This window comes from Lihuaxuella thermophila (assembly GCF_900110165.1).
GTDB classification, from domain to species: Bacteria; Bacillota; Bacilli; order Thermoactinomycetales; family Thermoactinomycetaceae; genus Lihuaxuella; species Lihuaxuella thermophila.
This window is the reverse complement of the sequence record NZ_FOCQ01000002.1, coordinates 173,015-230,685: the sequence shown is the minus strand read 5'-3', so window position 1 is coordinate 230,685 and position 57,671 is coordinate 173,015. Positions and strand designations below refer to the sequence as shown.

Here is a 57,671-nt window from a genome sequence, read left to right as displayed (position 1 = left end):
ACAGCGCGTGCGGTAGCCAGACTTAATATTCTCGCGGAGTATTGCCTGCCTTTTGTCAAAGTGGGCGGCCATTTTGTCGCGATGAAAGGTGCTGCGGTTCAGGAAGAAGTGCAAGAAGCCAAACAGGCGTTACACATCCTGGGTAAAGCGTCTCTCTCCACGGTCTCATTGGAGCTGCCGGAGGGGATGGGAACCCGCCACCTGTTGATCCTAAAAAAACGGGACAACAGTCCCAAAGCATATCCCCGCCGCGCCGGGATTCCCGCCAAACAACCGATCGTGTGAGATTAAAGCGAAAGGAACAGGTTCTTTCAGGGATTGAGTCGAAATATTTGATTGGTTGATAGAAAAACACGAAAAGTTAGGGGAAGGCTTATGATCTCTTTTCGTTCTTTAAGCGAATGCACCTGGAGAGAAGCTGTTGAGACATTCAATCGGGGATTTGAAGGATATGTGGCCGACCTCCGCTTTGATGAGCAAAAGTTGATCCAGCATATGGCGAGAGGAGATCTATCCCCCGGACTTTCGCTGATCGCCTGTTACGCAGGAAAGCCTGCAGGAATCGTGTTGAACGGCATCCGCCGGATTGGGGGCAAACTGGCGGCCTGGAATGGCGGGACCGGTGTCGCCAAAGAATTCCGTGGTCTGGGAATCGGCAAAGCGTTGATCGAAAAAAGCCTGGAGATCTATCGCCAGCATCAGGTGGAGATCGCTTCCCTGGAGGCTATGGAAGTGAATCAACCGGCAATTACGCTTTACGGGAAAATGGGTTATGTCATTACGGACAGGCTCCATTTTTATTCGCTTTCCCAAACCGTCCCTGACGGCTATGTGGCAGAGAAATTTGCTTACCCCGTACAAAGGGAAAGCGGCCGTGAAATCATCCGGTTGCCCTTCCGGAGGGAATGGACCCCCTGGCAGACGCAATTGGCCAGCTTGCCCGAAGCCGAATCCGTCATCATCCGGAATGAACAGTTGGAACCCGTGGGATATGCATTGTTTCAAGAGAAGATGGATCAGAGCGGACAGAGGACGGAAACGATTCTCTACCAATGCGAAACCGTACGGGGCGTCCCGGAGAGAAAGCGAATCATTCAGTGCTTGTTGTCCCATGTTTTCCGTTTTCCCGAATCTGTCCATCGCCAACCGGAACCCTACGCCTGTTCCACGTTCAATCTTTTGACTGACCCGGATGTTCTGGAGGTTCTTCAGGATTGGGGATTTGAAAAGAAAACAGGACAGGTGTGGATGGAACGGACTCTATAAGGCAGATAAAGGCCGGATTTGGTTTTCCCCGTCCGGCCTTTGAAATATTCAAGAAGTTGGAGCAAGGAGTGGATTCCGATCCCGTTGGAATCATTTCTGCAGTTCAGTTTCTGTCTGTTTGTCCGTACTATGGTCAGATCCCTCTCGGTTGAATGGACCAGAGTCCTGACCAGAATCTGCTTTTTCCCCTGCATTCCCATCTCCGGATGACCATAGTACAGACTATTGTCACCTGCGAAAAGCGAGCCTTCCATTTCCGTTTGTGTTTCGCGTACAAAAAAGCCGAGATTCCAGACGGAATCCCGGATCTTCATACTCTATCCCAAATTGTTGATCAAATTGTGCAGGCCCCGGAGCGCAATTTTCCTTTTTTCGATTTTATCCATTTCCTGACGCTTGCGGTTGTTTTCGGAGAAGGGAATCATAAATTCTTCCCACGAGTTGTAGCCGCCGTAAGCATCTTCAAATTCGATGTTATCCCTCTTCAGGGCATCGTTGGAGGGATGTTCGGGCTCAGGTTCCGGTTCTTTTTGAAAAGGTTCCTTCTGAAACGGCTGTATTTTAGGTGTGCCATTGACAAACGGGAGTCCGTTGAAGTTGGACTCTTCATAAGGTTCAGCGGCTTCCGCGTTGTCCTGCGCCGCGGATGGCGGTTGTTCCCACTCGAGAAACGGAGGTTTTTGCATGGCATGCTTCGTTTTTTTGTTGATATACGCATCTGCCTTGTGGGTAAAACGGCCTTTTTTGTGCGAACGGACTCGTCTCCGGGAGGAGAAGGGTTCGAAAGAATATACTTCTGTCTGTTTTCTCGATATTTGCTGCTTCTCTTCGTGAAGGGATGGCGGTGTCTCCGCAGGAATCGTCTGCTTATGGTTATTTTCATCCGTCGCGCCGGAAGGTTTTGCAGGTGTGTATGAGGGTTCCGGTGCAGAGAAGCGGTATTTGCCAAGGAGCCGTTTTCGCAATTTCATCTCCCGCTCGCGGTAAACAGGTTGTTCCATGGAAGCGGGAGAGGCGGGCGCTTCCTCATCCGGGGAACGCTCTTCGGCGTGAATGAGATAGGTTGCCTGGGGTTGGTTTTCGTTTTCTTCTTCGCCCGGATCATCGTCAATCTTGATGCTTTCCAAAAGATAAACGGACTCCTCAAACTCTGACTCAGATGGATGCCTGTGCAATGCAAATGCTGATTTCCGGCGGATCAATTTTTCTCTTAAGGAATTTTCACGCTCACGCAAGAGGGTGAAAGAGTCCGTCTCCCGATCCGTTTGTTTGATTTCAATGACTTCCGGTTCAATGGTGACTTCATCATTCGAAGTGTCTTCAATGACTCTCAGTTCGGAGGGGTCGTCTACCGTATGCACCTCTGGGAGCTCTTGAACTTGAAGGGTGTAGGTGGTGGTTTGACTGGTAGCAGTATGTAACGTGTGCCTGTGCAGCCAGATTTGCATCTGCTCATCCCCGATGAGCGTAGGTTCCGCCACCTGTGAGGAGGGATGACCGATGGACGATGGCTCACAGGGGGATTGACATACCATCGTGGTCATCATCTCAGGTTTAAGGTCGATGAGCAATGCGGTTTTTCCTTGTTCTTTTAAAGCCGCCACAGCTTCTTGGGCCGTTTCACCCGCGCCGATTATGATCACATCATACTGGGATTCCGTCTGTGACATGAGCGTTCCCTCCTTTTTTACCCTAAGTTTCATGTCATCCTTCATTCCGATCTTCTTCTAATCTATTATCCCTCTTTTTGGTTGTAATTTCTAGCTAATTTTTCATAAATCAACAATGTTCGACAGAACGATTCGACTTATTTTCCCAAATCGGGAAAAGTACCCCGTTCAAAAAAATTCCCCAAGGATTTCCCCTGGGGTTGTTTTTTTACTTTTTCGTTGTTTTCATTTCTTTTTTTGCAACAATCGGTTCATTGGCCGTTTCAGGCACCGTAAACTCCTGTTGGATTGTTGCTGCGGCTTCCAGGAAATCTTTCGAGGGAAGGACTTTGGATTTGGATTGTGCGAATTTGCAGAGGCCAAATCCATTTGCGAACTGAGCTTCAATTCCGTAATCTTCGGCGAAGATCAATTTATCTCCAAAGCGCTCTCTATAAAACGGTTTAAACGGAATGGAAGCACCACCGGTCAGGATAATATAGGTGATGTCATCCCCGTATTCCAGGCGGTTCCACACTTCGTTTACCAAGGCTTCGCCTACTTCCTTGATGCACTCCTGCACAATATTGCTGACATCGTGAACTTTTCCTTTGAAACTGATTTCTCCGGAAGCAACAATCCGCGGCAAACTCCAAATGGGGTATTCTTTGCCGTTTTGGTCCGGATCGACACTGGCTGTGAACTCCAGCAGGCGTTTGGACAGTCGCTGGTAAACATTCAGCATGGCATGGCGGGAAGTGAAGCTTTGCCGTTTGATGATCGTCTCCCCGTGCAGGGTTTCGATGTCGGAAGTACCGAAGCCAAGATCGTTAATACTTACTTTTTGGATAAATAAATCCTCATTCAGCAGATTTCCGTCCCGGTCCAGGGCGATATGGAACAGAGTCGCCATCGGCTGGCTGATCACATATAAGTTATCCTTTTTGATTTCAAATTCGATCCGGCGCCAGGGAAGATTTCCTTGTTTGACTTCAAAGCTGTGTTTGCCGATCAAGCGGCGTTTCAACTCATCTTTGTAGTCGATGTAGCTGTCCGTCGGCAATGCCACTGCCACGATCGGTTCATTGGTTCCGTGGAGCATAAGCCCGGTGCTGACGCGGAACATGATGAGATATTCCTGTTCACGGAACCAGGTGGGGCTGAACAGGCGGCGTTTGTGGGAGTCAAAGAGCTCGTCATCCCCCGATTGTTCGATTGCCAATTTGCCGCAAAACCATTCCCGATCCCCTTCATGTTCCCGGTACATGATGTTGTGAGGGTCATTGTTGTAAGTAATTTCACCTACACGGTTGGGAACAACCATGTTACGGATAAACATTTTGTAAAATTTTCCGTTGGCACGACTGACAACTTTGGTACCGTAATAACCTTGGTCGTTGCCTATGTAAACAGGTGCGCTCATAGATTTTCCTCCTAGCCGATGATAGGATTTTCCTCCCTCATTAAACGATTCTATCAACAGGTAAGGACAAGGGTCAACCGGTGTTTGTGACTTGAGAGAGAGGAATGGTCCTGTTTTTTAACAATGAAAAAATTCCATCATCGGATGGGAGAAGGGATGTACATCCCGGAAGGATCGTTTATGGAAAGGTTGAAGCCGCAGATGATGAATGGTTTTAAAGATCGGCGCTGCAGGCAAAAACGTGGATGCTCGTCTTATCAAGGGTTTAGATGTCTCGGAATGCTAGAAAGCCGGAACCCGAACCATCCATGTTTCAATTTGATGTTTGGATATTTTTGTTAGTTGATGGGCTTAAAGTCGGGACAACTCTGAAGGAATATTTGAGCGTTAGCGGCCTCCATCAGCAGAACGAGCGGAGAAATCTTTTTTGCTGACGGGTAAGTCTGCCACGTGTGGGAACGGAGTTGTAAAAAGGGTGTTGGAGCGGGGTCAACAGAGTGCGGCAGTCATTTTGAATTTTGTTCAGTAGTCATTGATCGTTTTTTTTGTGAAAATGTGGGTCTAAGAGTGTTTCTGTGATTGTGCTTCCGGGGCGGTCGGCCGTGTGGGTCTCCGTGCTCTTTAGGCCGGCGAAGATGCAAAAACAGGCCGCTCCGGCCCCACTCACTACGGGCGCGGATCAAACTCGCTGCCGCTCAACCAGGTGATCCGCTTCCTCCCTTCGCTCAGGGCCTTCGCTGGGTACGGCTCCAAAGGCCCTTCGTCCAATCACGGCCTCCTTGCACGATTTTGCCTTTCATCTCAGGGTTGTCCAGGCAGGACACGAGAGTTTTTCTGTGAAAGATCGACACGAATGAGCGGAGGAATTTGGTTTCCGGAGGGAGCGACTCTGCCACTGCATTGGAGCGAAGACGGAAATCAATTTCCGAAGCGGGCTTTCATCACGGGGGTTGCGTCAAGCTGCCATGGACTGTATTCTTTGCATACTCCATAAGCCGAGCCAGCGAAGAAATCTTTTTGGCGGCGAGTGACTCTGCCACTGCATCGGAACGGAGTCGCCAAAAAGATTTCGGAGCGGAGTCCAAACCCATCTACTATTCATTCCCTGGGTTTCACACCCCCACCATATTCATTTCAAGTGATGATCACGAACAGGGCTAAACCAAGAGATTCTGTTTTCCGGGTGGAGCACCCACCCACTGCATCGGAGCTCGCCTTCGTTTGTTGCCCCTGTCTGCTCCGCTGTCCGGTGTAGATCAAAGTGACTCCACCGCAATCACCATCGTCTCGACCCTGGCCGCGAGAAAAGGGCGTTTCCCGAAGATGGATGGCGATGTTTCACGTGGAACGTTTTCTCGATCCATTTGTCTATACATCAATCTCTTCCCCTGAACTCTTTTTGAAAAGAAGTTCGTGTTGTTGATCGAAAAAAGGCGATCCCCTCCATCGGAAATAACGATTCCCCGAGAAGGTGCTGGAAGTCAGACAGCGAAATGTAATATTATGAGAGTTCGTGACCCCGAGTTGATAGCAAGGTGGTGTCTGCAGATGAAAGAACCGTTCACCAGATTGTTTGGTCTGGCTGAAAAGGAACATGAACAAGTCAGGCAAATTCCTGTCGAAGAGATTGTGCCCAGCCCCTATCAACCACGCACGATTTTTAATGAAGACCGGATCGATGAGTTGTGCCAAACCATCCGTTTACACGGTGTCATACAACCGATCGTGGTCAGACGCAAAGACCGCGGATATGAGCTGATTGCCGGAGAGCGCCGATTACGGGCGGTCAAAAAACTGCACATGACCACCATCCCGGCAGTTGTTCGCGAAATGACGGACAGCCAGGCCGCCTCAGCAGCTCTGATCGAAAACTTGCAACGGGAAGGCCTGACGGCGATCGAAGAAGCACACGCGTATCAAAAATTGATCGAACTGCACGATTTAACACAGGAGAGTTTAGCGCAAAGACTAGGCAAAGGGCAATCGACGGTGGCTAATAAATTGCGCCTTCTGCAATTACCCCAGGCTGTTCAAGACGAACTGCTCAAGCGGACGGTCACGGAAAGACATGCCCGCGCTTTGTTGGCACTCAAAGACGAAGAGTTACAACTTCAGGTTCTGCACGAGATTTTGCATAAAGATTTAAACGTAAAACAAACAGAAGAGCGGATTCGCAAATTGCTGGAGAAGCAAGAGCCGAAAAAGAAGGCCAAACGGAAATCGTATTCACGTGACTTGCGGATCGCCGTCAACACCATCCGCCAATCGATCGATATGGTGAAGCAAACGGGAATGGCTGTGGAGACGGATGAGCAGGAACATGAAGACTACTATGAGTTGGTGATCCGAATCCCGAAATAATCAAAAAGGGCTCTAATTAAATTTTTCTTTCGTTCTCCCTTTTCTATCATTTAAAATAAAAATTAGACATGCGGAAGAGAGGCGAACGCCTCCTTTCTTTATTGCTACATAGCCGTTCGACCGACTTGTCAATTCGATCTCATTCTCATGGAAGATGATAGAGAAGGATGGACATTCTGTCGCAGAATGAAAGAGATATGGGTGAAGAGAGGTGAAACCATGGGCAAAATTGTGGCCATTGCCAATCAAAAAGGTGGAGTCGGAAAAACGACCACATCGATTAATTTAGCAGCCAGTATTGCCACGATGGGGAAAAAAGTTCTGCTGATCGATATTGATCCCCAAGGGAACAGCACCAGCGGATTAGGGATCAACAAAGCGGATGTCAAACATTGTATTTATGATGTGCTGATGAATGATATAGCTGCAGAAGAAGTGATCCTGCCCACTTCTGTGGAAAACTTGTGCTTACTTCCCGCGACAATTGAATTGGCAGGGGCAGAAATTGAATTGTCCCAGGCCATTTCCAGGGAACGACGGCTGAAAAAAGCATTGCAGCTGATTAAAAATGAATTTGACTATATTTTCATCGATTGCCCACCGTCACTGGGGATCATTACCCTCAATGCGTTGACGGCGGCTGAATCTGTCTTAATCCCCATTCAATGTGAATTTTATGCCCTGGAGGGATTGGGGCAGCTCCTCAATACGATTCGAATCGTGCAAAAACACCTCAATAAAGGTTTGGAAATTGAAGGCGTTTTACTAACCATGTTTGACGGGCGGACCAATTTGTCCGTTCAAGTGATGGAAGAAGTCAAAAAATACTTCCAGAAAAAAGTGTATCAAACGGTGATTCCTCGCAATGTCCGCCTCAGTGAAGCGCCCAGCCACGGACAGCCGATTTTGGTATATGACGCGCGTTCCCGCGGCGCCGAATGTTATAACGAACTGGCCAGAGAAGTGGTGATGCAAAATGAGTAGCAAACGATTGGGAAGGGGATTAGATGCTCTCTTTACTCCGGTGGATGTGACCGAAGAGGATCCCGTCAACGAGGTGAATATAAGCGAGCTGCGTCCCAACCCCTATCAACCGCGCAAGCAGTTTGATGATGAGTCGCTGGCGGAGCTGACAGAGTCGATTCGTCAACACGGGGTCGTCCAGCCGCTGGTGGTAAGAAAAAGCATTCGCGGTTTTGAAATCGTTGCTGGTGAACGCCGTTTTCGCGCGGCAAAACTGGCGGGGCTAACCACCGTGCCTGTTGTGGTGCGGGAATTAGACGATGATCAGATGATGGAGATTGCCCTCATCGAAAACTTGCAGAGGGAAGATCTGAACCCGATGGAAATTGCGCATGCGTATCAAAAATTGATGAATCATCTGTCCATCACTCAAGAAGCCCTTGCGGAACGCGTAGGGAAAAGCCGGCCTCATGTGACCAACTTCCTCCGGTTGTTGCAGCTCCCGGGGGAGATCCAGGAAGATGTTTCACGTGGAACATTGTCGATGGGTCATGCCCGTGCCTTATTAGGAGTTAAAGATTTGGAACTGCAAAAGAGATTGGCAGCCAAAGTAAAAAAAGAAAAAGCCAGCGTTCGTCAACTGGAAGAATGGATTCAAAAAATCAACCAGGCCGGCCAGAAAAAAGAGAAGCCAGCTTCGAAATCGTCGGTCGACCCCACGATCAAACGGTATGAAGATTTATTACAGCAGGTATTTAGTACACCGGTCAAAATCAAGCATGGCCGTAAAAAAGGGAAAATCGAAATCGAATATTACTCGGAACGTGAACTGGAACGTCTTGTGGAATTAATCAATCAGGAACGCGTCATCGAGTGAGCATCGGTTCTTCAAGCAGGCTGTTCCCAGAAGTGGATCTGAATACCCTTTTCATCCGATTTGGATCGGCCGCTTTTACAGAAAACCGGCTGGGCAGATCGCACACTATTGAATGAAAATCTGCTTCGATGCAGTTGGCTGATTTGGTCAACCGGAGAAGCTGAATCTCCTTCAATCGTTGTTTGTCACCATCACTGAAATGGGCATGGTGGATCGTAAAAGCCGGTAAAAAATGAGGAGCAGGGACATATGACCCCCGCTCCGAAATCATTTTTGCGACTCCTTTCGGATGCTTGGCAGAGTACATTCGACACAAGGATGAATTCTCCGACGCTGGTTTTGCTTATGAAGAATAAAGAATGCAGTTCATGACGGCTTGATCGACTCCCAAAGAATGCCCGCTCCGGGAATTGTTTTCCGCCTCCGTTCCGATATGTTGCAGAGTCGCTCCATCGGAAAACAAATTCCTCTGCTCGATCGTGTCTATTTTGCAAAGAACACAATCTGACTAGTTGATGCATCCTAAAGATCAAACGCAAAAACGTGCAGGGAGGCCGTGATTGGACGAAGTGTCTTTGAGGCCGTCCTCAGCGGAGGCCGTGAACGGAGGGAGGAAGCGGATCACCTGTTTGAGCGGCAGCGAGTTTGATCCGCGCCCGGAGTGAGGGGCCGGAGCGACCAGTTTTTGCTTCCTCGCCGTCCTCAAGAGCACGGAGACCTACACGGCCGACCGACCCGGAAGCATCATCACAGAAACACGCTTACAACACAGCAAACTTTCAAAGAAAACATGCATGTCTTGTTCGACACAACCCAGGGATGAAACTGGGCCCGTTTTGACATTGCTCCGAAATCATTTTTGCGACTCCTTTCGAATGCTTGGCAGAGTACATTCGACACAAGGATGAATTCTCCGACGCTGGTTTTGCTTATGAAGAATAGAATGCCCGCTCCGAGAATTTGTTTTCCGCCTCCGTTCCGATATGTGGCAGAGTCACTCCATCAAAAACAAATTCCTCTGCTCGATCGTATCTATCACAGAAGCACGATTACAGGACACATTAAATGGCGGTCGGTAAGGGGGGATAACCATTGATCTATTTGGATAACGCAGCATCCACATGGCCAAAACCCGAAGGTGTGGCAGACGCGGTCAAAAAAGCGATTGTAGAATATGGAGCCAACCCCGGACGGGGCGGACACCGCCTTGCCGTTCAGGCAGAGCAAGCCATCTCCGGCACAAGGCATAAACTGGCTCAATTGCTAGGAGTTCGGGATCCTGGCAATCTTTTATTTTGTCTCAACACCACTCATGCGCTGAATCTGGCGTTAAAAGGATTACTCCGTGAAGGAGATCATCTCATCCTGACAGGCTGGGAGCATAACGCCGTGGCCAGACCGGTGGAATGGCTGAAGCGACACCGATCGGTTCAGGTAACCATCATTTGCCCTGACGAACAAGCCGGATGGGCGAAACAAGTGGAAGAGCAAATCCGGGCGAACACCCGGTTGATTGTCACCATCCATGGTTCAAATGTCATCGGTGAAATTCTGCCGATTGCTGACATTGGTGAAGTGGCGAGAAAACATGGAATCTTTTATTTGGTTGATGCGGCGCAAACAGCGGGCTTGCTTCCGATCCGCCTCGACGATCTGCCGGTCGATCTGCTCGCTTTTCCCGGACATAAAGGCCTCTACGGGCCGCAGGGAACCGGAGGGTTATACGCATCCCCCGATGTGCCGCTCGTTCCGATCATACAGGGCGGAACCGGAAACCGTTCTGAAGAGTTGGAGCATCCCGGGGAGCGGCCGGTCGGGTTTGAAAGCGGAACTCCAAACACGCCGGGAATTGCCGGGTTGGGAGCCGGTGTGGAATTTGTCTTGCAAACGGGAATCGAAAAGATTTACCATCATGAGATGGAACTGATTCGGCAACTGTGGGAGGGCTTGACCCGCATTGAAGGTGTCCGTCTCGTTCATCCCAAACCTCCGGTACTGCCCATTCTCTCATTCAATATCGACGGAGTGGACGGGAATGAAGCGGCCACCATCCTGGACCAGCACTATCATATAGCTGTGAGAGCCGGTTTTCATTGTGCCGCACTTGCTCACCGCAGCCTGAAAACGGCTGATCGGGGAGCCGTACGGGTCAGTCCGGGATATTTCAATACATCGGAAGAAATCGATCAATTCATTCAAGCGGTCCGTGAAATTGCTGAGGCATTTCGGGGCTTTTCTCATGCATGGTAAAAAGCGAAAAACCGGTTTGACGACCATCGTCAGACCGGTTTTTCATTCGGATTCCGGCAGCATCTACCTGCTTCCGGCGTGAAAAGCCGCAGAAGAAGCGATGTTTAAGCAAGCAGACAAAATGGAAGAGGAAATCACTTTTGCCATTTTCATTACGATGCCTAATCTTGTATTTTGTAAAACGAAGTATTCCATAAAGCCGGCTACATTCACGATCCCGGTGATATGGATATCGCCGATGGCCGGAAGTGTTTTATTCACCCCGGCTCCGGGGCGGATCGGACCCAGCCCCACTTGAATCCAGCCGACGCTTTTTAACTGTCCCAAACAGGCATCAACAGCGACGATTACCGCTCCGGGATGCTCTTTTTGTATGTGTGCAATCGTGGAGGATAAGTTGATGGCATGTACAGGCTCGTCCAATGTTCCGTATACCTTGACAAACGGAGGAGCCTCTCCGGATAAAAGCGACCCGACCAACGGTCCGAGAGAGTCACCGGTGGAACGGTCCGTCCCGATACAGACGCAGATAATTTCAGGACATGGCATCAGCTCTTGGAGTGCATAGGAAAGGTGCTCGGCAAAATTTTCCCGGGCATGAGGATGTGTATATTCAATCCGGTAAGGAAACATGGTTTCACAAGATCTCTTTACCGAACGGGGTTCACTCATAGCGGGTACCTCCGGAAAATTTATCCTTATCAGTATACGGATAAATCTCGTGAAATATACATGTAGGGACAACCCGCATCCGGAGGAAGGAGTGATCCCATGCGGATTCGTCTCTGGCAATCGCTCAAGATCAGTATGACGATTGTGGGGACCACGATTGGTGCCGGTTTTGCCTCGGGGAGAGAGATTTGGGAGTTTTTTGCTTCCTATGGGGAAGCCAGTCATTATAGCATCCTTCTTTCCATTCTCATCTTTTTTGTGGCAACCGTGATGGTGCTCCACATCAGTTGGAAACAGCAGACGAAGCATTATTCGGAGCTGTTGGAACATATCATGGGCCGTCCATTGGCACGGCTTTTTGACGGGATGATCCTCTTGTATCTATTGTCAACCACCGTTGTGATGATTGCGGGGAGCGGGGCAACGGCCGAACAGTGGAAAGGGGAAGACGCGTTTGTTTGGGGATGCGTCCTCTTGGCGGCGGCCGTGTTCGTCGTGTCCCTGTTTGATCTTAAAGGGATTTTGTCCATGAATACCCTGCTCATGCCGATTCTCATCCTGATTCTTCTCGTCGTCTGTTTTCAATTTTTAACGTCTCACCACACGGGTTATGATATCATCCGGATCCAAGCGGGCCCCCCCGCCTGGCCGGCGGCCGTTTCTTACGCCGCTTTTAATGTGATTTCTTTGGTGGCTGTGCTTTCCACCATGGGATCGCAAATCCAACATCCGTCGGAAATCTGGATTGCCGGAGCCGTCAGTATGCTCTGTCTCGGTACGATTGCCTTTCTATATAATTTTTCATTGCTTAAAATTGAGCACCTGATGTCGCAATATGAGATTCCCTTATTCGCACTCGTCCAACATTATTCTCCCGTCTGGATATTTTTGATTACGTGTGTGCTGTGGTTGGCGATCTATACCACCGCAATCAGTAATGTGCATGGACTGGTCCATCGGTTGACCGATTTTTTGACCTGGCCGCGTTGGCTGATTGCACTGGCCAGCCTGGTGCTGCTCACGCCGCTCAGCCAGTTCGGTTTCGCCAGATTGGTGCAGATTCTTTATCCCCTGTACGGGGTGATCAATCTCTTTATTTTGGCGTCGATTTTGCTCTACCCTTTCTCGGAATCTTCTTCCCCGAAACCGTAAAGAGAGTATAATAAGAATATGTATGAATCCGTCCGGAAAGGAGATCCGCTGAAGTGCCATGATCTATTCTTTGGCGAAAGGAATAGTTAGGGCGTTTCTCTATCTCTATCATCGCATTCAGGCAAACGGAATGAAAAAAATTCCGGCCGCCGGTCCGGTGATTGTGGTCGGAAATCATGTAAGCTATTTGGATCCGGTCTATATCGGGGCCATGTTGCCGCGGCGCATTCATTTCATGGCCAAACAGGAGATTTTCCGGAATGCTGTGATGCGCTGTCTTCTCAACATAGCCGGAGCCTTTCCGGTCAATCGCGACAAACCGCAAATTCAAACGATGCGCACAGCTCTCCATTATCTGCAAAATGGAGAAGTGGTCGGTATTTTTCCGGAAGGCGGAAGAAGACAGGGGAATACTTTCGATGAATTAAAGCAGGGAGCGGCTTATCTGGCGGTGAAGAGCAACTGCCCGGTGGTTCCTGTTTGCATCGAAGGAACGGAGCAAGCCCTTCCCAGAGGGAGTGTCTGGATCCGCCCTGTGTCCGTCCGGATGGAGGTGGGGCAAATTCTTTATCCGCCGGCAACGGGCTCTGTCAAAGAAAAACAGCTCTGGCTCACCGAGCAGATCCAGCGGGAATTTATCCGCCTGAAATCAACACCCGCTTCGTCTCGAACGGTTGAATTTTTAAGGTGAAGTTTCTATAATGTTAGCAACGATTAAAGAGAGAGTGATCCAATTGCAGCGGAAGCAATTTGGCCTGGGCGATATCGTGGAGATGAAAAAGCCCCATCCTTGCGGGACCAATGCGTGGAAGGTGATTCGGATGGGCATGGATATCCGCATGAAATGCACCGGATGTAACCACAGTGTCCTCTTGCCGCGGGCCCGTTTTGAACAACGGTTGAAGCGGGTTCTGGTCTCGGCCGGTGAATCGGAGGAATCATAAATATGATGGAGAGCACCTCTCTGGCAGGTGCTTTTTTTGGTGGGGGAAAACATGGCGAGTTTTTCCCCTTTTCGCTATAATGGACAGGGATTCTGCAAAGAACGGTAATCAAACACAAGAGGAGTGGAGCCTTCATGCCACTGATGACAGGAATTGTGGGGCTGCCCAATGTGGGTAAATCCACATTGTTCAATGCGATTACACAAGCCGGAGCCGAATCGGCCAACTATCCGTTCTGTACGATTGATCCCAACGTCGGCGTGGTGGATGTCCCCGATGAACGCCTGCAACGCCTTGCTGAGATCTTTCAACCCCAGCGGATCGTGCCGACAACATTTCAATTTGTTGATATCGCCGGCCTGGTGAAGGGAGCGAGCCGCGGAGAAGGGCTGGGAAACAAGTTTTTATCCCATATCCGCGAAGTAGACGCCATTATTCATGTCGTCCGTTGTTTTGAAGATGAAAATATCACCCATGTCGCCGGGAAAGTGGACCCGGCCAGCGATATTGAAACCATCAACCTGGAATTGGTCCTGGCTGATCTGGAAACGGTGGAGAAACGGAAGGACCGTGTGGAGCGGCAGAAGAAAAGCGGGGACAAGCAAGCGATGCTTGAGCACGATATCCTCGTGAGGCTGCAGGCGGCGCTGGCGGAAGGACGCCCGGCCCGTTCGGTGGAATTGGACAAAGAGGAAAAACAGCTCATTAAAAGTTTAAACCTGCTTACCATGAAAAACGTTCTCTATGCTGCCAACGTCAGTGAAGAAGATGTGGCCCGTGCCGATGAAAACCCGCATGTCCAAACGGTCAAGCGGATTGCCGCCGGAGAAGGGGCGGGAGTGGTCACGATCAGTGCCCAGGTTGAAGCGGAGATTGCCGAGCTGGAGGAAGAAGAAAAGAAGCTCTTCTTACAGGAATTGGGACTTGAAACCTCCGGTTTGGACCGTTTGATTTCCGCTGCTTACCGCCTGCTTGGACTGATCACCTATTTCACCGCCGGAGAAAAAGAGGTGCGTGCCTGGACCATCCGTGAGGGAACCAAAGCCCCGCAAGCGGCCGGTGTGATTCACTCCGACTTTGAACGCGGCTTTATCCGGGCCGAGGTGACTGCTTACCAGGACCTGATGGCTTGCGGTTCGATGGCCGTTGCACGGGAACAAGGGCTCATCCGTTTGGAAGGAAAGGATTATGTCGTCAGAGACGGAGATATCATCACCTTCCGCTTTGCGGTGTAACGATCCCGTCTTTAGCCGTTCTCTTCTTGCTTTATTTGGGACGTTTTGCTAGAATAAGTTATTGTTACGCGTAATATGTACGCTCCTTGCTCTGCCGGTCGGGGCAGAGCCGCTAGAGTCCAGAAGGAGGTGGAGTTCGATGCACAAGTACGAGTTAATGTTTATCGTACGTCCGGATGTAGATGAGGAAACCCTGAAAGCCACGCGTGAGAAAGTACAATCCGTCATCACGGCAGGCGGCGGGGAGATCACCGAAACGAACGACATGGGCAAACGCCGTCTCGCTTACGAGATCGACAAGTATCGCGAGGGAATTTACACCGTGTATAATTTCCAGGCGGACGGAGATGTCGTGGCTGAATTGGATCGTGTGATCAACATCAACGATAACATCATTCGGCATATGACGATCAACATCGATGAGAAGTAAAGATAGATAAACGCAGATCCAGAGGAGATATCGAGCAAAGGGAGAGGTTATCAATGCTGAATAGGGTCATCTTGGTCGGGCGGTTAACCCGTGACCCTGAACTGCGCTATACTCCCAGCGGAGTGGCAGTGACGAGATTTTCCATCGCGGTTAACCGCAATTACACCAACCAGCAAGGTGAACGCGAAGCCGATTTTATCGATATTGTCGCCTGGCGGGGATTGGCTGAAACCTGCGCCAATTACTTGAGAAAAGGCAGATTGGTAGGAGTAGACGGACGTCTGCAGATCAACGTATTTGAAAACAACGAAGGCCGTAAAATCCGTCATGCGGAAGTGGTGGCAGAAAACGTGCAATTTCTCGAGCCGAAAAACCGCAATGAATCTTCCAATGATTTTGGCGGGGGCGGATTTGGCGGAAACAATGGCTACGGCAGCGGAAGCAGTTACAGTCGCAACCCGGTGGATGATCCCTTTGCAGATGACGGCAAACCGATCGATATCTCCGATGATGATCTGCCATTCTGATTTCCGGACCTGAGTAAGGTAGCAACCGATGTGAAGTGTAGCGAAAAGGAGGGGACAGCATGGCTCGCCGTCGCGGAAACAAACGCCGTAAAGTTTGCTACTTTACGGTCAACAAGATCGACTACATCGACTACAAAGATGTCGATTTGCTGCGCAAGTTTATCAGCGAACGGGGTAAAATTTTGCCGCGCCGTGTAACTGGAACCAGTTCCAAGTACCAACGGCAATTGACCCGTGCAATCAAAAGAGCACGTCAAATGGCTCTATTACCATACACCAATGATTAATCCATAACAGGGGCGGGTCGCACCGCCTCTGTTTTTTATATCAACTTGCGGGCTTCCTCAGCAGAAAACAAAAAAAGCAGGAAAATGGCCGTATTATGTGGAAGCTTCTCCTAAATCTGTTTGGATTTGGAGGAGTAGATCACGTATGAACCGGCCAGAACGCGGAGTCCAATTTGCAAAAAGTGTCAAAGTGATCGATTGGCTGAAGACAGAAATCCTTGATCAGATTGCCAATCTCTTTAAAGGGATCCATTATGCGAACCAGCATGTGATCATAGATAGTTTGTCCAGTTTGATTGTCTCCGTTTATGTGTTGGCGCGCCGCATGGGCTTTTCCTACCGGGAAATAGATCGGTCAGTGGTGGAAAAATTGCGTGAGCACGCCAGAGACGGTCATCAGTTGGAAGAGTGGTATGGTGACTTGTCTACGCTTGAAGAATACCTGAACAAGAGGTGACAGTTGTTTGACGGAGAACAACATAGGGGTAGTCAAAGAGGGTCTGTTAGCTACAGGGCTGTTTTTTCTGCTTCTCGCCGCCCTGACCGTGCCGGTTGTCAATTTGGCAGCCATTTGGTTCCTCCCCCTTCCCTTCCTGATCTTAAAGGCAAAACAACGCTTGCTGGCTTTTATTTTGCCTGTGTTGTTCATCGGGATTATTCTGTACCTGTTTCCCAGTCCTGCCCTTGCTTTTCTCTCTCTGTTTGCCTTAGTGGTCGGGCTTACCATGGGGCATTTCTACGCCCGGGAAACGGCTTCGGGTACGGATGTCGTTTTAAGCGGATTGGTAGCCGGGCTGATCGGTGTATGGGCAATATTGTTTGCCGGGCAATATTGGTTTGGCATGATCGACGGATTGCGTAAAAGCTGGGAAGCTGAATGGGCATACACCAAGCGAATGCTGGAAACGGCAGGAGTTCTTCCGGCAGACTTCACCATTCCGCCGATCGAATCCTTTATCCCCGTGCTGCTTCTTTTTCTGTTAATCCCGATGGCTTTGCTTAATTTCTGGGTAGGGCGCCGATGGCTTCAACGATTCCAATTTCCCGGGAAATACTTGCCTGCTTTCCGTGAATGGCGGTTGCCGCGTCCGTTTTTCTTCTTTTATGTCGTGATGCTCGCTCTGTCTTTGTTTATGGAAGCAAACCCTTCCACTCTCTCGATATTGCTGGGAGTGCTGTGGGTATTGCAAACCTTATTCCTGATTCAAGCATTTTCCTTTCTCTCGTTTTTCCTTCACCACTACCATAAAAGCAATGCCTGGCTCATCCTTGCCTTTTTGATTCTCATGACTCGGTTTTCGGTGATTCTCCAATTGTTGGGCATGCTGGATGCGGGCACAAGATTGCGTGAAAAGATCAAGCAAAGGGATTAGATGAACTGGCGACTTTCAGGCATCCCCCCATCTCGTACAGGGAGGCTGTCCTTTGGAAATACCCGGCGGAGACGGCGAACTTGGATGGCACTGAAGAAGGAGGAACGCGGCACTGGTCAATTTTGCTTGGTCTGGAATAGTTGCTCCTGGTGAGAACTAGGGTAAAATAGAACTATGATCAAGCGGGAATTGCGGATCAAGCAAGGTGCAGTTTTGAGGGGATAGAACGATGCCAAAATTTGTGATCCAGCGTTGGCACGGATATCACATGGTTTTTGCTATGTGTTTTTGTTTGTTTTTGATCGCTTTGCTCTCTACTTATCGATGGGTATACGGGATCGCGGGCTTTGTGCTGTTTGCGGTTCTGGCCTTTGTTTTATACCGTGCCGAACGAGCGTTTCGCAAGGATTTCACGGAATATATTCTGACTTTGACCCACCGGGTAAAAAATGCGAATCAATCCGCCCTGGATCAGTTGCCTGTCGGTATCCTTCTTTATGACCGCAACAGGATGGTGGAGTGGCATAACCCTTTTGTGCAGAAGATGAGCGGACGGGAGCGTCTGGTTGGAGTTTCGGTCGACGATGTATTCCCGGAATTGAAAAAAATGAAGGCGGAGCATGAAGAGCCCTTTCGCTTTCATATGGGTTCCAAATCGTATGAAGTGATCCATCAGCCCAATGAGCGCCTTTATTTTTTTCGCGATGTTTCCCGCTTGGATGAACTGCAAAAAAAATACCGGGATGAACAAACCGTACTCGGTTTTCTGCATATGGATAACTTCGATGAGGCCGGACAAGGTTTGTCAGACCAGGAAAGCACCGAGCTTTTATCCAATCTGACCAGCGCCATTTCCAAATGGGCCCTGGAGTACAATGTCACCTTAAAGCGCATTGATACGGATAAAATGTTTTTTGTCACGCAGTACCAATCCCTGGAACGGATGATGAAATCAAAATTTGACATCTTGGATGTCGTGCGGGAAATGACCCGTCACTATAAAATTCCCATCACTTTAAGCATCGGTATTGCCAGCGTGGGGAAAACAATGGTTGAACGGTCGCAAAATGCCCAGGCTGCGCTGGATATCGCATTGGCACGCGGCGGGGATCAGGCTGCCGTTCAGAGTGGGGAGCGCCTGGTCTTTTTCGGCGGAAAAACCAATGCGGTGGAGAAGCGGACCCGGGTCCGTGCCCGCGTGATTTCCCATGCGATGAGCAATCTGATTCGGGACAGCGAACGGGTGCTGGTGATGGGCCACACTCAACCGGATATGGATGCGTTGGGAGCGGCGATCGGGGTTGTCAAGTTTGCCCTCTTCAATGATTGTGAGGCGTACATCGTGCTGGATGAGGAAAACCCTTCCATCGAAAGACTGATGGCAGCCGTGAGAGAACATGATTACTTAAGCGATCATGTCATTTCCCCGGAAAGGGCCTGGCAGTGGGCCAATGAACCGGATACATTGCTCATTTTGGTCGATACTCATAAACCGTCTCTCACCATTGAACCCCGTTTGCTGGAAGTGGCGGAAAGAATCGTGGTTATCGACCATCACCGCCGCGGTGAAGATTTTGTCAAGGACCCTGTGCTGGTTTATCTGGAGCCTTACGCTTCATCGACCAGCGAGTTGGTTACGGAACTCTTGCAGTATCAGGAGGGCCGGCTGGCCATGGATACACTGGAAGCGACCGCTCTGTTGGCCGGAATTGTCGTCGATACCAAAAACTTCGCTTTCCGGGCGGGTTCGCGGACCTTTGAAGCCGCCTCATTCCTCCGCCGACACGGTGCCGACCTGATGATGGTTCAATCGCTGTTAAAAGAAGATCTGTCCCAATACCTGAAACGGGCGGACATCATCAAAAACACAGAGCTTTTATACGGAAACATCGCCGTGGCTGTCGCCAGCGAAGAGGATACCTACGATCAGCTGTTAATCGCCCAGGCGGCTGATACGCTTTTGAACATGCAGGGAGTAGCGGCCTCGTTTGTCATCGGGAAGCGGGAAGACGGCCTGGTAGCCATCAGCGCAAGATCGCTGGGAGACTTAAACGTCCAGCTGATCATGGAAGAACTGGGCGGCGGCGGGCATCTCACCAATGCCGCATGCCAGCTCAAAAATACGACCATCAAAGAATCAAGGGAACGCTTGTTGGAAGTATTAAAAGAAACGATGGAGAGTGGGGGTTCAGGGGAATGAAAGTCATCTTTCTGCAAGATGTAAAAGGAACCGGCAAAAAAGGAGAAGTCAAAGAAGTCTCTGAAGGATACGCGCGCAACTTTCTCATTCCGCGCAAATTGGCGATTCCCGCCACCGAAGGGAACATGAACACGTTAAAAGCACAGCAAAGAAAAGAGCAGAAACAAAAAGCGGAAGAGCTTGAAAAAGCGAAGCAACTGGGGCAAAAGCTGAGTGAGATCACCGTGACTCTGTCTGCCAAGGCGGGAGAGGGCGGCCGTGTGTTCGGCTCCATCACTTCCAAACAAATCAGCCAGGAGCTCAAGAAAAAATTCCAGCTGGATGTGGATAAGAAAAAAATCCAGTTGGATGAACCGATCCGCTCCCTGGGCGTGACCAAAGTACCGGTGAAACTTCACCCGGAAGTTACCGCCACTCTGTCTGTCCAGGTGGTTGAAGAGTAAAGAGTTCATCGGTCTTCGCCCGATTTGCGTTGTTTGTTTTCCCGAATCATGAACCCATGGACTCCACCCGAGGTGGAGTGCTTTTTTGTTGGGATTGGAGGGTTTGGACTGATGAGTGATCTTTTTGCAGATCGCCTTCCACCGCACAACCACGAAGCAGAGCAGGCTGTTCTCGGAGCTATTTTGCTTGAACCATCGGTTTTGATCTCCGTCAATGAACGCCTCAAAGCTGAAGATTTTTACCGGCAAGCTCATCAGCGGCTGTTTCAAGTCATCAATGATCTGGCCGAAAAAGGGGAACCGGTCGACTTAGTCACCCTGACATCGGAGCTGCAAGACAGAAAGCTGCTGGAAGAGGTGGGGGGAGTCCCCTATCTCACCGAGTTGGCCAGTGTCGTGCCCACCGCGGCCAATGTGGATTATTACGCAAAAATAGTGGAAGAAAAAGCGATTCTCCGCCGCTTGATCAGGACTGCCACCCAGATTGCCGCTGCCGGGTATACGGGTGGTGAGGAAGTCACCCAAGTTTTAAATGAAGCGGAAAAGAGAATATTGGAAATCTCCCAGCGCAGGATCCGTGGAGGGTTTATTCCCATTCGCGATGTATTGATCGAGTCATATGAGCAGATCGAAGCCCTTCACTTCAATAAAAGCGGGATAAACGGAATTCCCTCCGGTTTCGTCGATCTGGACCGCATGACTTCCGGATTTAAAGGATCTGACTTGATTATTCTGGCTGCCCGTCCCAGTATGGGCAAAACGGCTTTCGCCTTAAACGTAGCGCAAAATGTGGCCGTGCGTGCCGGGAAAACGGTGGCCATCTTCAACCTGGAGATGTCGGCCGCTCAGATGGTGATGAGAATGCTGGCCGCAGAAGGAAATATCGATGCCCAGGCGTTTCGCACGGGAAACCTGAATGAGGAAGATTGGGAAAAGCTCACGATGGCGATCAGTACGTTGAGCGAAGCACCGATTTTTATCGATGACACGCCGGGGGTCACCGTTTACGACATTCGCGCGAAATTGCGCCGTCTGCAAGCCGAACACGGGCTGGGACTGGTCGTGATCGACTACCTCCAATTGATTTCCGGCCGCGGGGGAGAAAGCCGTCAACAGGAAATTTCCGAGATTTCACGGTCGCTCAAATTGATGGCGCGCGAACTGGACGTTCCCGTGATCGCGCTGTCCCAGCTCTCCCGCGCAGTAGAACAGCGGCAGGATAAGCGGCCCATGCTGTCGGATTTGAGGGAATCGGGATCGATTGAGCAAGATGCCGATCTCGTAGCCTTTCTCTATCGGGATGACTATTACAACGAGGATTCCGAAAAAAAGAACATCGCCGAGCTCATTATCGGAAAGCAGAGGAATGGTCCCGTAGGAAAAGTGGAACTCTTATTCCTGAAGAACTACAATAAATTTTTGAGCCTGGAAATGAAACACAAAGATTTTCACGAATAAAATAACCGTATCATCGGTTTAATGTTCGTATTTTTATTGACTCTTCCTAGTTTTTATTGCTAAAATAAATGATGTGTCAAATTTAATGTTCGGAAAAACGGTGAAAGCCGCCGCTGTGAGGAGGATGAATCGATGTCCACGGTGGTTGTAGTGGGTACTCAGTGGGGAGACGAAGGCAAGGGGAAAATTACCGATTTTCTTGCCGAGAAAGCGGAAGTCGTCGCGCGTTACCAAGGGGGAAATAACGCCGGACACACCATTGTGTTTGGGGGAACGCGCTATAAGCTGCACATGATTCCGTCGGGAATTTTCTATCGGGATAAAGTCTGCGTTCTTGGCAACGGAATGGTGATTAATCCGGAAGCTTTAGTCCAGGAATTGGACTATCTCCACGAACATGGCATTTCCACGGATAACTTGCGCATTTCGGACCGGGCCCATCTGATCATGCCTTATCATATCAAGCTGGATAAGGCCGAAGAAACCCGCAAAGGCAGCGGCAAGATCGGAACGACCGGTAAAGGGATCGGCCCTGCCTACATGGATAAAGCCGCCCGGGTCGGAATCCGTGTCGGTGATTTGCTCTTTCCGGACCAATTTGCCGAGAAATTGAAGCGCAATCTGGAGGAAAAAAACCGTTTGCTGGAAAAGCTGTATCAAACAGAAGGGTTTACCTTTGAAGAGATTTACGAGACTTACATGCAATGTGCGGAAAGAATCCGCCCTTATGTTACGGATACCTCCGTTGTCCTGAATGACGCGATTGACCAGGGGCGCCGGGTCCTGTTTGAGGGAGCGCAAGGCGTGATGCTGGACATCGACCAGGGGACTTATCCGTTCGTCACCTCTTCCAATCCGGTGGCCGGGGGCGTGTGTATCGGTTCCGGAGTCGGCCCGACCAAGATACATCATGTGGTCGGAGTAGCCAAAGCCTACACCACCCGTGTCGGCGACGGCCCATTCCCCACGGAGCTTCACAATGAGATCGGCGACCGAATTCGCGAAGTGGGACGGGAGTACGGAACCACCACGGGCCGCCCGCGCCGTGTCGGCTGGTTTGACAGCGTGGTTGTGCGCCATGCCCGCCGTGTGAGCGGAATCACCGGCCTGTCCCTGAACTCCCTGGACGTGCTCACCGGTCTCGATCCGATCAAAATCTGTACCGCCTATGAATGCGAGGGAAAAATCATCGAAAACTATCCGGCCAGCCTGGAAGTACTGGCCAAGTGCAAGCCCGTCTATGAAGAATTGCCGGGCTGGAAAGAAGATATTACCGGCGTGCGCAGCCTGCACGACCTGCCCATCGAAGCCCAGCATTATGTCGAACGGGTCACCCATTTGACGGGGATCCCGCTTGCCATCTTCTCCGTCGGGCCGGACCGTGACCAAACGATCCAGGTGCGCCCGGTGTATGCATGACCAAACCCAACCAGCATCCGCAGGTGAATGCGGATGCTGGTTTTTTGTGCACGTACCCTTTTTTTGCGGAATGCATTTATAAAGCAGAGAAGTTACTCATACGTATTTCTTTCCTTAGATGAAAACAGAAATCTGTGTTGTGGTAAAAAAGGATGGCAATATTTTTGCTTGAATAGCGGAAGGATCGGAAATCCATCCTATTTGTTGAAAGAGTTTTAACAGGGAACAGGCGGAGGAGCTGATCGCTTGGACACATCACAAGTGCACGCGTTTTTGCACAGCAAAAACTGGTTCGATCCCGACCAGGATTCACGATATATCCATCTTCACCACCCGTATGCGGTCCTCGTCTCACCGCAAGAAGGGCGGATCACTTTACGCGGAAAAGCAGGAACCGATGACGGGCAAAACGGGGAAGAAATCTTCAGTTTTAACACGCTGAAAGAATTGCAATTATGGTTTGAGGAAAATATCGGGGAATGAACGCATTCAGCTTTCATTCCCCATTTTTTACGGCTGACTGTATTGGATTTTTTATGATAACTGACCATCCTGTCTTTGCATCATATATGGTCTTTCATAAATGGTCTTCAATATCGCGGGTGAATTTACTTACCATGAACATCACCCATTAAAGTATTTTCACGGTCCTTTTAGGGTTCACATCTTGAAAGAGTCACGATTTTTTATGGATCAAGGAATTTCACTTCATTTGGTAAGTGACTTGTAAGTACTTTCCATGATCATATCCTGTATTTTTGGCTTTTGATTAATAAAACAAGGGGATAAATTCCCCTTGATGCAATAAATAAGTGGAAGGTGTGGTTATTTCTATATCATTGAAAGGAGATCCTAGTTCCACTGTAACAACACTTGCTCGCAAGCAAGCCCTGGACCAAGTGCCACCATGAGTCCCAACTCTCCTGACCCATGTTGATCCGCCATCTCCCTCTCTAAAACAAATAGCACACTACTGGAGAGGGTATTTCCATGAGTCCGTAAAACTTCCCACGAATGTACCAGTTGATCGGATGAAAGTTGCAAACGTTCTTCTATGGCTTCTAATATCTTTCGTCCACCTGGATGGACGATAAGGTGTTGGACATCTCGAACTGATAGTCCTTGTTCGGATAAAAAACCACTTACCAGTTCTTCGATATTTTCATAAACCGCAGAGGGAAGTTGTCTGGAAATGAATCCTTCGATTCCATGGATTCCCGCCTGAAAACGAACCAATTCCGCTGTATCAGGGACGAAGGATGTTTTTGAGGAAAGAATGTGAGGACCGTCAATTGCGACAGAGTCACCGACAACCAGTACAGCAGCTGCTCCATCACCAAACAAACTGACTTGAATAAGGTGTTCTGAGGACAAATCTTCAGCCAGGGAGTAGATTAAGCTGGATGACTCCATGCAATACACAAGAATCTTACCTTCTGGATAAGCACGAGCGATATCAGCCGCTCTGGCTACCGCACCTGCTCCACCTGCACACCCCTGTCCCCAGATCATCGAAGAACGGCAATCGGGCCTTAATCCCACCTCGGCATAAAAATGAGCGATAAAACCTTGTGGAACTATGCCTGTAGTAGTGACGAAAAGAATATGGTCGATTTCCTCGGGTCTCATCTTGACTTGCTGCAAACAATTTGTGATAGACTCTTTCCCAAGTTTGACGAAATTATCCAGAAACAATGCATTCCGATCTTTAAAGTTTGGACGACGGTAGTGCCATTCAAGCGGAACAATTAAGTATCGCTGATCGATTCGACTGTTTTCAAATACAGGTAAGAGTCTGTTCAGCTTTTTCTGAAGGGCTTCAGCAAAAAAATCCTTGGCAAACTGCTTCGCGTGCTCTTGAGTATAAATTAGAGACGGGACAGAGGTTGCAACGGAAGCAATTACTGGCATTTTAGATTCCCCCGGAGAAGTTTTATTTAATTAAGTGTAAAACATTACAAATCAAATGCTAAAACAATTCTATAAACGGAGTGAATTTATTTCGTATATACTTCCTCATCTGGAGCGAAATAAATTGATATAGAACCTGCTGCTTTTTCTAATATCATCTTTGTGATCTCGGCTGCTTCAGGTCTTTTCATCGCAGCTTCCATTGCCTCCGCACTTTCGTAATAAGTTTCAGCCAGTAACGCGTACTTCTCTGATGATATTCCAGTGGAGACCAAACGATTGACCCTCACTTTAACTACACCAGGAACCCTGAGAAGTTTGGGCAAAAATTCATTCCTGTAGAAGTCCTCAAAACTCGGATCATCCATTTCTTTGTATAGAGCGATCATTTTAAACATCTTTATCATCTACTCCATCACGTTTTTCTTTCATAATAACATATATATTGCCTATTTTTTATAATCTTCATAGTGTATTGTCATGATAGTATTCATATACAGCAAAATCTATATTGAAAGTTTCAATAAATTTACAGGACCACGGATCCATAAAATGAAGCGACGACATCGGTTGATTCTTGAAGCATACTTAAACCTGGGAAAGGTTTATTTTGAGAAAAAAGAGTACACGCTGGCCAACGAAATATTGGAAAGAGCCGAAAGAATGGCGAAAAAGGAAAATGAAATGGTAAAATACACTCAAGTATTGCTCATGGCCAAAAGTTGTTTATCCGCCTCCAGATCTGAGGAGGTTCGGCTTTTTTACGAAGGCCAATGAGCTTCATTCAAACGAAACCAACGATCTGGAAGCCCTGCATGGGTGTGCCTCCTGTTAAACGACGAGGAAAGCTACATCAATTACTCCAATCTGTATTTCAAGGAAAGGGTATGACGAAAAAGGAGGACATTCTGATGATCGTGCCCATAAGACGGTTGCAATCGCTATCGTCTTTTTATTTTTCCCGAGACGGGTTAAGGGGCTTGCCGTGCAGGAAATACGGATCAATCACGGTTAACGGGCGAATCGGCAGAACTAGGACAGAAGTGCGTACATATGATCATCAAATCGGATTTTTCAGGAACAGGAGGTCAGTCCGTGCAAAGCGATCAGATCCGATTAGTATCCCTGAGCATCGGGTTGCCGCAAACGATTAAGACCGGCGACCACAAGGAATTGACCACAGGAATCTGCAAACAGGCCGTGGACGAAGTGTTTCTGTCCAGGGAAGGATTTCACGGTGACGGAGTTGCCAACCGGGCGTTTCACGGCGGGCCGGAGCGGGCTGTTTGTGTCTATTCGCATGAGCATTATTCGTATTGGGAGCAGGAATTTCAAGTGCGGTTGCCTTCTGCCGCATTCGGGGAAAACCTGACCGTCACCCGTATGCTGGAACGCGATGTATGCATCGGGGACATCTACCAGGTGGGCGACGCAGTGGTGCAAGTGTCACAGGGAAGAATCCCGTGTGATACCATTTCCAAAAGAAACGGAATCCCCACCCTGCTGACCAGAATTATCGAAGAAGGATATACCGGTTTTTTCTGCCGGGTGCTCCGGGAAGGAACGGTGCGGAAAGATTCACCGATCCGGCTGCTCGAGCGGCATCCCCGGCAAGTCTCCGTCCTCTTCGCCAATCAAATCTTCTTTCACAGGAAAGGAGATGCGGAGGGGATCAAGAAAATTTTAGCCGTAAAGGAACTGGCCCCCGTATGGCGGGAGCTGTTGGCGAACAGATTGGAGAAGTTGGAACCAAGCGAATCAGACAGTGAAAGGCGGTAGCTCAAGCTATCGTCTTTTTTGTATTCTGATCGGCTTTCTGATCTGATAGAGCCGTTGGCAAAAATGGTGTTCCGATCCGGATCACACATGACCTGTTTACTTTCTGAAGTTTTCTTATTATACTTATATGGTAAAATCGTAATGATTACTATTTATCTGATGTGTGATAGGACTAAAATAAGGAGAGTGGATATGAAAAACCGGATCATTTCTTATTTTATTCTTCTGTTAGCGGTGGTTTTGCTGCTGGCTGGATGCTCGGGGAATCAGGCTGAGACCCAAAAGAACGTCAACCTCCTGTTTAATTTCCCCAGCAGCCGATTGGACCCCGTAGTGGATAAAAACAATATGGCCGTTCGGGCCGGGATCGGGGAGACACTGGTCAAGTTGAATGATCAGTTGCAATTGGAGCCGGCTCTCGCGACCCATTGGGAGAATATCGATTCCCATACCTGGAAATTCAAGATCCGGGAAAACGTGCGGTTCCATGATGGAAGTCTCCTGAAGGCAAAAGACGTGAAATCATCCCTCGTCCGGGCGATGGAGAGCAGCAAGGCGATCCAGGCGGCACTGAAGATCAAGTCCATCGAGGCCAACGGTCAGGAGCTTACCATCCGGACGGCTGAGGTTCATCCTTCTTTGCCTTATGAGCTCGTCCATCCGTCTACGGCTGTCGTAAAAATCGCCCAAGGAAACGGAATCGTGGGAACAGGGCCTTTTCAATTAGCTTCCTTTACGCCTGATACGCAGGTGGAAGTTCAAAAATACGACCGGTATTGGGGAGGTTCTCCCAAACTGGATTCAGCCGTGATCCGGTTCAACTCGGACGGCAACGCGCGAACCCTGGCTTTGCAATCCAAAGAAGCGGACATTGCTTATCACATTCCGGCGGAGATGATTGCTGCTTTAAAAAACAACCCGGAACTGCGGCTCGTCTCCACGAGCGGGATGCGAAACCACTATCTGATATTTAACATGAGAAAGCCTCTCTTCCGGGATCTTGAGGCAAGGAAAAGCGTAGACGCGCTGATTCCCAGAGAGGAAATGGTGAAGACCCTCTTCCACGGAACCGCCGAAATCAGCCGGGGTCCGTTTCATTCTTCGTTGCCTTTTGCCAATGCCTCTTCTGTAAATGACGGCAAAGATTCCGTGCCCGTATTGGCAGAGGTGATGAAGAAGCATCAGCATCCCCTCAAACTGACGTTGATTACCTACCCCGGAAGACCGGAACTCCCGTTGATGGCTCAGGTTTTGCAGCAGGAAGCCAGGAAACAGGGCATTCAAGTGCAAATCCGGACGGTCGACAATATCGACGAGTATTTGTCCCAACAAACCGATTGGGATCTGGCCATGTACAGCAGTTTGACCGCTCCGCGCGGGGATGCCGGGTACTTCTTCAATTCTTCTTTTCTGCCGGAGGGGGCTTTGAATTACGGAAAAATCGATCATCCGGCTTTGACGGAAAAGATCCGCATGTTTAATCAAACGCTGGATGAGAAGCAACGCCAATCCCTCGCAGGCGAGATCGTTCAGATCATCAAGGATGAAGCATTGCAGTTATACATGATTCATCCGCATACGACGGTGGCTTACGGCAAACACATTACAAGCTGGAAACCATCGAGAACCGAATATTACATCCTGACTCACCAAATGGATGTGAGACGATGATCTTGTTTCTGATCCGCCGCCTGATCCAACTGCTCGTTACATTGCTCATTCTCTCGTTTGTTTCTTTTGCCGTAATGCGTCTGGCTCCGGGAGATCCGGTGAGAGCCGTGCTCCGTGTGGAGGACGTGGCTGTGACCGGAGAGCAGGTGGAATCCCTGCGGCAGGAACTTCAATTGCATCAACCCGTGTGGATTCAATACCTGAACTGGATGAAGCGGATGGTTCATCTGGACTTTGGCCACTCCCTCATCCTGAAACAGCCGGTTGCCGACATGATTCTGGAGCGAGCGCCGGCGACTTTCTCCCTGATGGCCGGCGGGATTCTCTTTATGATCTTGCTGGCATTTCCGCTGGGCGTCCTGGGGGCGTATTTTCGCGGAAGCGTGTGGGATCATCTGAGCCGTTTGTTCTCATTGGCGGGTGCATCCGTTCCCAGCTTTTGGCTGGGGCTGTTGCTGATTCACGTGTTGGCTTATGAGTGGAATCTGCTTCCCAGTCAGGGAAACGGGGGCCCGGAACATCTGATTCTTCCTTCCCTCACTTTGGGTCTGGCTATGGCAGCCGTGTACGCCAGGATGTTCCGGGCCAGCCTCCTGGAGACATTAAGCCGGGACTATATTCAAGCCGCTTATGCCCGCGGACTCCCTCCTTGGATCATTTTTTGGCGCCATGTCCTGAAAGAGAGCTGCATTCCCATTCTGTCTCTGCTCAGTATCAGCATCGGCAGTTTGTTTGCCGGCACGATCGTGGTGGAGATTCTCTTTTCCCGGCCGGGGCTGGGCAAGATGGTCGTCGATGCCATCCTCAGGAGGGACTTTCCGGTCATCCAGGGGTATATCATGACAGCCGTTGTGTTTGTGTTTATCATCCATACGGTAATGGAGCTGTTAGCCGGGGCATTCGATCCCCGCGCTCGGGAAGGAAGGGATGGGTATGAAATGTAAGCGGCCCGGTTTCTCTGTCCGCTGGCAATTATTTATCGGTCTGGCGCTCATCTCGTTCTTTCTCCTCTTCGTCGGAGTGAGCTGGGTGTGGCTCCCGCACGATCCTGCGCAAGTAGAGCTTCATCAACGGTTATTGCCGCCGAATGAAGCGCATTGGCTGGGAACGGATCATCTGGGCAGGGATCTGTTGTCGCGCGTGTGGGCGGGGGCCGGCTGGACCCTGGGCTGTGCCCTTCTCATCATGAGTGTTTCCGTGATCCTGGGGGTTGCGGCGGGACTGGTCAGCGGTTATTTGGGCGGCAGGGCAGATGCGCTGTTCATGCGGATCATCGATTCCACCCTTGCTTTTCCGGACGTGTTGATTGCCCTGGCCATCACCGGGTTGCTGGGTCCCGGTATCTTGAATATTTGCCTGGCGATGATCGTGGTCAAGTGGATTCATTATGCACGGCTGGTCCGTTCGATCGTTCTCGTGGAGAAAAAGAAAGAGTACATCCTGTATGCCCGTGCCTCGGGAACCAGGCTCCGCACCATTCTTTTTTCACATCTGTTGCCTCAGGTGCAAAGGCACGTGCTTGCGCTCAGCACCATCGACATGGGGAAGGTGATCCTCATGATTTCCGCATTCTCATACATGGGTCTGGGTGTCCAGCCGCCCACACCGGAATGGGGAGCCCTGCTAAGTGAAGGAAGAACCTATTTTCAAACATTTCCGCGGCTGATGGTGGTTCCCGGTCTGGCGATCTTCCTGTTGGTGTGGGGTTTCAATCTGGTGGGGGACGCGTTAAGCGACCGTTGGGGGAGCAAAAAAACGGGCTTGGAAAAACTGTGAAACCAGTGGAGGAGGGGAATGTTTTGTCGAAGCTTCCCGTGCTTGAAGTTAGAGAACTTACCGTTCGGTCTGCGGAAAGAACCCTGCTGCAAAACGTTTCTTTTACGGTACAGCCCGGCGAATGGAGAGCGCTTGTCGGTGAAAGTGGCAGCGGCAAAAGTGTAACGGCAGCGGCGGTGATGGGGATGTTGCCGCAGGAATTAGAGAGTACGGGAACCGTCTTCATTGAGCAGACGGATCTGGGCAAGCTGAGTAAACGCGAACGCCGCCGCTTTTGCGGACGTCATGTTGGCATGATTTTCCAGGATTACGCCAACAGCCTCACCCCTTCGGTCCGTGTGGGAACGCAATTGAAAGAAGTTTTCCGGTTTAGTGGAGGCGGGAACAAAAAAGAAGCCGACGCAAGGATTGTGGAAGTTTTGGAACAAGCAGAGTTGTCTCCGCAGGCAGTATTGGACAAGTATCCCTTTGAATTAAGCGGCGGGCAGCTTCAGCGGGTGGCGATTGCGATGGCGGTCATCCACCGGCCTCCTCTTCTCATCGCAGATGAGGCGACGGCTTCACTGGATGCCAGCACCTCCAAAAAAATGATCTCGCTGATCCGGAACATTCAGAAGCAAACCGGTTGCGCCGTTCTCTGGATTACCCATGATCTGCATACGGTTAGCCGGTGCGCGGATACGGTGTCGGTCATGTACGGGGGCCAAATGATGGAACAGCTTCGCCTTTCGGGAAGTGAACCGGCTTTTGTCCACCCGTACAGTCGATTGCTGTTTGGGTCCATTCTCCGGCTGGTTCCCGAGAAGCGGCCTTTGTCTTTCATTCCCGGCGATCCGGCGCAAATTTCAGAACGGGGATGCTCTTTTGCGCTTCGTTGCCCGTATGCCGTTGCTTCTTGTGACCGCGAACGTCCCTCCCCTCACCGGATGACCGACACACATGAAGTCTCGTGCCATGTGATCCATCAAGGAGGTTTGCCTCATGAGCACTCTGCTTCAAGTGGAGAACTTAAAAAAGAGCTATCACAAACAACTGGCATTGGATCAGGTCAGCTTCTCCATTCGGCAAGGTGAATGTGTGGGGGTAATCGGTAAAAGCGGGAGCGGGAAGAGCACCTTGTGCAAAGTGATCCTCGGCTTAATCGCTCCGGATGAGGGGGATGTGTTGTGGAGAGGGAGATCCGTCCGGATGAACCCGGCGGCACGCAACCAAATGAGGCGGGAAGTACAGGTGATCTTCCAGCATCCGTCCTCTTCGTTAAATCCCTGCTGGCCGGTTTCCAAGATCATCACGGAGCCGCTCAAAAACCGTTCCCAAGAGGCTCTGCCTCCTTTTCTAAGGGAGGTGAGCCATTCCGAAAAAGCGATGGCCGGCCGGCTGCTAGAGATGGTGGGGCTCCACCCGTCATTGATCGACAGGGTTCCCCGACAATTGAGCGGCGGCCAGCAGCAGCGGGTTGCCATCGCCAGGGCGGTGAGCGTCCAACCGGCCCTCATCATTTGCGATGAGCCGACAGCCAGTCTCGATCTTTCCGTTCAGTCTCAGATTTTGCAATTGCTGAAGCATCTGCAGGAACAATGTCAAATCTCCTATCTCTTCATTTCTCACCGGTTGGAAACTGTCTACTGGATCAGTGATCGCATTCTCACGTTTCATGAAGGCCGTCTGGCCGATTCCTTTCCCTGTGGTGAACTGTGGGATGCAGACAGACATGCTGCTACTCTTCAACTGATTGAGAGTTGTAGATAAAGCGGGGCATGCTCCCAAGGAATCCCTTTGAAAAGGAGGTGGACATGAAGGAAGCTACCCATCGCGCTTATCTGCTTTTGGCTTTTCCGCTGCTCCTCTCATCGTTAAGCAGTCCGTTGTTGGGCGCCGTGGATACTGCGGTAGTCGGAAGGCTGAATGATCCATCCTGCATCGGCGGAGTGGCGGTGGCCACGCTGATATTTAATACCTGTTACTGGCTGTTTGGCTTTTTGCGTGTGAGCACTTCGGGATTTACCGCTCAAGCCAGCGGAGCGAAGGACCAGCGGGAGATTTGTTTGCACTTGCTTCGCCCTCTGCTGGTTGCGGGACTTATGGGGATGGGGCTTATCCTCTTCCAGTCGGTCATTCTCTTTCTGTCCCTTCACTATATCCAGCCGGATGCGGAAGTGGCCAAATATGCGAAATCTTATTTTGACATCCGGATCTGGGGTGCGCCGTTTGCGCTCATGAACTATGTTCTGCTCGGTTGGTTCATGGGAATGGCGAAGGTGAAACTCAGCTTGATTTTGCAACTTTACATGAACCTGGTCAATATCGTGCTGGACTTGATCCTGGTTGGGGTTGCGGGGATGAATGTGGACGGTGTTGCCTGGGCCAGCCTGATCGCGGAAATCAGTTCATGCTTGATCGGTTTCATGCTCATCCTTCGTCATTGGCCAGGGCAAGCCGACTGGAAACTTCTCATCCGCAAATGCTTCCTCTGGAAGCCATTCTTAAAAATGTTTCGCATGAACCGGGATTTGATGATCCGGACTGCCTGTCTCCTGGCCGTCTTTACCTTGTTTACCCGTCAAGGAGCACAGTTTGGACAGGAAATATTGGCGGCCAATGCGATTTTGTTTCAAATTCATTTTCTGATGGCTTATTGCCTGGACGGACTGGCCAATGCTTCAGGCATTCTGGCCGGGCATGCCCTCGGACGGAGAGATCCGCTGTTTTTTAACCAAGTGATCCGGTTGACCCGGTTTTGGGGCTGGATCGTTTCCCTCCTTCTCTCCGGGTTGTATTTCCTGAGCGCACCATCCGTATTCTCTTTGTTTACCAACCATGCAGCAGTTCTTGAAGCAGCAACGGAGTTTTCGGTCTGGATGGTTTTGTTTCCGGTTTGCTCCTTCTGGGGGTTGCTTTTGTACGGGGTGTTTTCAGGAGCAACGGAAGCGGGTCCGATCCGAAATTCGATGATTTGGTCACTGATCGCGTTTTTGCTCAGTTTGTGGCTGTTTCTTCCCCGATGGGGAAATCACGGTTTGTGGTGTGCCTTTCTCATATTCAGTTTGGGACGCTCGCTGTTTCTCCATCTGTACTTGCCTAAGCTCCATCGCTCTTTATTTTCCCATTCCGCGCCAAAGGAGTCGATCGCCGTATGACTGCATCTTCCATTGCCACCCACCCGCTTGTTCAGCTGGTGCTGGATACATATGAGATTTTAAACAGGGAATCGGATCTTTCCCCTGCCAACGCAGTCATCAATGATGTGTTAAGCCGCCTGGTCAGAACGGTGTGTGAATCTCATGGGCTGAAGAACTCATCCGCCATCTTGAATCATGACCAGGTTCGATCCGTTTTGCCGCACTTTCATCGTCTGTTAAGCAGGGCGGAAGGTCTGATGGAAAAGTACTATGCAGCCCGGTTGAGCCGGTTTGACACGGTCAGTTTGGGTGAGCTGATCCGGTTCATCTACTGGGAAAACTATGTCACGCTGGTTCGGGAAGAAATGAATGTGCTGCAACAGGTGATGCCGGATTTTTACGGAAAACCCATTGCCTTGATCGGCAGCGGACCGCTTCCGTTAAGCGCCATTCTCCTTCACATTTATACGAAATCCCCGGTCACCTGTTTGGACAGTGATGCGGAGGCGGTCTCACTGTCCCGGCAACTGATTGGGAAACTGGATCTCCAAGACTCTGTCCGCGTCGAGAAGACGGCCGGAGAAGAGGCCGATTACGGGTCGTATCCCATTGTTTTCGTGGCCAGTCTCGTTCAGAATAAAGAGTCCGTCCTTCAACGGATTTTGTCCACCCGCTCCGGAGTGCTCGTAGCCGTTCGTTCATCCGAAGGTGTTTACCAACTCCTGTATGATCCGGTATCCGCCGATGCCATCCGCCGGTCCGGCCTCAGGATGTTGGCGAAAACGACCGCCAATCAGCATATGATCAACACGACCCTGTTTTTGACCCGTTCTGTATAATTCCGACTCAAGTCAACCGGGACCCTAAATCCGTTTCGCCAAGGGTCCCGGTTTTTTGCCGGACCTGGTCACGAATCATGCCATTGGCAGTTGGATACGCTATAAAAAAGGAGGGAACCCTATGCGGCCGTTTCGGACAGGTGAACGGGTGACAGAAGCCGGCGATTATATCAGCGGAATGGGAGAAAAAGCATTTTACCAAGAGGGGGAAACGTTTGGCGTTGATCCGGCAACCGGAGAGGAGACCACCTGGGTTCGGGAAGTCGAACCATGCGGGCCTGTGCTCCGGATTGATCTGATGTGATCCGGGCCGGGCATAACCCCGGACACGGGCAGTATGTAAAGGAGACCTGTATTCAATGAATCATAATCATATCATCGGTTATGCGACATTGGCATTAAGGAACACCGGATATACCAGAGATGAGATTTGGAAAGTAATTCATGAGATGCACCGTCTGTTTGACCTGACGTCGCCGGAACAAGCCGAGGAGGAAGCCGACGCATTTCTGCGGGAGCGGAGTTGAACGAGGCTAACGCGCAAAGGGAACAGAAAACAGGATAGAAGAGACGAAAGCATCCTCACTGAAAGGATGCTGTTTTATTTATGATACGCTTCTCCCCGGTTAATCTTGCAGGCGCGGTAAATTTGTTCCAGCAAGAAAATGCGGATCAGTTGATGGGGAAAGGTCATGGCCGAGAAGGACAGGTGAAAATCTGCGCGTCTCAGCACTTCGCGAGCCAGACCGTAAGAGCCGCCGATGATAAAGGTAAGGTGGCTGTTGCCGTAGGTGGCGAGTTGGTGCAGCTTGTCCGCAAAGGCCGGGGAAGAGAGCGATTTGCCTTTAATCGCCAAAGCGGTCACATAGGAATTGGGATGGACGAGGCGCAGGATTCGCCCGCCTTCTTGCTCAAGGATCCGGGCGATTTCCGATTCGTGAACCGGTTCCTGGGCTTTCTCCTCCGCCACTTCCATCACTTCCACTTTGGCATAGGGCCCCAGGCGTTTTAAATATTCGTCGGCCGCCTGGCGCAGATACTTTTCTTTCAACTTTCCCACACTGATAATCTGTATTCTCATAGGACACTCACTTTCTGTTTGTTCACTGCATCGGGGGGCCAGCCGTCGCAGATCGCAAGGACGGCCACGCTTTGGCCTTTTACTACGGGTTCAACCTGCTGACGTTTAAACGGATGTTCCGAAGCAATGGGTGTTGTTCAAGACTCATCCGCACAATCAATTTCGAGCTGGTAACGCGGGACTCCTCCGCACCAGCTGCATCCTTGTTTCTCTGTGGCCGTGTCGGGGGAAATCCGTTCCATGACGGGGGGTAAGGAGTATCGATCCACAATTTCGTCAATCACCAGATCGATATGTTCCTCACAGGCATACCAGACAGGATGTTGGTTCGCGAACTGCATATTTTCACTCCATATCTGCATGAACTTATTCATAGGTTATCCACATTATCCACAATACACACAGAATAACAAGCTCCGCACAACTGCGGAGCTTGTGTTTATCTTATGCTTCTGGGGGCACGGCCCAATTTCACCGTTGTGGTCTGCTTTTGTCCGTTGCGGTAATAGGTGACTTTGACTTGCTGCCCGATTTGTTTGTTTTTGTAGAGATATTTCCTCAGATCCGACCCGGAGGCGATCGTCTGGTTATCAAGAGCGACGATGACGTCTCTGGACTTGATTCCCGCGAGGTCGGCGGGTGAACCTAATTGCACATCACGAACCACAGCCCCGCCTTCGAGGTTGTCCGGGACTCCCAGGTTCTCCCACACAGACTGCGGCAATTGCGCCAGATCGATCAACTCGACACCGAGGAAAGGACGGGGAACTTCTCCATAGCGGATCAGGCTGCTGATTACGGGTCGGGCATCGTTGGTCGGAATGGCAAAGCCAAGGCCCTCCACGCCGCTTTCCGCGATTTTCAGGCTGTTGATGCCGATCACTTGCCCGGCGACATTGATCAAGGCACCGCCGCTGTTGCCGGGGTTGATGGCTGCGTCTGTCTGGATGACATCTGTGGCCATATATTGATCCACATCAATGGATCGCTTTGGAGAGCTGATCACACCAACCGTCACCGATTGGCCCAGTCCGAGCGGATTGCCGATGGCGATCGCCGGTTCTCCGGCCCTCAGGGTATCTGAGTTTCCAAATTCAGCGACCGCGGTTACGTATTGGTCACTGATCTCGAGTACGGCAAGGTCAGTCGTTTCATCGCTTCCCAATATTTTGGCATTGACCGTTTTGTTTGTGTCCCCGTTTGGAATGACGACCCTCACCTGGGTGGCTCCTTCGATCACATGATAGTTGGTGACGACACGGGCCTTTCCGTTTGCCTTTTCAAAGATGATGCCCGAACCGGTTCCCTGTTGGATCTCTTCGGGGTTAAACGGGTCGTCCGAACTTTTTAGGTTGATAATCCCCACCACGGCCGGTCGTACCCGATCCACAGCTTCGGTGATATCAGATGTTACTTTTACACTGGTGGTTTTGGCAGGTCCGGCAATGTTAGCGGGGCCCATGCCTTGAGAGGGCAGAGAGATGACTCCGCTATTGATGAGGAGAGGAGTCAACAAAAGAACAAGGAGGCCCCCGATGACAGCGGAGACGAAGGCCACTAAGATCGATGACCGGTTTCTCTTCGGTTGTCCATCTGGTTGATCATAGAACCCCATTTGCTTTCCCTCCTTCGCTATGTATTCTAGCACGCATTTCTTATAACATTATTTGATTTGCCCAAAAGTATTATTCTAAACCTCTTTTCGCGGACGAGAGCCGGTTCCTCATGATTTGTTGAGGTTATAAACTAGGGAAAATGAGGATAATGGTAGAAAATATAAGTAGTTGGATACGGTTAGGAGCTGAATAATCCAATGGAAAAGAAAAAGCGCATCCAGCCCATTCGTCCGTTTGAGCGATATCGGGAGTTGGATCTAGGCGCGCAATTAGCTGACCTGAAATTAACCTTTTATCAACAAAGTCTGTTGCTCACGGCGTTGATTGACCTGCTCATTGAAAAAGGGACGATCACCAGGGAAGATCTGACCCAATTGGTGAAGAGTCTGGATCGGGAATTATCCTACCAACTTGAAGAGAAACGACGGACAGAAAGGTTTGACCCGGATGAACCCTTTCATCCCGATGATAAATAAAGGCAGCCCTCAGCGCAAGTCAGGGCTGCCTTTCGCTTTGCATCTCACTTCCCTGAGCGGTGTGGGCCTGTCGTCGTATGTAGGCCACAGGTGAACATCCCGTCCGACTTGCAGGCCGGTCTCCTCCAGGATATTTTTTACCGTCAGGTGTGCCAGTTCACTGAGATTGTTATCACGGCTTAAATGGGCCAGATAAACATGTTCTCCGATGCCGCGCAGGATTTCGGCCAGAGCGGCCCCCGCATCCTCATTGGACAGATGGCCGGTGTCGCTCAGGATGCGCCGTTTCACGTTCCAGGGATAGGAACCCATGCGCAGCATTTCAACGTCATGGTTGCTTTCCCAAATCAGCGTGTCCACTCCGGATACCTGGTCGGTAATTCGTTGGTTTACATATCCCAGGTCTGTGACGATGGCCAGTGTTTCTTCATCCTGACGGAAGTGAAAGCCTACCGGCTCGGCGGCATCGTGGGAAACAGGAATCGTCTCGACCCGTAAATCGCGGATTTCCAGAGACGCTCCCGTTTCCAGGACATGTTTGAGGCACTCCGGGATGTCGCCGACGCTGGACGGAAGGTGCTTCCAGGTGGCTTCATTCATGTAGACCGGCAACTGGTAGCGTCTGGCCAGGACGCCAAGCCCTTTTACGTGGTCAATATGCTCATGGGAAATAAAAATGGCCGTCAGGGTGGTCGGATCGACACCGATTTTTCTCAGGCGTTCCTCCAGCTGTTTGCAGGAAAGCCCGGCGTCGACCAGCACCCGTGTTTGATCCGTTTCAACAAAAAGGGAGTTACCGGTGCTTCCGCTCGCTAGTACACTAAACCTCATCTTATTTCTTCCCTTTATTTTCGATTTGTTTCTCCGAAGGCACCACTTCCACATCATCATTGGAGCCCCGGTTCATGGCATTGACATACAATGTCTCATTTCCCACCCGGAAGCGCCAGTAGGGAATAAGGACAAACTCGTCACTGGCCGTCGGGTAGGTTTTGGCCCGGTAGCCCAGTTCAGCCGAAGTGATCGCCGTATTTTTATTCGTCTCGCCGCTGTTGATCAACCGGAATAACGCCGTATTGAAGGAAATCAATTTGACAGCGGAGGGGTTTTTCAACTGGTAGTGAACCACGCGAATCGATTCCACTTTTCGGCTGCCTGCGAGATTCACTTCGATTCTGCCGTCAAAAATGGTATGGCCCCGGCTCGTTTGCAGAAACACGATTTTTTTGTTGGGGACGCTATCATAGGCGGACCGGCGGTATTCGTGAAAGAAGGGTATTTGCTCCTTCAACAGGCGTTCCAGATCCTGATCATTTTGATAAGAGAGCGGAACCGGAAAGTTTTTCACCGATCCGCCCTGTTCATCTTTTTGCCAGCCTGCCATCGCATGGATGGTGGCTTTGTAAAAGTTGATCTGGGACAGGTTGTCCGGCTTGGAAGCAGTCAGCTTGACCTGGGCGTCTTTTAATAAGCTGTTGATTTGCTGATCGGTGATATGGTTCGCTTTCACATACTGCGATTTTTGCTGCATCATTTCATTGAGTTGTGATGCAAGAAACAGATCGAGGATGACAAAGGCGATGATGAGAATGGTTTTGGCACGGCTCCAGTCCATGGTTTAGCCTCCTCGCCTTACGGGGAAGAAATCATCGTTGTCTTCCCGTTATTCAAGATGACCACCCAAGCGGGATCTAAGATAACCTGTTTTTCCTTGTTGCCGGTCAGACGCGCCCGATAACCGGGAAAGATATGCTCCACCGTTTGCAAGGGGATTTTTTTGGATGCCAGTACCTGTAGCCACGGTTTTAATTTGATCTCGGTTTGGTCCGGCTGCCCGGTGAGGTAGAGCATGGAGCGGATGTACTTGCTGACGCTCCCCTGGTATCCGGTTTGCAATTCGATCGTATCCGGACGGATGGTTTTCTGGTCTTCCCAATAGACCGGATAGCCCTGGACGATCAGACGGAAGATATATTGATGGGCATCGTCTTCTTCACTCACCTTGATCTCGTCCAACAGATAGTTACCGGTCCAGCCACGGTGGTCCTGCACGAAATGATTGATGTTGCCGATTTCATCGGTCACGCTTAAATAGGTTCCTTCCGCTTGGTTGTTCGTATCGTTGTAGATCATAAAATTTCCTTGCTTGTTATAGGTGAGGCTCTCGTCCTCATCGTACATGTACATCTCTTCGTTGTTGTTCAAGATGATCGGATTGACCGAAGGATTTCTCGACAGCCACTGGTTCATCTCTGTAACTTTAATTTCCTTCGTCTTATAAATGGAGCGGTTCATCGCTAAAGGCTGATCGGGCAAATAGAAAACACGGGAAAAAGACTGGCTTTGATTGGCCGGGTCCCACGGAACTTTTCCGTCTGCCGGAATGGCGGTCAGGGATGGCCCTTTTTCACTTGCCGCTTGCGCCACCAGACTGTCCAGGTTGTCGTTTTTCAATTGTACCTCAGCCTGGACGATTTCTTGTTCTTTATCGGAGATAAACCAGATCCGGGTTTGTTTGGTTTCCGGCTCGCTGTACAGCCAAATCCGGCTGATGTTTTCCAGGCGGTTTAAAAGCGGCTGCTGGCGTAAGGATTCGTCAAAAAAGGCATCCAGCCGGCTTGCCGAAACATCGCGGGAGAACTGCAATTCGATTCCCGGAACCTGGTTGAATAAACGATTCCAGAGGTCAGGGGAGGGTTCCACGCCGGTGACGGCGTCAAAATCGGCTTGCCTGGCCTCATTCAATAGATCTCGATACATTTTGCTTTCAGGGCGGATCCAACGGTGTCTTCCACCGTGGTGAATGATGATTTGATAGGGAGAAACGAGCTGATAGATCTCTTTACTGTTGTATTTTTTATCACTGAACGGATAAGGGGGGACAAAGACCGTTTCATTCTTTTCCTCATATGGAGGAGAACTGTACCACAGAAAACCGGTCAGGACAAAGCTGAGTACGACCAGCATGATCAAAATAACGGATTTGATATGCTCGATCCACTTTTCTTTCATTGGACCACCTCCGGTACACAGGCGGGCAAGGTGAAGGAAACGATGGTCCCTTTTCCGTAAATGCTGTCGATCTCGATCTCTCCCTCATGCGCCTGGATGATTTCCTTGGCAATGGAAAGTCCCAGCCCGGTTCCGCCCAAACGGCGGGAGCGGGCTTTATCCACCCGGTAAAAGCGTTCAAAAATGCGTCCCAAATCCTTTTTGGGAATTCCGATGCCCGTATCAGCGACGGAGATTTCCACCATTCCGCCAGGTCGCTTCGCGGCAACGATGGCAATGGAACCGCCTTCCGGCGTGTATTTGACGGCATTGGAGATCAGGTTGTCCAACACTTGGTCGATCTTATCCCGGTCCGCGTAGACACGGGGCAATTTGTCGGTGATACAAAGGGTCAGGCTAATCGACTTTTCCCTGCACTGGAAAGCAAAGCGGTCTGCCGCCTCTTCCAGCATCTCTTCGACCTGAACCGCTTTTTTGTTGAAGCGGGACTTTTTGGCGTCCAGACGGGAAAGCTGCAACAGGTCACTGATTAATCGGGTCATGCGGTCCGCTTCCTGACGCGTCACTTTTAAAAAGCGGGAAGCCAGTTCCGGTTCGTGAATAGCCCCGTCATCCAAGGCTTCCAGGTAACTCTTGATGGTGGTCAAAGGAGTCCGGAGCTCGTGCGAAACGTTGGCCACAAAATCTTTGCGCTGGCGGTCCAGCTTCTCTTGTTCGGTCACGTCTTCCAGCACAGCAACAAAGCCCACCTCTTCCTGGCCATGCGGCTTGATGGGCGTGAAGGTGATTTTGATAATGGTGGTCTCTTCCGGATCATTCGCGTTTCTTTCCAGGAAGGTTTGCCTCTCTTCCAATAAAGGGAGGGAAAACGGCTCGGATAAAGACAGGATGTCAAAAATGGGCTCTCCCAATTCAATCTTGCGATCCAACAATTTTTCCGCCCAGTTGTTTTTGACGATCACTTTTCCGGTGCGGTCGGCGGCGATCACTCCGTCACTCATATTGGCCAGCACGGATTCCAGCTTTTCCTTTTCTTCCTCTTTCTGGGCAATCGCCGTTCGCAAGTGGGAAGCCAAATGGTTGAATGCCATCGCCAGACGTCCGATCTCATCTTTGCTGCGCACATCCACCTGGCGGTCGAAATCCCCCGCCGCCATCGCGGTGGCCTGTTCGGTAATCTCTTTGACCGGCGTGGTGATCGTCCGTGCCAGGATGATGATCAGGAAGCCGGTCGTGAAGAGGGCGACGGCTGTAATTTTGATCAGGATTTCAGTGATCCGGCGGATCGTCTCATAGGTCTTTTCCAGCGAAGTTTCTATATGAATGTAGCCGACCAATCTCCCGTCCCGTTTCATCAGCTGAATGTAGCTGAGATAGTCCTGACCGGTGGCCGGATCGCTGCGGAAGGAAAATGTGTTTTTCGCCGGCAGGTTAAAGAGCCTTTTTTTCATTTCGCTTTGTTTCGAAGAAGTCGTGCCGACGATAAACCCTTTTTCGTCCAGGATGTTCACGACCGTCGATGTTTGATCTTTGCTCTTTAAAAAAACCAGCAGGTTGAGCAGCTCGGTGATTTCTTTTGTTCTTTCTTCCTTGGCGCCATACTTGTGTTTTTGCAGCGCGTTTCCCACCCGGTCAGAAAGCATGTTTGCCTGTGAGTGGAGGTCGTTCCGCAAGTCAGTAAGATAGTAGCTCTGCAGGCGGCTGATAAAAAAAACGCCGATTAACTGCATGGCCATGATGGTGAGCAGGATATAGATGACAACCAGCTTCCATTGTACGCTGTTTACATACTCGGTCCATTTTTTCATCGGATCACCGCTCATTTAAGGGATCACGCATGGTATAGCCGATGCCGCGCCGGGTGATGATGTACTTGGGTGCTCCCGGGTCATCCTCAATTTTTTCGCGAAGGCGTCTGACGGCTACATCGACCGTGCGCACATCCCCGAAATAATCGAAACCCCAGACGGATTGAAGCAAGTGCTCCCGTGTCAGCACTTGGTTGACGTGTTTGGCCAGATAGAGAAGGAGTTCAAACTCACGATGGGTTAAATCAATCGTTTTTCCCCTTTTCTTGACGACAAAGCTGTCCGCGTCAATGGAAAGTTCCCCCACTTCGATGGAAGAAGTGTTTTTTCTTTCTTTCGTCTCTTGGGCACGGCTCGTCTGTATGCGTCTCAGATTGGCTTTGATGCGGGCCAACAGTTCACGGTTGCTGAAAGGTTTGGTTACATAATCGTCGGCCCCGATCTCCAGCCCCAATACCTTGTCCACTTCTGAATCTTTGGCGGTCAGCATGATGATCGGGAATTGGTAGTGCTGCCGGACCTGCCGGCATACTTCAATCCCGTCCGCCCCGGGCAGCATCAGATCCAACAGCATCAGATCCGGCGGATTTTCCAGCGCCTGACGGATCGCCTCGTTCCCGTCGTGGACACACTCCACCGTGTACCCCTCTTTTTCCAGATTGAACTTGATAATATCCGCAATGGGCTTCTCATCTTCTACAACAAGGATTTTGGCGCTCATCGAATAACCCTCCCCAAGATGGAACTCCATCTATCACTAAATCTCATAAACTTTCGATGGCAGACAGAGTGCATACGAAACTATTTTCCCATAATTGTTTTGGACCCACAAGGAACGCGGGAATATTACCATTTTATCACAATCGGCGGGAGAGCTTCATCCTTCGCGCATAGGGGGTTAAATTGGGCGGTTTCCTCTATATCTGATTGGAAGTCAGGCGAATAGGATATGGAGACGATGAAGGAGGGAGCAAGGGATGGATGCAAGGCCTTATCAACAGATTGCCAGCAAAACATTAAAGACATGGGTGCTGCAAAAAAATGAAGCGATCCGCGCCTATCTGCCGGAGACACATTGGTATCATCCCGAAACCCTGAACCTGATGTTAGACAAACACGGCTCCGTCTTTATTAAACCGGATAAGGGAGGCGGGGGGAGAGGAGCGATCCGCATCGAAAAGCGGAGCAACCAAAAAGTGGAATGCCGTTCCCTGAACGAGAGGATCCTACTCCCGCCGGAACAAATCATCGGCTGGATCGAAAGAAGATTAAATCCGACAAAAAAGTACATCATGCAACAAGGAATTCATTTAGCGACAATAAAAGGGCGTCCCTTCGATTTGAGGATCTTTTTGCAAAAGCCGCGTCAAGAGTGGGAAGTCAACGGGATTTGCGCCAAATTGGCCTCGCCGGGCAAGATTGTCACCAACTACTCAAAAGGCGGACAGCCGTATGAAGCTTATAAAGCACTCCTGGGAATCACTTCTCAAGATAAAAAAAAGGCAAAAGAGATATTTGTAGAATTATACTGCCTTTCAAAAGAAATTGCTAAAACATTAAATAGTCGTTTTTCGGGTTTAAAGGAATTAGGAATTGATGCTGGGATTGATAAACAATTGAGGATTTGGATATTTGAGGTAAATACAAAGCCGAATTTCAAAATGTTCCGTTACTTGCCGGATCGGCGCATGTTTATGAGAATCTATCAAACGCATCGGAAACTTTGTGAGAGATAGAATCTGTTTTTTTTCTAAAATGTATAAAAATAAATCCGTGTATGATCTGCGCCCAAATGAATTCAACATGCCAAAAGCATGTTTTTTTCGTTTCCGAGCATATATAACATGATTCGACAAAGTATTCTGTTGACGTTTTGGATTGGATGCTGCTACCATTAATATTAATTCAAGTAATTAAAAATTTTTCGATGTCTATCGGAGGTGTTTTTATGTCTTCCATCACTGTGGGAGTATATCTGGGTAAAAAAGATCGTTTGGTGCGTTACTGGTATGAGATTTTGCCGAAAGGCCAATTCCCGATGTTGGTCAAGTATTGCATCCAGTCCTATCTGCGAAATAACTACTTCCCGTTGCAATCGATCTGTGACGCTCGCACGTTGAAAGAGCAAATCCAAAGGCGTGGAGAGTATGTGCCCACCCAACGGAATGTCACCTTCACTCCTGAAGACGGCCCTGTCTATCAATGGATCAAAAGTCTGGAGAGCGGATACCGGAGCGAAGAGATTAAAAACATTCTGAAAGAGACGGTGGTACATACACTTCTCAATGACCAGCCGCTGTTTCCGCCGCGGAATGCAGGACAAGCCCCCTACGTGGCGAAAGAAACCCACGACATGCATGGCGCTTACCATCCCCACTATGAAGAGCCGCAAAAAGTGGCCGTGCTGAAGCGGGAGCATGTCCAACTGGAAGACCCTTACACCATGTGGGATAAAATGCCCAAGCAAGCGTCTGAACACGGCGATCTCGACGCAAAGGAAAAAGCATCCAAAGGGTTCAGCCACCTGGTCAACTATCTCGGCTAACCCGGTCAACCCATCGGTCTAATCATTTCTCTGCTCGGCATAAAATGAAGGCAAACAGCAGATGGATCTCAAGGACAGGTTGAAACGAAGACAAAGCGATGTCCGACAGGAATGCAAAACGGCCCGCATTCCCGGGCTGGATGGAGGAAAACGATTTCCACCCGTTTCGGGTACGAAAGGTTTCAAGCGAAATCAGCAGAAGTAAATGAGGAGATCAGATGCAATGGATGGGATGCCAATGCGTAAATAAAAGGAGTCCGTTATCTCTCGATGCGGACTCCTTCGCATTTGGGGGGGTGTAGGGTTTCTACTGGTCATATTTCTGTTGTTCTTGTCTGATTTTTCTTCTATTGCTTTTTGAAGATCATCTCTGTTTTTCTTTATCTGATTGTCGATATTGTCGTACCTTCCCCTGATATATTTTTCAATTTTGCTTCTTCGATCGTCTATCTTTTGTTTCAGTAGTGTGGCTTCTGCACTATCTATTTTCCCTTTTTGTTCCAGATATGACATAGCATCATCTAAATGTTTTGTTTCGGCGTCAAATAATGAATAAAATAAACTCGGCGGATTCCAGTAACTTGGATAGGCTATCTTATCGAGTTCTTGCCGCTTTTTTAAGGCATAATCAAGGACTTTAACAACATTTTGATTCCCCCAATCCCACCACTCAACCGCTAATCTTATATACTCCTGCTCTAAATAATTCTTGAGATCTGTCTCTGAATTGACAGTAGTATATGATCCCCCTCCAGCTTTCGCAACCTGTCTTAACGCTTGTTGCCCGGCGTTGTCCACATCAAATCCGATAATATTCACTACTGCTTTTATTCCGGATGTATGTAGTTTTTTTGCTTCTTCGACTGGGTTCCCGCCACAGGTTTCAATTCCATCACTCACTATGTAAACAATATTCTGCGTATCTTTATCGCCTCGGGAAGATTGTAAATCTTTCTGGGCACCACGAATCGCTAAGGCGATCGGTGTGTATCCCTTGGGTTGAAACTTAGCCAACGCTTGATTAAATGCCGTTTTGTTGTATTTTCCCATAGGGTATACGACTTCACTGCTTGAGCATGAAATCGCCTTATCTTTTTCGCTGCTACTGCCCTTATGCCCATATACCCGTAATGAGACATTACTCCCTTCAGGAAGTTTGGATGCAAAATCCTGGATCGACTTTTTAGCCAAATCCATCTTCTTGCCGCCACTTACCTTCCCATTCATGCTACCGCTTGAATCTAAAAGAATTTCCACATTTAGCTTGGAAAGTTTTGGCTCGTTTATTCCCCCCGGGATATTGGTCAGTGTAGGAGCCACACTTGGATCAAAAGCATCCAATTTTTGTTTTACCGGCTTATAATCCTCAGCAAGAAGCTGTATTAAGCGACTGTATGCGTCATCTGCTTTGATGTTGTCAGGGAATTGATCCAATTCTTTGTTTACCTTTGACTTATCATAGTTAGCTCCGGCAAATTTACCTGGCCCTTCTGCAATCATTCCCTCGGCATCAGTAGCGACTGGCTTTGCTTCTGGTTTTTGGTCAACTGCTTGTGTCCCGGATTTATTTGAGCAAGCGGTGGTAACGATCAAAATCGGCAATACCAGACACGAAAAGATCTTGAACCATCGAAAGTTGTACATCTTTATGTATCCACCCCCGAGAATAAGAATTGTTAAGAATTCAAATGTCAAGAGATTGTGATGATCTGAGATCAACCGGGTCAAAAAGATATAAGCAGAGACTCGAAGAGAATGCGCAACGTTGGTGGTTTTGCATATCCCTGTTGATCACCCAACGCAAAAGGGACGAATATCCAAGCCCCCATTTACACTCCTCCGCCCAGGATGATACCAACGAAAAGTGTTTCAGGAGCATGTAGGTATGTATCCATATGATCTTCCCTTTATTTACCTAGCTTTAATATTAAAACAAATATAATGTTGGATGGTGGACCGGATTTCTTGATTCTAATTATTTTCGACTATTACATAAAAAATATTTCTAACTCGGAAAGATCACGCTCCCACATCCACAACCCAGTCTGTTTAGATTCCGATGAAAGAACACTTTCCCTCACACAAAAACGAAATCAAGTGGTTTCTTAATGCTACATGTTATTGGTTAAAAGAAAACGGCTTATTGGTTAAAAGAAAACGGCCCGCCGGTTGACTTGGCAGGCCGTTTTTACTGTTTATCTTCAACAGTTGCTTGTATTGCGGTTTTCAAACATCCGAGTTGTCCGGTCAGACAGGAATGCCTTCCCGGGATTCCGGAGCGAAGTTTTTGGCCATCTCTTCTTTAAAACCAAAGAAATAAGTGATTACAAATCCGGCTGCGTAGGAGATGAGAACGCCGAGCAGATACATGAGAATCTGGCCGGGTTGTATCAAGAGGGCAAGCGGCAATCCGGATACACCGATAGCGACCGAGGCGATGTTGAAGACAGCCTGGAAAGCGCCTCCGACAGCGGCTCCCAGACAGGCTGTGATAAAGGGACGGCCGAGCGGGAGAGTCACTCCGAAAATCAGCGGTTCTCCGATTCCCAGAATCCCGACGGGGAGACCTCCTTTAATCACATTTCGCAAGGTGCGGTTTTTCGTTTTTACATACACGGCGATGGCCGCCCCGACCTGGCCTGCGCCGGCCATCGCCAGGATCGGCAGCAGGGGATCGAGTTGGGTCTGGTTCAACAATTCCAGATGGATCGGCGTCAATCCTTGATGCAGTCCGGTCATGACGAGGGGCAGGAACGTTCCCGCGAGTACAGCACCTGCGAGAGCCCCGCCCTGGTTGAGAAGGCTGGTGAGTCCCTGGGTGATGAGATCGGAAATCCAGCCGCCAATCGGCTGCAAGGCCAGATAAGTGACAAAACCGGTGACCAGGACAGCCAGGGTTGGAGTGATGATGATGTCGATCGCTTTCGGAACAAAACGCCTGATATTTCGTTCCGTCCAGCTGATAAACCAGGCGGCCAGCAACACTCCGATCAGGCCGCCGCGCCCCGGGGTTAACGCTTCTCCAAACAGGTTGATTTTTTCGATATCCTGCAGGATGATCAAGCCGCCGGCAACTCCGCCCAGAGCCGGGGTTCCTCCAAACTCCCTCGCCGTGTTGATTCCGACGAAGACAGCCAGGTAAGCGAAGATCACTTTGCTGATTGCTTGCAGGATCGGGATGATGACACTTCCTTTGACGGCCTCTTCAAAAGAAAAAATGATGACGTTGGTAAGCCCCATGATCATCCCGCCGGCCACAATCGCCGGAATGAGAGGAACGAAGATATTGGCCAGTTTGCGAAGGAATAGCTTAACCCGAGACCGGTTCAGGTCAGCCGTGGCTGCTTGGGGATCTTCCACTGCCTCGGCGCGTTGGCCGGTCACTTTGGCCAAGTGTTCAGCCACTTGGGTCACAGTTCCGGGACCCAGGATGATTTGATACTGACCGGATGCTTCCACGACTCCCATGACCCCTGAAAGGGCTTTCAATTCGTCCAACTGAATCAGCGACCGGTCTTTTACCGTCACTCTGAGCCGGGTCATGCAATGGCCGAGCGAGGAGATATTTTCGCTGCCACCCAAGAGCGGCAAAATGGATTCTGCCAGCGATATTTCTTTTTGCCCCATAATTCCCCTCCTTGATCCCGATGCAAAAGTACACCAGTCGAAACAACAAACAAAATATTCAAAAATCGACGGTCTTGATGTTAGGTTAACATATCAACCGGTCGAAGTCAAAGCGAGCCAAACCGGACATACTCGAAATTTGATAGCTTTTGTCGAAGTATCGGGATTTGAAGGATTATTTCGTCAGCAAGTGGAAGAGAAAATGGATATGAGATGAGTTGAGGGTAAAATGGAAATATTGTCCAGGATGAAGGGCGGGAGAAGACATGTTTGATACCTATTTCCCAGACGAGACTCGTATCCTTTATCAATTGGTTCATGAGAATTTGAATGCACATCCCTCCCTCCATTGGCTCTCTGTGGGGCTGGTGACATTCGTGCTCCTCGGCCTCCTCTTTCTCCACCGGAACTGGGTGAACCGATTTCCTGCTTACGGTTATATGGCGGCCGTTCTATTCGCAGTCGCTTTGCTGGATATTTTGACGGAAATCATACCGCTGCTCACGGTTTACCTCATCGTGTTGGGGTATGTCCTGTTCCGGTCTCATGATGAAAACGCTCATATTGTAACGGCTTCCTTTGCTATCATTTTTCTGGTCATTGAGATGATGACCGTTTGGCACAAACTGATCATCTTGGACGTGGTAAGCCAGAGCTTGTTGTTCGCCTGGTTCGGATGGATGAGCAGCCAGGTGCGCCAGTTTTATTTTGAAGTCAAAAAACTGCAGGAAAAAAATCGCCATCTGGTCGCCAAAATGAATGAGGCGCAACAAAGGCTGCATGAATTTAATGATGAGCTGGAAGAAACCTACCGCCGTGATTCGCTGACCGGTCTGTACAATTTTGGCGCGTTCCAGGAGCAGGTCACGCGCAGTCTGGCCCGCTTGGGGAAAAATCAGTCTTATCATGTGATATGTTTGGATTTGACCGATTTTCAGCAAGTGAACATGAGGGAAGGGATCGATGCCGGAAACCAGATTTTGGTGCAAATTGCCCGTCAGCTGAAGAAAAATCTCCCTTCCTTTGCCCAGTTGGCGCGATATGACGGAGACCAGTTCGCGGTCGGGGTGATGGGAGGCCAGGCGGTGTTGCGCCGTTGTCTGGAGGTGATCGAATGGGTGATGGAAAATCTGCGGTCAGACCGGACTCTGGTCCATTACTGCATCGGAACGGCCACCTATCCACAGGAAGCGAATTGCGGAGCGGATTTGATCCGTCTGGCGGAACAGAGATTGTCTATTGAACAGCGCCGTTTGCGTCATGAGGAAGAAGAGCGGCAACGGCATCTGGAGAAACTGTCCGCCGTCGGGCAGCTGGCGGCCGGACTGGCGCATGAAATCCGGAACCCGCTGACATCCATCCGCGGTTTTGTCCAGATTTCGGCCGCGGAGTCGGAAGCGGTGAAAAAGTGGGAATCCATCATCTTGCCTGAGATTGACCGGATCAACGAGCTCTTGAAGCAGTTTTTGAATTTAAGTGAAACAAGGCCTTCCCGGTTTATCCGATTCAGTCTGGACCAACTGATGAATGATGTATTAAGCCTTCTGCAGCCAAAATCCTTCTTGATGGGACATGAACTCGTCGCCCATGCTCCCTCCGACCCGGTGGAACTGGAGGCGGATCCGGAGCAGATCAAACAAGTGCTGATCAATTTAATCCAAAACGGCTTGGAGGCTCTGTCGGAAAAAGGAAAAGTGGAAGTGCGCTGGAAAGAGTTTCGCGGCAGGGTCAGCATCCGGGTACAGGACAATGGCAACGGAATCAAACCGGAACACATGTCGAGGATCTTTGAGCCCTTTTTCACGACCAAAGGTGAAGGAACGGGAATGGGACTGTCCATCTGTCACCGGATTATCATGGAACATGGAGGGCAAATTCACGTCACCAGCCAGCCGGGGCGGGGAACCACTTTTTGCATCCACCTGCCGGTTCGCCAAAAACCCAAAGAGGAACCGCAAAAGAAAGAAGAAAAGCCGCTGGCAGAGGCTGAAACCGGCCCACAGAAGGACGTTTTGCACGAGCGGCAAGGAGTGAGATAAAATAAAGGGTAGGAGGGAAAGGGCATGGCGAACAAAAAAAATACGCAATTTAATATCATCAGCAACAATTCCACTACCCACGGCGGATACTACACCGGCACGCTCAACTTAAGCAATCTGTCCTCCGTTCTTATCGACGGAGACCAGGCCAAAATCGATTTGGGCCTGATTCATGCGAAAAGCGCCGTGGAGCGCGGCATCAAGTTTACGCCCAATAAGGAAGAAGTGCCGAACGGCAAGCTTTATTGGGTGGTATGGGTGGCGATCGACAGGGATGAGAACGGACCCTATTACGCCGGAGCGGCTGCCTGCCCCATGACGGTCGACCGGGAAAGCCGCAAAGGATGGAAGAATCTCGCCGAGCATGTCAACCGCATGGATGATGCCTTAAAGCGGAGAATCAAGCTCCAGGCTCTGGGAGAAACGGAGAAAGCCGCCTTAAAGAAGCTGTTGATCAGCCACAATGAACAGATGTGGGAAAACAGCAAAGCGGAATTGAAAGAACAACTCGGTTGAAAAATTGAACGGTATGTGAACAAACTCCCGCTTGCCTTGTCGGTTCGGCAAAGCCGGAGTACACTAAATATATGGTTTCGGAACCTTTTGCTAGGACACAAAAATGGCGGACCTTTCGGTCTGCCATTTTTGTCATTCCGGGACTTTTTAAAGCCGTGTCGGGATGATATTTCCGCTTCCTTTGGCTCAAGCTAAGGCTAAAGGAGGTGAACGCCTGGAGACAGGCGAGACTGAAGATGACACATTTGGTGCAATTGGATTTGTACGCCCGGCACGGGGGAGTTCATTTTAAACTGAATGCTCCCGGACATGAAATTAACGAGTATGTGGACCAGCTTCCCGAAGAGAAGAGGGAAAGCATGTTTCAACTGATGAAAGAGCTGGAACAAGCCGGCCTGATCACGATCATCAATGACGGGGTTTGGGCGGATGGAGAAGGAAAATTAGGCGGAAGCGATGAATGTTGACAAGAAAGCTCAGCTTTCCTGAAAAAGGATGGCTGAGCTTTCCTTACTTTATAAACTGTTCCACCAGTCGACCAACCGATCCCAGAGAGAAGGTTCGGGCTGCTCACCGATTGGCGGGGAATGTTCCGGGCAGGTCGTTTTCGGTTCTGTCCCGCTTACAAAATACTCAAGGCGGGTGTGTTTGCAAAACGGGGTGGCCAGATAGCCGGTGTCGGTATCGATGTAGACGGCTTTCACTCCCCGGGGGACAGCAAAAATTCTTGAAGGTTGTTTGGCTGTCGCTTTTTTCATATAGGCTCCCCAAATGTATTGTGACAGGCGGGCTTCCGCGTGGGGGAGCGTTTTTCCCCGGTCATAACCCACCCAAACGGTCGTGGCCAGATCGGGAGTGAATCCCGACAGCCATCCGTCCCAATCGGTGGTTCCCGTTTTTCCCGCCGCCGGCCGTGTAAACATTTGCCGGACGCGGTGGGCGGTTCCGTCCGAATCGAACACACCGGATAAGAGACGGGTCAAGACATAGGCATGGGCGGGTGTGGTGACGCGCACGGGTGACGGCTGTTCTTCCACCAATACCCTCCCGTACGGGTCTTCTATTTTTACGATTCCGGTCAGCGGATGCCGGACCCCGCCTGCGGCAATCGTAGCGTAGGCCTGGGCCATCTCATACGGAGTGACGGGGTAACTGCCCAGAGCCAGTGACGGAGTGGGCCGAAGAGGGCTTTTGATGCCCAGCTTCCGCGCCGTTTCGATTTCTTTTTGGATTCCGATTTGAAACAGGGTGCTCACCGCGTAAATGTTGTCCGACCGGGCAATCGCTTCCCGCAATGTGATCGGCCTTCCCGCGTATTGATTGCGGAAATTGGACGGACGATAGATTCCGCCCTCATAAGCGAAAGAAGTGGGCTTGCTCAAGATGCGGGTTAAGGGATTGAACCCGTTTTCCAGAGCGCTCAGATACAAGATGGGTTTGAAGGAGGAACCGGGCTGCCGTCTCGCAAATACGCGATTATATTGCGAAGCGCTGTAATCCTTGCCGCCTACCATCGCCTTGATGTGGCCCGTATGGGGGTCGACGGAGATTAAGGCTGCCTGTAAATCGCCTTTGTCCTTTAAATAGTGCTTGATCGTTTCCTCCGCATAGTGCTGCAACGAAGGGTCGATGGTTGTATAGATTTTTAACCCTCCGTGGCGAACCACCGATTCATCCAGTCCGTATTTCAAAACGGCCGTTTGCACAAGATAATCGCGGAAATAATGAGCCTTCATCTCCCGCGGCTTGGCCGGCTCCGCCAACGCGATCGTCCGGGATTTGGCCATTTTGGCCTGTTGCGCGGTGATCATCTTGTTTTTGACCATCAGATCCAGAATGTGACGTTGTCTTTGTTTGGCGCGGCTTAAGTGAAGATAGGGGGAATAGTATTGCGGCCCGCGGGGGATTCCCGCCAAAAAGGCGCACTCCGCCAGGTTGAGCTCTTTCACGTTTTTATTGAAGTACACTTTTGCGGCCCGTCCGACACCATAGGCTCCATGCCCGTAATAGATTTCGTTCAGGTACATTTCCAGGATTTCATCTTTGGAATAATGCAGCTCCAACTGGACAGTCAGGATGGCCTCTTTGATTTTCCGCGACCACGTGCGGTCATGGGTGAGGTATAAATTTCTCGCCAACTGTTGTGTAATGGTACTCGCTCCCTGAACGACGTGTCCCGCTTTCAGGTTGGCGATCGCGGCCCGGATGATCCCGGACGGCGAGAATCCCCGGTGATGGTAGAAGTTCTTATCTTCGGCCGCGAGCGTTGCTTGAATTAAATGAGTGGGAATTTGTTCCAGCTTGACTGGCTCTCTTTGTTCACGCTCGTCCATTTGGCCGATGAGACGTCCTTTTTCATCATAAATTTTGCTGGAAGTATAAAGATCCGGAGGAGGGAGTGGTTTTGACTTTAAATAGAGAATCCCCACACCGGCGGCTAAAGCCGTGGCGAGGAGGATCAGGACCAGATTGCGGAAAAAGCGGTAGGTCCGCTTGATCAACCGCCACACGAAGATCTGGTCCAAAGCTGCGTGTTCTGGTGTGGTTTTATGGTCACCCATCGCTCCTGAAACTCCTTTGACTCCGGTATTTTTCTTCCAACTTCTAACAGATGAAGCAAGAATATTATGCGGAACCAGCAGGAAGAATATACCTGAGTCAATGAGAATTTTTTGGTTTGTAACAATGGGTGATTGTATCGGGAAGGAACTTGCATTATTCTGAGTAAGAGTTGAACAACTTGAACCGGATATGGATACATAAGGAAGGAGTTCAAAACCGGATGGAAATGGAATTGTGGTATACAGAGAAACAAACAAAAAATCACGGCATTACAACCAAGATTAAACGAACGCTCTATCATGACCAGTCCGAATTCCAAACCCTGGATGTGATTGAAACCGCCGAGTTCGGCAACATGCTGGTTTTGGACGGCATGGTGATGACCACGGACCGCGATGAATTTGTCTACCATGAAATGATTACCCATGTGGCGATGAATACCCACCCCAACCCCAAAGACGTGTTGGTGGTCGGAGGCGGAGACGGCGGCGCCATCCGTGAAATTTTGCGCTACCCGAGCGTGGAGAACGCCGTATTGGCTGAAATCGACGGCAAAGTGATCGAAGCCTCGAAAAAGTACTTTCCGAAGATTGCAGGCAAGCTGTCCGATCCCCGCGTCAATATTCAGGTGACGGACGGAATCCGCCACATTCAGGAGAATAAAGGCAAATATGACGTGATTTTGGTCGACTCCACCGAGCCGGTCGGCCCGGCTGTCGGCTTGTTCCAGAAACCGTTCTATGAAGGGATTTATGAAGCGCTGAAAGAAGACGGGATCATGGTAGCGCAAACCGAGTCCCCCTGGTTCAACCGTGATCTGATCCGCCAGGTGTTCCGGGATATTTCGAACACATTCCCGATCACCCGCCTGTACACGGCCAGCATTCCCACCTATCCCAGCGGGTTGTGGAGCTTCACGATCGGCTCCAAAAAATACGATCCGCTGGAAGTGGACGAATCCAAGCTGAAATCCTTTGATACCCGTTATTATCGTCCGGAAATGCACAAAGCGCTGTTCCAATTGCCCGTCTTTGTGCAAGAGCTGCTGGTGGACAAGGGGGAATAAGGGATGCGCTTTGATGAGGCCTATTCGGGAAATGTGTTTATCGGTGCCAGTCCCGATCTGGAAAAAGCCCGGGCGGTTCTCTACGGAATGCCGATGGACTGGACGGTCAGCTTCCGGCCGGGTTCCCGCTTCGGTCCGGCGCGCATTCGCGAAGCATCGCTGGTGCACGAAGAATACAGCCATTATCTGCGCCGGGAACTGACGGAGATCACCTATTACGATGCCGGAGACATTCCCCTGGCTTTTGGCAATCCGGAAAAGAGCCTGTCGCAAATCGCCGAATTTGTCAGCCGTGTGCTGGATTTGAATAAAATCCCGATCGGTATGGGCGGCGAACACCTGGTCACCTGGCCGGTCGTGCGGGAAGTGTATAAGCGCTACCCCGACCTGGCCGTCATTCACATCGATGCTCATGCCGATCTGCGCACCGATTATGAAGGGGAGCCTTATTCCCATGCCACTCCCCTCCGCAAAATCTCCGAGCTGATCGGCGGGAAAAACGTGTACCAGTTTGGCATTCGTTCGATGACCAGAGATGAAGTGGCCTATGCCGAAGAAGCGGGCATTCACTTTCATCCTTTCGATGTGCTGGAACCGCTCCAACAGTCACTGCCGGAACTCGCCAGCCGCCCGGTTTATGTGACCATTGACATCGACGCCCTGGATCCGGCCCATGCCCCGGGTACCGGTACACCCGAACCGGGCGGGATCACCACAAGGGAGATGCTCGCGTCCATTCACGCGATCGCCCGTTCGGAGGTAAAGGTGGTCGGCGCCGACGTGGTGGAAGTGGCTCCTGCCTATGACCACACGGAACAGACACCGGTAGTTGCCGCCAAGCTGATTCGCGAGATGCTCCTGGGCTTTATCAAATAGCTCTTTTTGGATATACAGCTCGAGGAATGGCGAGCGGTTGGCAGCTCCAACAAGAAAAAGAACCGGACAGCCGTTCAGCCAGTCGCGTGTTCCCTCCTTTTGGGGGGATTTTTTCATTTCCCGCCCGCGTTGGCAAAGCGGCCGGGCTGGTGTTAAGATACAGGTATTAAGGAAAGGAGCGGTTGACTTGATCCCCGTGCAACTCTATATTGAGTCAACGATCCACAGGGAAGGGGAAGAGCCGGAAGTGATCCGGCAACAGTTGTCCGGCGGCCTGCAATTCAACGATGAGGAATGGATCATCAGGTATACGGAAAACGCAGGAACGGCTGATGAAGTGCGTACTTCGGTCAAATCCTTTCCCGACCGGATTACGGTCGTCAGGCAGGGACCCGTTTCGTACCGGCAAACCTACCGGCCGGGTGAAACCACCCAAAGTATCGTACATACTCCGGCAGGCAAAACGGAGATGGATGTAAGCACCTTAAAATATTTGCGCGAACGGGCCGGTCAGGAAGGGCGAATCCAATTCTCTTTTCTTTTAAATATGGGAGCGCAGGATTTGGGAAGTTATCAATTGATCATTCAATGGACGGAGGCGAAGATAAATGAACCCGCTTGAACAGATGAAAGAAACGCTGAAAGAGCAGATCAGGCAAGCAGTGGTTGCCGCCGGAATTGTCGGCGAAGGGGATCTGCCGGAAGTCATCCTGGAAGTGCCCCGCGAGAAGGCGCACGGGGACTTCGCGACCAACATGGCGATGCAGCTGACCAGAATCGCCCGCAGGAATCCGCGTGAAATCGCCGCCGCGATCGTGGACAAAATCGACCGCCAAAAAGCGGGCATCCGCGACATTCAGATCGCGGGGCCCGGATTTATCAACTTTTTTATGGACCGCTCGTTCCTGACCCGGGTATTGACTGAAATTCGGGCAGCGGGAGAGAAGTACGGCCGTTCGGATACGGGGCGCGGGGAAAAAATCAACGTGGAGTTTACCAGCGCCAATCCCACCGGCAACTTGCACCTGGGACATGCGCGCGGTGCGGCTGTCGGGGATGCGCTGTGCAACATCCTGGATGCGGCCGGTTATGATGTGACCCGCGAGTATTATATCAACGATGCCGGAAACCAGATGAACATGATGGCCTTATCCATCGAAGCCCGGTATTTGGAAGGGCTCGGCCGGGAGTTCACCTTCCCTGAAGACGGCTACCGCGGGCAGGAAATGATCGACATCGCCCGGGAGTTGATCCGGAGCGAAGGGGAGCGGTTGCTTTCCCTGGACCGGGAAGAGCGGCTCGCTTATTTGAAAGAGTACGGGAAAAAGAAATTGCTGGCCAAAATCGAATCCGACTTGAAAAAATACCGCGTTGAGTTTGATGTCTGGTTCAGCGAGCTGTCCCTGTATGAATCAGGAGAGATTCAGGAAGCGCTGGCGGAATTGAAGGAAAAAGGTTACACCTATGAACAGGACGGCGCGCTGTGGCTCCGGTCCACCGCTTTTGGCGATGACAAAGACCGCGTGCTGATCAAAAAAGACGGTTCGTACACCTATCTCACCCCGGATATCGCCTATCACCGCAACAAACTGCGGCGCGGTTTCGACCGTCTGATCAATATCTGGGGCGCCGACCATCACGGGTATATTGCGCGCATGAAAGCGGCTCTCGCCGCGCTCGGTTACGATCCCGACCGGCTGGAGGTGCTGGTCACCCAGATGGTCAAGCTGTATCAGGGCGGCGAATTGGTCAAGATGTCCAAGCGTACCGGAAAAGCGGTCACCATGGAAGAGCTGATGGAAGAAGTGGGCGTGGATGCAACCCGTTACTTCTTTGCCATGCGCAGTCCGGACACCCATCTTGACTTTGACATGGATCTGGCTGTCTCCCAGTCCAACGAAAACCCCGTTTACTATGTACAATATGCGCATGCCCGCATCTGCAGCGTCTTCCGCCAGGCTGAAGAAAAAGGCATTTCGCCTTCCTGGGAACCCGCACATCTGGCCCGCTTAACCGCGGAACAGGAACTGGATTTGATGCAAAAACTGGGTGAGTTCCCGGCTGAAATTGCCTCTGCAGCCCAGCAGCTCGCGCCACACCGCCTGGTGCGCTATCTGTTTGACCTCGCCACCCAGTTCCACAGCTTTTACAATGCCCACCGGGTGATTACGGACGATGCGGACCTTTCCCGGGCACGCCTGGCTCTTCTGGACGGGGTTGCCCAAGTGGTGAAAAACGGTCTGAAATTAGTCGGCGTCCATGCGCCGGAACGGATGTAATCGCAACCGATCGGAGTGAAAAACGAAGCCGGGACCCGTTTCCCGGCTTTTTTCTTTGCTGAAGGTCCGGGAGATCTGCCGGGTCGGCCGCTATCCACAATTTTCTACCATTTGTCCAAAAAAATTTTTTAACATGGACACCAA

At 50.3% G+C, this 57,671-nt stretch carries 57 protein-coding genes (1 of these 57 cut by a window edge); 41 read left to right on the top strand and 16 right to left on the bottom strand.

All coding sequences use genetic code 11. From position 1 onward, the window contains the following. Both rsmG and BMW55_RS03000 read left to right on the top strand, forming a co-directional pair. A protein-coding gene (gene rsmG, locus BMW55_RS03005) for a 16S rRNA (guanine(527)-N(7))-methyltransferase RsmG (RefSeq protein ID WP_089965216.1) crosses the window boundary here: on the top strand, positions 1–285 show its final stretch. The gene continues 435 nt to the left of window position 1, outside the view; only the last 285 of its 720 coding nucleotides appear in the window; its start codon lies off the left edge, out of view; it ends in the stop codon at positions 283–285. Between the two features lie 90 nt (positions 286–375). Then, positions 376–1,266: a GNAT family N-acetyltransferase gene (locus BMW55_RS03000; protein WP_089965214.1), complete on the top strand. Its 891-nt coding sequence runs from the start codon at positions 376–378 to the stop codon at positions 1,264–1,266. 317 nt (positions 1,267–1,583) lie between these two features. Here the strand turns inward: BMW55_RS03000 and BMW55_RS02990 are convergent, their stop codons facing one another. Together BMW55_RS02990 and BMW55_RS02985 are read right to left on the bottom strand one after the other, a co-directional pair. After that, positions 1,584–2,936, bottom strand: coding sequence for a hypothetical protein (locus BMW55_RS02990; protein ID WP_089965210.1), 1,353 nt, complete (start codon positions 2,934–2,936; stop codon positions 1,584–1,586). Positions 2,937–3,144: 208 nt separating this feature from the next. Then, complete coding sequence (locus BMW55_RS02985) at positions 3,145–4,338, bottom strand: ParM/StbA family protein (protein ID WP_089965208.1); 1,194 nt, start codon at positions 4,336–4,338, stop codon at positions 3,145–3,147. Between the two features lie 1,548 nt (positions 4,339–5,886). Between BMW55_RS02985 and noc the strand changes: the two genes are divergently transcribed. The 4 genes from noc to BMW55_RS02960 all read left to right on the top strand — a co-directional run bounded on the left by noc (position 5,887) and on the right by BMW55_RS02960 (position 10,789). Next, on the top strand, positions 5,887–6,699 hold the full coding sequence (gene noc / locus BMW55_RS02980) for a nucleoid occlusion protein (RefSeq protein ID WP_425283809.1): 813 nt from the start codon (positions 5,887–5,889) through the stop codon (positions 6,697–6,699). Between the two features lie 219 nt (positions 6,700–6,918). After that, the gene (locus BMW55_RS02975; protein ID WP_089965206.1) at positions 6,919–7,683 is read left to right on the top strand and encodes a ParA family protein; all 765 of its coding nucleotides are present in this window, start codon (positions 6,919–6,921) and stop codon (positions 7,681–7,683) included. Continuing rightward, positions 7,676–8,539, top strand: coding sequence for a ParB/RepB/Spo0J family partition protein (locus tag BMW55_RS02970; protein WP_089965203.1), 864 nt, complete (start codon positions 7,676–7,678; stop codon positions 8,537–8,539). Before BMW55_RS02975 ends, BMW55_RS02970 begins: the two co-directional genes overlap by 8 nt. 1,092 nt (positions 8,540–9,631) lie before the next feature. Next, positions 9,632–10,789, top strand: coding sequence for an aminotransferase class V-fold PLP-dependent enzyme (locus BMW55_RS02960; protein WP_089965199.1), 1,158 nt, complete (start codon positions 9,632–9,634; stop codon positions 10,787–10,789). A gap of 63 nt (positions 10,790–10,852) precedes the next feature. Here BMW55_RS02960 and yyaC read toward each other — a convergent pair whose 3' ends face one another. Then, positions 10,853–11,461 carry a spore protease YyaC gene (gene yyaC / locus BMW55_RS02955; protein WP_244527417.1) on the bottom strand — a complete coding sequence of 203 codons (609 nt, stop codon included), beginning with the start codon at positions 11,459–11,461 and terminating at the stop codon, positions 10,853–10,855. Positions 11,462–11,560: 99 nt separating this feature from the next. On the opposite strand from yyaC, the gene BMW55_RS02950 reads away from it, so the two are divergent. The 14 genes from BMW55_RS02950 (at position 11,561) to BMW55_RS02885 (ending at position 23,412) form a co-directional block, all read left to right on the top strand. Then, complete coding sequence (locus tag BMW55_RS02950; protein WP_089965197.1) at positions 11,561–12,613, top strand: YkvI family membrane protein; 1,053 nt, start codon at positions 11,561–11,563, stop codon at positions 12,611–12,613. A gap of 58 nt (positions 12,614–12,671) precedes the next feature. Beyond that, positions 12,672–13,304, top strand: a complete 633-nt coding sequence (locus BMW55_RS02945; RefSeq protein WP_089965195.1) for a lysophospholipid acyltransferase family protein — start codon at positions 12,672–12,674, stop codon at positions 13,302–13,304. Between the two features lie 43 nt (positions 13,305–13,347). Continuing rightward, complete coding sequence (locus BMW55_RS02940) at positions 13,348–13,557, top strand: DUF951 domain-containing protein (protein ID WP_089965458.1); 210 nt, start codon at positions 13,348–13,350, stop codon at positions 13,555–13,557. A gap of 134 nt (positions 13,558–13,691) precedes the next feature. After that, on the top strand, positions 13,692–14,792 hold the full coding sequence (ychF, locus tag BMW55_RS02935) for a redox-regulated ATPase YchF (RefSeq protein WP_089965193.1): 1,101 nt from the start codon (positions 13,692–13,694) through the stop codon (positions 14,790–14,792). Between the two features lie 139 nt (positions 14,793–14,931). Beyond that, positions 14,932–15,222: a 30S ribosomal protein S6 gene (gene rpsF / locus BMW55_RS02930; protein WP_089965190.1), complete on the top strand. Its 291-nt coding sequence runs from the start codon at positions 14,932–14,934 to the stop codon at positions 15,220–15,222. Between the two features lie 53 nt (positions 15,223–15,275). Then, entirely contained in the window at positions 15,276–15,749 is a 474-nt protein-coding gene (gene ssb, locus BMW55_RS02925; protein WP_089965188.1) for a single-stranded DNA-binding protein, read from the top strand. 59 nt (positions 15,750–15,808) lie between these two features. Further along, positions 15,809–16,036 carry a 30S ribosomal protein S18 gene (rpsR, locus tag BMW55_RS02920; protein WP_033100473.1) on the top strand — a complete coding sequence of 76 codons (228 nt, stop codon included), beginning with the start codon at positions 15,809–15,811 and terminating at the stop codon, positions 16,034–16,036. Positions 16,037–16,181: 145 nt separating this feature from the next. Continuing rightward, positions 16,182–16,493 carry a MazG-like family protein gene (locus BMW55_RS02915; RefSeq protein WP_089965185.1) on the top strand — a complete coding sequence of 104 codons (312 nt, stop codon included), beginning with the start codon at positions 16,182–16,184 and terminating at the stop codon, positions 16,491–16,493. 7 nt (positions 16,494–16,500) lie between these two features. Next, positions 16,501–17,409, top strand: coding sequence for a DUF2232 domain-containing protein (locus BMW55_RS02910; protein WP_089965183.1), 909 nt, complete (start codon positions 16,501–16,503; stop codon positions 17,407–17,409). Between the two features lie 229 nt (positions 17,410–17,638). After that, on the top strand, positions 17,639–19,609 hold the full coding sequence (locus BMW55_RS02905) for a DHH family phosphoesterase (protein WP_089965180.1): 1,971 nt from the start codon (positions 17,639–17,641) through the stop codon (positions 19,607–19,609). Next, on the top strand, positions 19,606–20,052 hold the full coding sequence (gene rplI / locus BMW55_RS02900; RefSeq protein WP_089965177.1) for a 50S ribosomal protein L9: 447 nt from the start codon (positions 19,606–19,608) through the stop codon (positions 20,050–20,052). Before BMW55_RS02905 ends, rplI begins: the two co-directional genes overlap by 4 nt. 111 nt (positions 20,053–20,163) lie before the next feature. Next, a complete protein-coding gene (gene dnaB, locus BMW55_RS02895) occupies positions 20,164–21,510 on the top strand; it encodes a replicative DNA helicase (protein ID WP_089965175.1) in 1,347 nt (448 codons plus the stop codon). A gap of 132 nt (positions 21,511–21,642) precedes the next feature. Continuing rightward, positions 21,643–22,929: an adenylosuccinate synthase gene (locus BMW55_RS02890; protein ID WP_089965172.1), complete on the top strand. Its 1,287-nt coding sequence runs from the start codon at positions 21,643–21,645 to the stop codon at positions 22,927–22,929. A gap of 246 nt (positions 22,930–23,175) precedes the next feature. Continuing rightward, positions 23,176–23,412, top strand: a complete 237-nt coding sequence (locus tag BMW55_RS02885) for a hypothetical protein (protein WP_089965169.1) — start codon at positions 23,176–23,178, stop codon at positions 23,410–23,412. 369 nt (positions 23,413–23,781) lie between these two features. On the opposite strand, the gene BMW55_RS02880 is transcribed toward BMW55_RS02885, so the two are convergent. Next, positions 23,782–24,840: a type III polyketide synthase gene (locus tag BMW55_RS02880; protein WP_089965166.1), complete on the bottom strand. Its 1,059-nt coding sequence runs from the start codon at positions 24,838–24,840 to the stop codon at positions 23,782–23,784. A gap of 86 nt (positions 24,841–24,926) precedes the next feature. Next, entirely contained in the window at positions 24,927–25,238 is a 312-nt protein-coding gene (locus tag BMW55_RS02875) for an EthD family reductase (RefSeq protein WP_170839708.1), read from the bottom strand. Positions 25,239–25,392: 154 nt separating this feature from the next. Here BMW55_RS02875 and BMW55_RS02870 point away from each other — a divergent pair, with 154 nt between their 5' ends. The 11 genes from BMW55_RS02870 to BMW55_RS19210 all read left to right on the top strand — a co-directional run bounded on the left by BMW55_RS02870 (position 25,393) and on the right by BMW55_RS19210 (position 34,551). Beyond that, positions 25,393–25,617, top strand: a complete 225-nt coding sequence (locus BMW55_RS02870; RefSeq protein WP_139179423.1) for a hypothetical protein — start codon at positions 25,393–25,395, stop codon at positions 25,615–25,617. Between the two features lie 318 nt (positions 25,618–25,935). After that, positions 25,936–26,619 (top strand): MOSC domain-containing protein, encoded by a 684-nt coding sequence (locus BMW55_RS02865; protein ID WP_244527416.1) that lies wholly within the window; start codon positions 25,936–25,938, stop codon positions 26,617–26,619. A gap of 192 nt (positions 26,620–26,811) precedes the next feature. After that, positions 26,812–28,290: an ABC transporter substrate-binding protein gene (locus BMW55_RS02860; protein ID WP_170839707.1), complete on the top strand. Its 1,479-nt coding sequence runs from the start codon at positions 26,812–26,814 to the stop codon at positions 28,288–28,290. Continuing rightward, positions 28,287–29,234, top strand: a complete 948-nt coding sequence (gene nikB, locus BMW55_RS02855) for a nickel ABC transporter permease (RefSeq protein WP_244527415.1) — start codon at positions 28,287–28,289, stop codon at positions 29,232–29,234. The genes BMW55_RS02860 and nikB overlap by 4 nt, the downstream gene beginning before the upstream one ends. Beyond that, complete coding sequence (gene nikC, locus BMW55_RS02850) at positions 29,224–30,066, top strand: nickel transporter permease (protein ID WP_089965152.1); 843 nt, start codon at positions 29,224–29,226, stop codon at positions 30,064–30,066. Before nikB ends, nikC begins: the two co-directional genes overlap by 11 nt. 23 nt (positions 30,067–30,089) lie before the next feature. Then, a complete protein-coding gene (locus tag BMW55_RS02845) occupies positions 30,090–31,139 on the top strand; it encodes an ABC transporter ATP-binding protein (RefSeq protein WP_139179421.1) in 1,050 nt (349 codons plus the stop codon). Continuing rightward, positions 31,048–31,815, top strand: a complete 768-nt coding sequence (locus BMW55_RS02840) for an ABC transporter ATP-binding protein (RefSeq protein ID WP_089965146.1) — start codon at positions 31,048–31,050, stop codon at positions 31,813–31,815. Before BMW55_RS02845 ends, BMW55_RS02840 begins: the two co-directional genes overlap by 92 nt. A gap of 44 nt (positions 31,816–31,859) precedes the next feature. After that, positions 31,860–33,203, top strand: a complete 1,344-nt coding sequence (locus BMW55_RS02835; RefSeq protein WP_089965144.1) for an MATE family efflux transporter — start codon at positions 31,860–31,862, stop codon at positions 33,201–33,203. Then, positions 33,200–34,024, top strand: coding sequence for a nicotianamine synthase family protein (locus tag BMW55_RS02830; RefSeq protein WP_089965142.1), 825 nt, complete (start codon positions 33,200–33,202; stop codon positions 34,022–34,024). Before BMW55_RS02835 ends, BMW55_RS02830 begins: the two co-directional genes overlap by 4 nt. A 121-nt stretch (positions 34,025–34,145) precedes the next feature. Continuing rightward, on the top strand, positions 34,146–34,328 hold the full coding sequence (locus BMW55_RS02825; RefSeq protein ID WP_089965140.1) for a hypothetical protein: 183 nt from the start codon (positions 34,146–34,148) through the stop codon (positions 34,326–34,328). Between the two features lie 55 nt (positions 34,329–34,383). After that, entirely contained in the window at positions 34,384–34,551 is a 168-nt protein-coding gene (locus BMW55_RS19210; protein ID WP_170839706.1) for a hypothetical protein, read from the top strand. A gap of 74 nt (positions 34,552–34,625) precedes the next feature. On the opposite strand, the gene rlmH is transcribed toward BMW55_RS19210, so the two are convergent. From rlmH to BMW55_RS02810, 3 genes are all read right to left on the bottom strand, one after another. Continuing rightward, positions 34,626–35,105 (bottom strand): 23S rRNA (pseudouridine(1915)-N(3))-methyltransferase RlmH, encoded by a 480-nt coding sequence (gene rlmH / locus BMW55_RS02820; protein WP_089965136.1) that lies wholly within the window; start codon positions 35,103–35,105, stop codon positions 34,626–34,628. Positions 35,106–35,242: 137 nt separating this feature from the next. Next, complete coding sequence (locus BMW55_RS02815) at positions 35,243–35,446, bottom strand: CxxH/CxxC protein (protein WP_170839705.1); 204 nt, start codon at positions 35,444–35,446, stop codon at positions 35,243–35,245. A 98-nt stretch (positions 35,447–35,544) separates the two neighbouring features. After that, positions 35,545–36,720, bottom strand: coding sequence for a S1C family serine protease (locus BMW55_RS02810; RefSeq protein ID WP_089965132.1), 1,176 nt, complete (start codon positions 36,718–36,720; stop codon positions 35,545–35,547). Between the two features lie 198 nt (positions 36,721–36,918). Here BMW55_RS02810 and BMW55_RS02805 point away from each other — a divergent pair, with 198 nt between their 5' ends. Next, a complete protein-coding gene (locus BMW55_RS02805; protein WP_089965130.1) occupies positions 36,919–37,197 on the top strand; it encodes a hypothetical protein in 279 nt (92 codons plus the stop codon). Between the two features lie 9 nt (positions 37,198–37,206). On the opposite strand, the gene BMW55_RS02800 is transcribed toward BMW55_RS02805, so the two are convergent. Genes BMW55_RS02800 through yycF form a run of 5 tightly spaced genes read right to left on the bottom strand, consistent with a single transcriptional unit; the run spans position 37,207 to position 42,738 of the window. Then, positions 37,207–38,028 carry an MBL fold metallo-hydrolase gene (locus BMW55_RS02800; protein WP_089965128.1) on the bottom strand — a complete coding sequence of 274 codons (822 nt, stop codon included), beginning with the start codon at positions 38,026–38,028 and terminating at the stop codon, positions 37,207–37,209. A 1-nt stretch (position 38,029) separates the two neighbouring features. After that, positions 38,030–38,812 (bottom strand): two-component system regulatory protein YycI, encoded by a 783-nt coding sequence (yycI, locus tag BMW55_RS02795; protein ID WP_089965125.1) that lies wholly within the window; start codon positions 38,810–38,812, stop codon positions 38,030–38,032. Between the two features lie 17 nt (positions 38,813–38,829). Then, positions 38,830–40,209 (bottom strand): YycH family regulatory protein, encoded by a 1,380-nt coding sequence (locus tag BMW55_RS02790; RefSeq protein ID WP_089965123.1) that lies wholly within the window; start codon positions 40,207–40,209, stop codon positions 38,830–38,832. Next, positions 40,206–42,017, bottom strand: coding sequence for an ATP-binding protein (locus BMW55_RS02785; protein ID WP_170839704.1), 1,812 nt, complete (start codon positions 42,015–42,017; stop codon positions 40,206–40,208). The genes BMW55_RS02790 and BMW55_RS02785 overlap by 4 nt, the downstream gene beginning before the upstream one ends. A 4-nt stretch (positions 42,018–42,021) precedes the next feature. Beyond that, positions 42,022–42,738, bottom strand: coding sequence for a response regulator YycF (gene yycF, locus BMW55_RS02780; protein WP_089965120.1), 717 nt, complete (start codon positions 42,736–42,738; stop codon positions 42,022–42,024). 256 nt (positions 42,739–42,994) lie between these two features. On the opposite strand from yycF, the gene BMW55_RS02775 reads away from it, so the two are divergent. Both BMW55_RS02775 and BMW55_RS02770 read left to right on the top strand, forming a co-directional pair. After that, positions 42,995–43,753, top strand: a complete 759-nt coding sequence (locus BMW55_RS02775) for a YheC/YheD family protein (protein ID WP_089965117.1) — start codon at positions 42,995–42,997, stop codon at positions 43,751–43,753. A gap of 212 nt (positions 43,754–43,965) precedes the next feature. Next, on the top strand, positions 43,966–44,562 hold the full coding sequence (locus BMW55_RS02770) for a hypothetical protein (RefSeq protein ID WP_089965115.1): 597 nt from the start codon (positions 43,966–43,968) through the stop codon (positions 44,560–44,562). 192 nt (positions 44,563–44,754) lie between these two features. Here BMW55_RS02770 and BMW55_RS02765 read toward each other — a convergent pair whose 3' ends face one another. Continuing rightward, on the bottom strand, positions 44,755–46,206 hold the full coding sequence (locus tag BMW55_RS02765) for a vWA domain-containing protein (RefSeq protein WP_089965113.1): 1,452 nt from the start codon (positions 46,204–46,206) through the stop codon (positions 44,755–44,757). 603 nt (positions 46,207–46,809) lie between these two features. Then, positions 46,810–48,189, bottom strand: a complete 1,380-nt coding sequence (locus BMW55_RS02760; RefSeq protein WP_089965111.1) for a PTS transporter subunit EIIC — start codon at positions 48,187–48,189, stop codon at positions 46,810–46,812. A gap of 266 nt (positions 48,190–48,455) precedes the next feature. On the opposite strand from BMW55_RS02760, the gene BMW55_RS02755 reads away from it, so the two are divergent. The 3 genes from BMW55_RS02755 to BMW55_RS02745 all read left to right on the top strand — a co-directional run bounded on the left by BMW55_RS02755 (position 48,456) and on the right by BMW55_RS02745 (position 51,211). Next, on the top strand, positions 48,456–50,228 hold the full coding sequence (locus BMW55_RS02755; protein ID WP_089965109.1) for a sensor histidine kinase: 1,773 nt from the start codon (positions 48,456–48,458) through the stop codon (positions 50,226–50,228). A gap of 24 nt (positions 50,229–50,252) precedes the next feature. After that, positions 50,253–50,744 carry a YwhD family protein gene (locus BMW55_RS02750; protein WP_089965107.1) on the top strand — a complete coding sequence of 164 codons (492 nt, stop codon included), beginning with the start codon at positions 50,253–50,255 and terminating at the stop codon, positions 50,742–50,744. 236 nt (positions 50,745–50,980) lie between these two features. Continuing rightward, positions 50,981–51,211, top strand: coding sequence for a hypothetical protein (locus BMW55_RS02745; RefSeq protein ID WP_089965105.1), 231 nt, complete (start codon positions 50,981–50,983; stop codon positions 51,209–51,211). Between the two features lie 48 nt (positions 51,212–51,259). Here BMW55_RS02745 and BMW55_RS02740 read toward each other — a convergent pair whose 3' ends face one another. Further along, the gene (locus tag BMW55_RS02740; protein ID WP_089965103.1) at positions 51,260–53,305 is read right to left on the bottom strand and encodes a transglycosylase domain-containing protein; all 2,046 of its coding nucleotides are present in this window, start codon (positions 53,303–53,305) and stop codon (positions 51,260–51,262) included. 227 nt (positions 53,306–53,532) lie between these two features. On the opposite strand from BMW55_RS02740, the gene speE reads away from it, so the two are divergent. From speE to argS, 4 genes are read left to right on the top strand one after another with little or no spacing between them, the layout of a single operon-like run. Then, on the top strand, positions 53,533–54,372 hold the full coding sequence (gene speE, locus BMW55_RS02735) for a polyamine aminopropyltransferase (protein WP_089965455.1): 840 nt from the start codon (positions 53,533–53,535) through the stop codon (positions 54,370–54,372). Positions 54,373–54,375: 3 nt separating this feature from the next. Further along, on the top strand, positions 54,376–55,248 hold the full coding sequence (gene speB, locus BMW55_RS02730) for an agmatinase (protein WP_089965101.1): 873 nt from the start codon (positions 54,376–54,378) through the stop codon (positions 55,246–55,248). Between the two features lie 37 nt (positions 55,249–55,285). Beyond that, on the top strand, positions 55,286–55,870 hold the full coding sequence (locus tag BMW55_RS02725) for a YwiB family protein (protein WP_170839703.1): 585 nt from the start codon (positions 55,286–55,288) through the stop codon (positions 55,868–55,870). Beyond that, positions 55,857–57,527, top strand: coding sequence for an arginine--tRNA ligase (gene argS / locus BMW55_RS02720; RefSeq protein ID WP_089965097.1), 1,671 nt, complete (start codon positions 55,857–55,859; stop codon positions 57,525–57,527). The genes BMW55_RS02725 and argS overlap by 14 nt, the downstream gene beginning before the upstream one ends. The last annotated feature ends 144 nt before the right edge of the window (positions 57,528–57,671 follow it).

Coding starts and splice junctions, on each gene's coding strand:
- BMW55_RS03000 (WP_089965214.1), top strand. CDS start 376: ATGATCTCTTTTCGTTCTTTAAGCGAATGCACCTGGAGAGAAGCTGTT.
- BMW55_RS02990 (WP_089965210.1), bottom strand. CDS start 2,936: ATGTCACAGACGGAATCCCAGTATGATGTGATCATAATCGGCGCGGGT.
- BMW55_RS02985 (WP_089965208.1), bottom strand. CDS start 4,338: ATGAGCGCACCTGTTTACATAGGCAACGACCAAGGTTATTACGGTACC.
- noc (WP_425283809.1), top strand. CDS start 5,887: ATGAAAGAACCGTTCACCAGATTGTTTGGTCTGGCTGAAAAGGAACAT.
- BMW55_RS02975 (WP_089965206.1), top strand. CDS start 6,919: ATGGGCAAAATTGTGGCCATTGCCAATCAAAAAGGTGGAGTCGGAAAA.
- BMW55_RS02970 (WP_089965203.1), top strand. CDS start 7,676: ATGAGTAGCAAACGATTGGGAAGGGGATTAGATGCTCTCTTTACTCCG.
- yyaC (WP_244527417.1), bottom strand. CDS start 11,461: ATGAGTGAACCCCGTTCGGTAAAGAGATCTTGTGAAACCATGTTTCCT.
- BMW55_RS02950 (WP_089965197.1), top strand. CDS start 11,561: ATGCGGATTCGTCTCTGGCAATCGCTCAAGATCAGTATGACGATTGTG.
- BMW55_RS02945 (WP_089965195.1), top strand. CDS start 12,672: ATGATCTATTCTTTGGCGAAAGGAATAGTTAGGGCGTTTCTCTATCTC.
- ychF (WP_089965193.1), top strand. CDS start 13,692: ATGCCACTGATGACAGGAATTGTGGGGCTGCCCAATGTGGGTAAATCC.
- rpsF (WP_089965190.1), top strand. CDS start 14,932: ATGCACAAGTACGAGTTAATGTTTATCGTACGTCCGGATGTAGATGAG.
- ssb (WP_089965188.1), top strand. CDS start 15,276: ATGCTGAATAGGGTCATCTTGGTCGGGCGGTTAACCCGTGACCCTGAA.
- rpsR (WP_033100473.1), top strand. CDS start 15,809: ATGGCTCGCCGTCGCGGAAACAAACGCCGTAAAGTTTGCTACTTTACG.
- BMW55_RS02915 (WP_089965185.1), top strand. CDS start 16,182: ATGAACCGGCCAGAACGCGGAGTCCAATTTGCAAAAAGTGTCAAAGTG.
- BMW55_RS02905 (WP_089965180.1), top strand. CDS start 17,639: ATGCCAAAATTTGTGATCCAGCGTTGGCACGGATATCACATGGTTTTT.
- rplI (WP_089965177.1), top strand. CDS start 19,606: ATGAAAGTCATCTTTCTGCAAGATGTAAAAGGAACCGGCAAAAAAGGA.
- dnaB (WP_089965175.1), top strand. CDS start 20,164: ATGAGTGATCTTTTTGCAGATCGCCTTCCACCGCACAACCACGAAGCA.
- BMW55_RS02890 (WP_089965172.1), top strand. CDS start 21,643: ATGTCCACGGTGGTTGTAGTGGGTACTCAGTGGGGAGACGAAGGCAAG.
- BMW55_RS02880 (WP_089965166.1), bottom strand. CDS start 24,840: ATGCCAGTAATTGCTTCCGTTGCAACCTCTGTCCCGTCTCTAATTTAT.
- BMW55_RS02875 (WP_170839708.1), bottom strand. CDS start 25,238: ATGTTTAAAATGATCGCTCTATACAAAGAAATGGATGATCCGAGTTTT.
- BMW55_RS02870 (WP_139179423.1), top strand. CDS start 25,393: ATGAAGCGACGACATCGGTTGATTCTTGAAGCATACTTAAACCTGGGA.
- BMW55_RS02860 (WP_170839707.1), top strand. CDS start 26,812: ATGAAAAACCGGATCATTTCTTATTTTATTCTTCTGTTAGCGGTGGTT.
- nikB (WP_244527415.1), top strand. CDS start 28,287: ATGATCTTGTTTCTGATCCGCCGCCTGATCCAACTGCTCGTTACATTG.
- nikC (WP_089965152.1), top strand. CDS start 29,224: ATGAAATGTAAGCGGCCCGGTTTCTCTGTCCGCTGGCAATTATTTATC.
- BMW55_RS02840 (WP_089965146.1), top strand. CDS start 31,048: ATGAGCACTCTGCTTCAAGTGGAGAACTTAAAAAAGAGCTATCACAAA.
- BMW55_RS02835 (WP_089965144.1), top strand. CDS start 31,860: ATGAAGGAAGCTACCCATCGCGCTTATCTGCTTTTGGCTTTTCCGCTG.
- BMW55_RS02830 (WP_089965142.1), top strand. CDS start 33,200: ATGACTGCATCTTCCATTGCCACCCACCCGCTTGTTCAGCTGGTGCTG.
- BMW55_RS02825 (WP_089965140.1), top strand. CDS start 34,146: ATGCGGCCGTTTCGGACAGGTGAACGGGTGACAGAAGCCGGCGATTAT.
- BMW55_RS19210 (WP_170839706.1), top strand. CDS start 34,384: ATGAATCATAATCATATCATCGGTTATGCGACATTGGCATTAAGGAAC.
- rlmH (WP_089965136.1), bottom strand. CDS start 35,105: ATGAGAATACAGATTATCAGTGTGGGAAAGTTGAAAGAAAAGTATCTG.
- BMW55_RS02815 (WP_170839705.1), bottom strand. CDS start 35,446: ATGCAGTTCGCGAACCAACATCCTGTCTGGTATGCCTGTGAGGAACAT.
- BMW55_RS02810 (WP_089965132.1), bottom strand. CDS start 36,720: ATGGGGTTCTATGATCAACCAGATGGACAACCGAAGAGAAACCGGTCA.
- BMW55_RS02805 (WP_089965130.1), top strand. CDS start 36,919: ATGGAAAAGAAAAAGCGCATCCAGCCCATTCGTCCGTTTGAGCGATAT.
- BMW55_RS02800 (WP_089965128.1), bottom strand. CDS start 38,028: ATGAGGTTTAGTGTACTAGCGAGCGGAAGCACCGGTAACTCCCTTTTT.
- yycI (WP_089965125.1), bottom strand. CDS start 38,812: ATGGACTGGAGCCGTGCCAAAACCATTCTCATCATCGCCTTTGTCATC.
- BMW55_RS02790 (WP_089965123.1), bottom strand. CDS start 40,209: ATGAAAGAAAAGTGGATCGAGCATATCAAATCCGTTATTTTGATCATG.
- BMW55_RS02785 (WP_170839704.1), bottom strand. CDS start 42,017: ATGAAAAAATGGACCGAGTATGTAAACAGCGTACAATGGAAGCTGGTT.
- yycF (WP_089965120.1), bottom strand. CDS start 42,738: ATGAGCGCCAAAATCCTTGTTGTAGAAGATGAGAAGCCCATTGCGGAT.
- BMW55_RS02775 (WP_089965117.1), top strand. CDS start 42,995: ATGGATGCAAGGCCTTATCAACAGATTGCCAGCAAAACATTAAAGACA.
- BMW55_RS02770 (WP_089965115.1), top strand. CDS start 43,966: ATGTCTTCCATCACTGTGGGAGTATATCTGGGTAAAAAAGATCGTTTG.
- BMW55_RS02765 (WP_089965113.1), bottom strand. CDS start 46,206: ATGTACAACTTTCGATGGTTCAAGATCTTTTCGTGTCTGGTATTGCCG.
- BMW55_RS02760 (WP_089965111.1), bottom strand. CDS start 48,189: ATGGGGCAAAAAGAAATATCGCTGGCAGAATCCATTTTGCCGCTCTTG.
- BMW55_RS02755 (WP_089965109.1), top strand. CDS start 48,456: ATGTTTGATACCTATTTCCCAGACGAGACTCGTATCCTTTATCAATTG.
- BMW55_RS02750 (WP_089965107.1), top strand. CDS start 50,253: ATGGCGAACAAAAAAAATACGCAATTTAATATCATCAGCAACAATTCC.
- BMW55_RS02745 (WP_089965105.1), top strand. CDS start 50,981: ATGACACATTTGGTGCAATTGGATTTGTACGCCCGGCACGGGGGAGTT.
- BMW55_RS02740 (WP_089965103.1), bottom strand. CDS start 53,305: ATGGGTGACCATAAAACCACACCAGAACACGCAGCTTTGGACCAGATC.
- speE (WP_089965455.1), top strand. CDS start 53,533: ATGGAATTGTGGTATACAGAGAAACAAACAAAAAATCACGGCATTACA.
- speB (WP_089965101.1), top strand. CDS start 54,376: ATGCGCTTTGATGAGGCCTATTCGGGAAATGTGTTTATCGGTGCCAGT.
- argS (WP_089965097.1), top strand. CDS start 55,857: ATGAACCCGCTTGAACAGATGAAAGAAACGCTGAAAGAGCAGATCAGG.